Genomic DNA, 56,982 nt, shown 5'->3' with positions numbered 1-56,982 from the left:
ACCGCCGCGGCAACGACGCCGATCCCGAGACCCTGGACCCGCACCGCTCGTCCACGGTCGCGGAGGCGCACATCCTGCGCGACCTCTGCGACGGGCTTCTCACCTACGACAACCGGGGCGCGATCATCTCGGGCGCGGCGCGCGCTTGGTCGGTCTCCGAGGACGGGATCGGCCTGCATTTCGACCTGCGCCCCGACGGCCGCTGGTCGAACGGTGAGCCGGTCACCGCGGAGGATTTCGTCTACGCGTTCCGCCGGATGCTCGACCCGGCCACGGCGGCGAAATATGCCGAGATCCTGTTCCCGATCCGCGACGCCGCCGCGGTGAATCGCGGCGAGAAGCCGGCCGACGCCCTCGGCGTCGCCGCGGAGGCGCCGCTCAGGCTCGCGATCAGCCTCGAGCAGCCGACCCCCTACATTCTGGAACTCCTGACCCATCAGACCGCCCTGCCGGTCCACCGGGCCACGGTCGAGCGCTACGGCGACAGCTTCACCCGGCCCGGCAACCTCGTGACCAACGGGCCGTACCGGCTCGCCGACCGCGTGCCGGGCGGCGCCATCACGCTGGAGGCCAACCCGTACCATCCCGATGCAGCGAGCCTCGCGATCCGGCGCGTCGCCTTCCTGCCGACACCCGACATCGCCGCGTCGGTGCGCCGCTACGCCGCCGGCGAGATCGACTCGCTGTCCGACCTGCCCGTCGACCAGATCGCCGACCTGCGCCGCCGCTTCGGGCCGCAGGTGGTGCTCGGCCCGGCGCTGGGGCTCGCGGCGCTGGTGGTGAACACCCGCAAAGCGCCGTTCTCGGACCGGCGCGTCCGCCAGGCCCTGTCGCTCGTCATCGACCGGGAATACCTCGCCGACGGCCTCAACGGCGGCACCATGAGCCCGGCCTATTCCCTCTGCCCGCAGGGGCTCGACAATTATCGGATGCCCCCCGAGACCGAGGGCCGCCTCGGCCTGCCGATCGACCACGAGGCAGAGGCGCGCCGGCTGCTCGCGGAGGCAGGCTTCGGCCCGGACCGGCCGCTGACCGTGGAGTACCGGTTCAACATCAGCGACAACAACCGCACGGTCGCGGTGGCGATCGGCGAGATGTGGCGCGACCTCGGGATCGTGACCCGCTTCGTCTACACGGACGCGAAGACGCATTTCGCCTATCTCCGCGACGGCGGCGACTTCGACGTCGCCCGCTACAGCTGGATCGCCGACTACTCCGATCCGCAGAACTTCCTGTTCCTGCTCCAGAGCGGGAACGACGGCATGAATGCCGGCCGCTGGTCGGACGCCGCCTACGACGCCCTGATGGCGCGGGCTGCCACCGAGCGCGACCTCACCCGCCGGGCCGGCCTGCTCTACGACGCGGAGGCGATCGCCCTGCGCGAGCTGCCCTGGATCCCGCTGATGCACTACCGCTCCAAGGCGCTGATCGCGCCGCGGCTGCACGGCTACCATCCGAACCTGCGCAACGCCGCGCCGACGCGCTTCATGAGGCTCGACGCGTGAGCCGCTTCATCCTGCGCCGCCTCCTCCAGGCGGTGCCGACGCTGCTCGCCGTGGTGACGGTCAGCTTCTTCCTGATGCGGCTGGCCCCGGGCGGGCCCTTCGACCTGGAGCGGCCGCTCGCGCCCGCCGCCATGGAGAATCTGCGCCGGGTCTACGGCCTCGACCGGCCGCTGATCGCGCAGTTCGGGAGCTACCTCGCGGCGCTGGCGCGGGGCGACCTGGGGCCGTCCTTCTCCTTCCGGGACCAGAGCGTCCTCGACCTGATCGCCCGGGGCCTGCCGGTCTCCGCGACGCTGGGCGCCCTCGCCCTCGCGCTGGCCACGGCGTTCGGCGTTGGGCTCGGGATCGCGGCGGCGCTCCAGCGCGGCGGATTCGTGGACCGGCTGCTGGGCGTCGGCGCCGCCCTGACCCTCTCGCTGCCGAGCTTCGTGGTCGCGCCCCTGCTCCAGATCGCCTTCGGGCTGACCCTGCGCTGGCTGCCGCTCGGCGGCTGGGGCGACGGTGCCCCGAGCCACCTCGTCCTGCCCGTCGTAACCCTGGCCCTGCCGCAGGTCGGCGCGCTCGCCCGGCTCACTCGGGCCTCGCTGGCCGAGGCCCTGCGGACGCAGCCGATCCGCACCATGCGCAGCCTCGGCCTGCCGCCGGCCCGCGTCACCCGGCACGCCCTGCGCGGGGCGCTGCTGCCGGTTGTGGCCTATCTCGGGCCGCTCGCGGCGGCGCTGCTCACCGGCTCGGTCGTGGTGGAAACCATCTTCGGATTGCCGGGGATCGGCCGCTACTTCGTCGAGGGCGCGCTCAACCGCGACTACACGCTGGTGATGGGCACGGTGCTGCTGGTCGCCGGGCTGGTGATCCTCCTCAACCTCGCCGCCGACCTCGCCTGCGCGTGGCTCGACCCGCGCCTCAGGGTGGCGGCGTGACGGCGACCGGATCGGTGCCGGGGCCAGCCCGGCGCGCCGTCCTCCGATTCGGCCGGCAACGCACCGCCGTGGCGGCCCTGGCCGTGCTGATCCTGATCACCCTCGCCTGCCTGGTCGGCCCGGGCCTCACCGGCCACGATCCCGAGCGCGCCTATCCGGACCTGCGCCAGCTCCCGGCCGGTCTCACCGCGCAGCCCGACGCCGAGCGTCTCCGGCCGGCGCTCGAGCGCCTGGCCTTTCGGATACGCGCGCGGCTCGACGCGGTCGAGCGCGACGGCGACACAATACGGCTCACCCTGGCGTCCGACACGGGCGTCGATCGGCGCAGTCTCGTCTACCTGCCGCGCTCGGCCCTGTTCGGAACGCCCGCCGTCGTGGACGAGCGGGACGGCGGCCGCAGCCTCGTCGTCGCGGTGCCAATCCGGCGCCTCCACTTCCCCTTCGGCACCGACATCCAGGGCCGCGACCTGCTAACCCGCTGCATCGTCGCCGGCCGGATCTCGCTTGCGATCGGGCTCGCGGCCAGCCTCGTCGCCCTGCTCATCGGCGTCGCCTACGGCGCCACGGCGGGCTTCGTCGGGGGCGCCGTCGACGCCGCGATGATGCGCGGCGTCGACGTGCTCTACGCCCTGCCCTTCGTGTTCTTCGTGATCCTGCTGCTGGTGTTCTTCCGCCCGAGCCTGCTGCTCATGCTGGTGGCGATCGCCGCGGTGGAGTGGCTCGACATGGCCCGGGTGGTGCGCGCCGTGACCCTGTCGCTGCGCGAGCGCGACTTCGTCCGCGCCGCGCGGGCGCTCGGCCTCGGGACGCCGCGCATCATCCTCAGGCACATCGTGCCCAACACGCTCGGCGCGGTGGCGGTGACCGCCACGCTGCTGGTGCCGCAGGTGATCCTGCTAGAGAGCTTCCTGTCGTTCCTCGGGCTCGGCGTGCAGGAGCCGCAGACCAGCTGGGGCGTCCTGATCGCCGAGGGCGCCCGCTCCATCGAGGCGGCGCCCCACCTGCTCGCGGCCCCGGCCGCCTTCCTGATCGCGACCCTGGTGGCGCTCAACCTGATCGGCGACGGCCTCGCCGACGCGCTGGATCCGCGCGGGGACTGAGCCCGCGGTCGGGCCCCCGCGACCTCAGCCCAGGCGCCGGATCGGGGCGCCGGCGAGCCAGGCCTCGATGTCCTCAACCGCCTGGGTGAAGAAGGTTCGGTAGTTGTTGCGCGAGACGTAGCCGAGATGCGGCAGCGCCAGCACGTTCGGCAGGCGGCGGAACGGGCTGTCGGCCGGCAGCGGCTCGGTCTCGAAGACGTCGAGGCCCGCGCCGGCGATCCATCCCTCTTCCAGCGCCCGCACCAGCGCGCCCTGATCGACGATCGGTGCGCGGGAGGTGTTCACCAGGAAGGCGTCGCGGCGCATGTGGCGCAGCTCGGCCGAACCCAGGAGACCGCGCGTCCGGTCGCCCAGCACGAGGTGGATCGTGACGACATCGCTCGCCTCCAGCAGCGCCTCCTTCGAGGCCGCCCGCTCGACACCGGCGGCGGCGGCACGGGCCTCGTCGAGGTTCGGGCTCCAGGCCATCACCCGCATGCCGAAGGCGCGCCCGATCTCGGCCACCCGCGTCCCGATCTTGCCGAGGCCGAGAATGCCGAGGGTCGCGCCCGCGAGGTCGGTGCCGATCGTGCTCTGCCAGGGACCGCCCGCGCGCAGGGTCCCGCTCTCCGGCGCCACGTGGCGGGCGAGGCTGAGGATCAGCGCCCAGGTCAGCTCCGTCGGCGGTGTCGGGCTCGAATCGGTGCCGCAGACGACGACGTTGCGCGCCCTGGCCGCCGCCAGGTCGATGGCGAGGTTGCGCATGCCGCTGGTGACGAGCAGTTCCAGCCGCGGCAGCCGCTCCAGCAGCGCCGCCGGGAATGGTGTCCGCTCGCGCATGATCACGAGGATCTCGGCCTGCGCGATCCGCGCCACGAGGTCGTCACGGTCCGGGATGTGCTGGGCGATCGCGGAGACGGTGACGCGGTCGGAGAGGCGCGCCCAGTCTGCCAGGGCGAGGGCCACCTGCTGGTAATCGTCGAGGATCAGGCAGTTGCGCATGGGTGTGGGGTAGGCATCGGTGAGCGGAGCGTCAACGGAGGCCGGGCGACGACGCGCGGCGCCCGGCTCCTAGGCCCCGGCCAGAGCCGCGAACGCCGCCGCGACGGCGGCGGCGCCGGGATCCTGGACGCCGGAAAGGTCCCCGGCCGCTAGGTAGCTGGAGCGGCCCGCGCCGGCGCGGTTCATGCCCGCCGTGGCCTCGGCACCGGCCCGGGCAGCCGCCGCGGCGGCCGGGAGGTCGCCGCTCCTCAGAGCCGCGACGGCGGGGATCAGGGCGTCGAGGAGGGTGCGGTCGCCGGCCTGGGCGCCTCCGTAGCCCTGCACGCGCGCCACGCCCTGCCCGAGCGCCTCGGGCCAGGCGCCGCCGTCCGCGAGGGCCGAGGCCGTCGCGGCGAAGAAGATCGAGCCGAGCACGCCGCTCGATCCGCCCACGGCGCGGCCGATCCGCTCGGCCAGCGCCCGGCACAGGGCGGCCGGGTCGGCCTGCGGCAACCGGTCGAGATCGGCCTGAACGGCGCGGGCGGCCCCGGCGAAGGTCGTGCCGGTGTCGCCGTCGCCGACCTTGGCATCGAGGCCGTTGAGGGCATCCTCGGCACCGATCAGGGCCTGGGCGACGGCCCGGATCCGCGCGGCCGTGACGGAATCGTGCGACGGCGTGAAAGTCTCGCCCGCGAGCCCCTCCGGCAGCGGCCGCAGGATCGGCGGATGGATCCGGACGGCCATGGGCCAGGCCGGGACCGGAACGGGCTCTGACAGGGCGCGCTCCAGCGCGTCGTCGAGCGGCAGGACCGACAGCGAGGCGCCGTGCATGTCCAGCGCCGTCATCAGCGGGGCGGGCCCGAGCAGCAGGCGGACGCGCCGGCCCAGATCGGTCGCGAGCACCGCCCGGGTGAGGATCTGCATCTCCAGGGCGGAGGCGGAGCCGAGATTGTTCACGAGCAGCGCCAGCCGGTCGACACCCGTGACGGCCTGCGCGAGTCGGTCAGCCATCATGCGGGCGAGGTCGCCGGCCTTCGGTAGGGTGATGCGCTCCGCGCCGGGCTCGCCGTGGATGCCGAGGCCGAGCTCGGCCTGCCCCTCCGCCAGCCGCTCGCTACGCGGCGAGCCGGGGATCGTGCAGGTCGAGACAGCGATGCCGAGCGACTTCGCCGCCCCGGCCGCCCGGCGGGCGAGCGCCGCCACAGTCTCGAGCGGTTCTCCGGCCGCCGCGGCGTGACCAGCCACCTTGTGCACGAACAGCGTTCCGGCGACGCCGCGGGGCTGCTTGGCGTCCGGAAGTGCTATGTCGTCGGAGACGATCACGGTCTCGATCCGGTGGCCCAGCGCCCGGGCGCGCTCGGCGGCGAGGCCGAAATTCAGCCGGTCGCCCGCGTAGTTCTTGATGACGAGCAGGCACCCGGCCGGTCCGGTCACCGCCAGGATTCCGGCCAGCACCGCGTCGACGCTCGGTGAGGCGAAGACGTCGCCGCAGACGGCGGCGCTCAGCAGGCCCGGCCCGACGAAGCCGGCATGGGCCGGCTCGTGACCGGAGCCGCCGCCGGAGACCACCGCGACCGTCCCGGGTTCCGGGACGGCGCGGAGAACGACGCGGATGCCCGAGTCGCCGTGGAGCCGTGCCAGGCGCCCGCCGCTCGCGGCGACGAGGCCGTCGAGGGCATCGTTGACCAGGGTGGAACGGGCGTCGATGAAATGGGCCATGGCGTGACCTTCGATGGGTCGGTCCGCGATTCTCAGCTGGCGGATCCGCGCGCATTGTCCGCGCAATCCGACCGCACAGGCAACGGCCGTGTCCCGGCGCCCGCGCGCGAACTGGCCGCCGCTACTCCTTCACGGCGCCGGTGAGCGCGGACACGTAGTACTCGACGAAGAACGAGTAGAGGATCACCAGCGGTAGCGAGCCGAGAAGCGCGCCGGCCATCAGCGAGCCCCACTTGTAGACGTCACCGTCCACGAACTCGCTCACCACCGCGATCGGCACCGTCTTGTTCTGCGTCGAGGACAGGAAGGTCAGCGCGTAGATGAACTCGTTCCAGCACAGGGTCAGCGAGAAGATCCCGGCCGAGATCAGCCCCGGGAAGGCGAGCGGCAGGATGATCTTGGTGAGGATCTGCCACCGGCTGGCGCCGTCCATCAGCGCGCATTCCTCCAACTCGTACGGGATGGTCTTGAAGTAGCCCATCAGGAGCCAGGTCGAGAACGGGATCAGGATCGTCGGGTAGGCCAGGATCAGGGCGATTGGCGAGTCGAATAGGCCGTAGGCCTGGATGATCGTGGCGAGCGGGATGAACAGGATCGAGGGCGGCACGAGGTAGGCGAGGAAGATCGCCGCCCCGACCCAGCCGGCGCCCCGGTAGCGCACACGGACGCAGGCATAGGCGGCGAGCACGCTCGCGAACAGCGACAGCACGGTCGCCGCCACCGACACGTACATCGTGTTCCAGAGCCAGCGCGGATATTGCGTCTCGAAGAGCAGCTTGTTGATGTGCTTCAGGGTCGGATCCACGACCCAGAACGGGTTGAACCGCTCCATGTCGATCAGCTGCTCGTCGGGTTTGATGGCCGTAAGCGCCATCCAGTAGAATGGGAAAAGCAGCACGGCGAGGATGATCAGGAGCGGCAGGTAGGTCGTCACGAGACGCCGGGGTAGGCGCTCGAGATAGGCCATCCCCTCGGAATTGTCGGTGATGCCGGCCGGCTGGGCCGCCATGACGGGCGTGAGGTGCGGATCGGCGTGGGCCGGCGGTGCGGGCGCGCTCATCGGTCGGACTCCCCGGCCTGCCAGGCCCGGCGCTGCAGGCCGAACCACGAGATGCCGATGGCTGCGAGCAGGAACGGCACCATGGCGGTGGCGATGGCGGCCCCCTCCCCCAGCGTCCCCGAGAGGATGCCGCGCTGGTACGACAGGGTCGCCATCAGGTGCGTGGCGTTGACCGGCCCGCCGCGGGTCATGGCCCAGATCAACTGGAAATCGGTGAAGGTGAACAGCACCGAGAAGGTCATCACTACCGCGATGATCGGGGTGAGCAGCGGCAGGGTGATGCGCGAGAAGATCTGCCAGTTGGAGGCGCCGTCGAGGGTCGCGGCCTCGTAGAGCGAGGGCGAGACCGTCTGGAGACCGGCGAGGAGCGTGATGGCGATGAACGGAACGCCGCGCCAGATATTGGCGAAGATCACGCAGGCGCGCGCCATGGCCGGGTCACCCAGGAAGTCGATGTTCCCGTCGATGATCCCGAGGTGGCGCAGCGACCAGGAGATGATCGAGAACTGGCTGTCGAAGATCCACCAGAACGCGATGGCCGAGAGCACGGTCGGCACGACGAACGGGATCAGCACGATCGACCGGACGATCGACTTGAACGGCATGTTCTTGTTGAGCAGCAGGGCGAGGTAGAGCCCGACGCCGAACTTCACCACGGAGGCGACCGCCGTGTAGAGGCAGGTGTTGAACACCGACAGCCAGAAGACGTCGTCGTCACAGAGCCACGCGTAGTTCTCCAGGCCGATGAAGACCCCTTCCCGGCCGATCCGGGTGTTGGTGAAGGACAACCAGATGCCCTTCAGCAGCGGGTAGGCCAGGAATAGGCCGAGGATCAGCGCGGTGGGCAGCATGAACCAGAAGCCCGCCCAGCCGCGGCTCGCGCGCATGCGCTGCCAGGCCGAGCGGGTCGGGATTGCGGCCGGGGCGGGCTGTGTCAGGGCCGTATGCGCCATGGTCTCGCCTCCGGCGGGTACGGTCAGGTGTTCCGGAAGATGCGGGTGGCGGCGCGCTCGGCGTTCTTGATGGCGCCCTTCACGTCCTCGCGGCCGGTGCAGTGGGACGCGAACATGTCGACGACCACGAAGTCGGCCAGAACCGCAGCGATGCGCTCGCTCACCGGCGCGAGGCCGCCTGCGGCCAGGGAGCGGCGGCCCGCCTCGGCGAAGACCGCGTTCTTCGGGTCGTTGGTCCAGATCGGGTTCTTGGGATAGTTCGACAGCGGCTCGCAGAGGTAGCCTTGCGCCGCCTCCAGCCAGGGATTGTAGTTCGCCGCCTCCATCATGAAGGCGATGAACGCCTTACAGGCGTTGGGCACCTTGGAGTATTTGAAGGCCAGGATCGGGAAGGCGAGCTGGAACTCGGTGGGCTTGCCGGCCGGCCCGATCGGCCACACCGCGTGGTCCATGTCCTCGGCGAGCTTCGGGTTGTCCTTCTTGGCGGCGGCGTAGATCGAGATGCCGTTGTTGGTCAGGTACAGGTCGCCCGCCAGGAACGCCTTGTTGTTCGACGAGTCGTTCCACGACACAGTGCCGGGGACGAAGGTCTCGTACAACGATTTCACGTATTCGAGCGCCTTGGCGGTCTCGGGCGAGTTGATCACGATCTTCTCGTTGGCGTCCACGAGGTTGGCGCCGTGGGACCAGAGGGCCCAGTGGCACCACGTGTTGCCGTCGCCGGTGGCGTGGCCGAGTGCGAAGCCGGCCGGCGTGTTGTTCTTCTTCAGGCCGCGGCACAGCTCGAGGAAACCCGCCGTATCGGTCGGGAACTTGTCGAAACCGGCCTTCTTCATCGCCGAGATGCGGTAGTTCGGATAGCCGCCGTTGAAGGCCACGGGGATCGCGATCCACTTGCCCTTGACCTTGCCGTAGGCCTCGGCGGACGGGAACCAGGGGCCGTACTTCTTGGCCAGGGAATCGGCCACGTCCTCCAGGGGCAGGCACTTGTCGGGGAACAGGGCGGGAAATGAGAACAGGCCCCAGACCATGTCGGGCCCCTGCCCGGTATTGGCGGCCACCGATGCCTTGGGCTGGATGTCGTCGAAGGATTCGTTGGTCACCGTGACCTTGACGCCGGTCGCCTTGGTGAAGGCGTCGACCATCTTCATGAAGGCTTCGTCCTCGCTTGGCACGAAGCGCTTCCAGCGCAGCAGCGAGAGGCTGGCGCCGGGCTCGGGCTTCCACTCGGTGCTCTGCGCCCAGGCCCGGGCGAAGCCCAGGAGGTCGCTGCCGGCGGCGAGACCGGTCGCGGCAGCGCCCGCGAGGAGGGAACGGCGATCGAGTACGGACATCGTAGGCTACTCCCTCGGTGATCCTGGTGTCGGCGGGCGCCCCGCCTCCTGCATCCGCTGGGGTGCAGGTCAGTTGGCCAAGCGACGGCCAGTCTCGGCGTCGAAGAAATGCACGCGGTTCGGCCGCAGAGAGACGGTCTCACCCGGGCGCTCGCTGACACGCTCGCGCAGGACGCAGGTGAGATCCTGGCCGACGGCACGCACCGCCAGCATGGTCTCCGAGCCGGTCGGCTCCACGACGACCACCTCGGCGGCGACGCCGTCGGGCGCGAGGTCGAAATGCTCGGGCCGGACACCCAGGATGAGAGGCCTGCCGTCGACGCCGGCCGGCGCGCCGGTCAGCGGGATCGTCAGCCCCGTGTCGGTGGCGAAGACGAGGCTCCCGTTCGTCCGGACCTTGCCGGGCACGAAGTTCATGGAGGGCGAGCCGATGAAGCCCGCGACGAACAGATTATCGGGCCGGTCGTAGAGTTCGAGGGGCGGCCCGATCTGCTCGACGATCCCGTCATGCATCACGACGATCCGGTCGGCCATGGTCATGGCCTCGATCTGATCGTGGGTGACGTAGATGGTCGTCGTCTTCAGGCGCTGATGCAATTCCTTGATCTCGGTCCGCATCGCGACGCGCAGCTTGGCATCGAGGTTCGAGAGCGGCTCGTCGAACAGGAACACCTGCGGGTCACGGACGATCGCCCGGCCCATGGCGACGCGCTGGCGCTGGCCGCCCGAAAGCTGACGCGGGTAGCGGTCGAGCAAGTGGGTGAGGCCAAGGATCTGCGCGGCCTTGTTGACCCGCAGGTCGATCTCGGATGCGGGAGCCTTCCGGATCCGCATCGAGAAGGCCATGTTCTCGCGGACCGTGAGATGTGGGTAGAGCGCGTAGTTCTGGAACACCATGGCGATGTCCCGCTCCTTAGGCGGAACATCGTTCACCACCCGCTCGCCGATGCGGATCTCGCCGCCGGAAATATTTTCCAGCCCAGCGATCATCCGCAGCAGAGTCGACTTTCCGCAGCCCGATGGGCCGACCAGGATCACGAATTCACCATCACGGATGTCAACGGAGACACCGTGCAGGACGTTCGTCGATCCGAAAGCCTTGCGAACCTCGCGGATTCCCACTGAGGCCATGCTTCCTCCCGATCAAGGCCACTCTGTCGGCGGCTCTAGAACATCAGTACAAAGGAGGGTGTGCAGGAAAGCAAGCGGGCGCCACGGCGAAGCTGCAGATAATCTTCAATTTGTCAGGCAATGCGTTCCGAAGGGGTGACGGGGCCGGCGCGCTGAAACACGCCGCGGGATTATGCCCGGTCCGGGATGCTATGGGACCGCCATGCTGGGGCGACGAATCGATTGCGCCACGCGGGGCCGCCTCTACGAAGCCCCCGGTTGGCACGGTCCGCCGCGGGCGTAGATTCTGGGGAAGTGAGCGCATGTCGTCATCGGGCCTGACTGCGCGGGAGATCCTGCCCGCCGATGGATGTCGCGGAGCCCTCGTGGGCCGCGTGTGGCGGCCGGACGTGTCCGGCCCGAGCGTCGTGGCGATCCGCGCGGACGCGGCGGGCGCGGCCCGGGTCATCGACATCAGCGCCGCCTTCCCGACAGTCAGCGACCTGTGCGAGGCCCGCGATCCCGGCGCGGCTCTGCGGAGTGCCGAGGGCGTGGATCTCGGCAGCCTCGACGCGATCTTGGCGAACACGCAGCCCGACGGGCGCGATCCCGCCCGGCCGTGGCTCCTCGCCCCCGTGGACCTGCAGGCCCTGAAGGCGGCGGGCGTCACCTTCGCCACGTCGATGCTGGAGCGCGTGATCGAGGAGCGCGCCCGGGGCGACCTCGCCGCCGCGGCGGCGATCCGCGCCGAAGTCGAGCGTCTGGTCGGCCGGGACCTGCGCCGGCTCAAGCCCGGTTCGGCCGAGGCCATCGCGCTCAAGGAGGTGCTGGTGGCGCAGGGCGCCTGGAGCCAGTACCTGGAGGTGGGGATCGGTCCGGACGCCGAGATCTTCACCAAGGCGCAGCCGCTTTCCGCGGTGGGTTGCGGGGCGGATGCGGGTCTCCATCCGGAATCGCACTGGAACAACCCGGAACCCGAGGTGGCGCTCGCCGTCGCCTCGGACCAGCGGATCGTCGGCGCGACGCTCGCCAACGACGTGAACCTGCGCGACTTCGAGGGCCGGTCGGCGCTGCTCCTCGGGAAGGCGAAGGACAACAACGCCTCCTGCGCGCTGGGACCGTTCCTGCGGCTGTTCGACGACACCTTCGGCCTCGACGACGTGCGCCGCACCACCGTCACCCTGGAGGTCACCGGCACGGACGGCTTCCGGCTGGAGGGCGCCTCGCCGCTGGCCGAGATCAGCCGCGACCCGGAAGAGCTGGCGGAAGCGCTGATGGGGACCACCCACAATTACCCGGACGGCGCCCTCCTCCTCCTCGGAACGATGTTCGCTCCGATCCAGGATCGGCACGGGCCCGGCCTCGGCTTCACCCATGCGGATGGCGACAGGGTGGTGGTGGCGAGCCCGGAACTCGGCAGCCTCGTCAACCGCATGCGCCCCTGCGACGCCTGCGAGCCCTGGACGTTCGGCGCCCGGGCGTTGATGCGTAACCTCGCGGCGCGCGGGATTCTGTGACAGAGCGTCGGGCGGAGCGACGCCCGACGCGGCAACCCGAACACTCCTGAGATGATGCCGATGACCGACGCCGCCTTTCTCGACCGCCTCGCCGCGATCGTCGGCCCGTCCGGCGTCGTCACCGGCGACGAACTGCGCGGGCGCTCGGCCAACTGGACGCGGCCGACCGAGCCCTGCGCCGCCCTGGCGCTGGTCCGGCCCCGCGACACCGGCGAGACCAGCGCCGTCATGGCGGCGTGCCACGAAGCCGGCGTCGCGATCGTGCCGCGGGGCGGCGCCACCGGGCTCGTCGACGGCACCCTCTGCGCGCCCGACGAGATCACCCTCTCGACGGAGCGCATGACCGGCATTGAGGCCGTGGACCCGCTGGGCATGACGGTGGTGGTCGGCACCGGCGCCACCATCGAGAGCGTTCAGGATGCGGCTGCGGCCGCCGGCCTGTTCTTCCCCCTCGACCTCGGCGCCCGTGGCTCGGCGACGATCGGCGGCGCCGTCTCCACCAATGCGGGCGGCCTGCGCGTCCTGCGCTACGGGATGATGCGCGAGATGGTGCTCGGCCTGGAGGCCGTGCTGGCCGACGGCACCGTGGTGTCGTCCATGCGGCCGCTGATCAAGAACAACACCGGGCTGGACCTGAAACAGCTCTTCGTCGGCACTGAGGGGACGCTGGGCCTCGTCACGCGGGCGGTGCTGCGGCTGCGTCCGGAGCCCGCCGGTTACGCCACCGCGCTGATCGCCTGTCCGGGCGTGGACGACGGCGCGCGGGTGCTGCGCGCGGCGCAGAGTGCCTTCCAGGGGCGCGTGTCGTCGTTCGAGGGGCTTTGGCCGGACTTCTACCGGCTGATGACGGCGCCCGGGCGCGCGACGCCGCCGCTCGGCCACGACTATCCGTTTTACGCGATTATCGAGGTCGAGTGCGTCACCGAGGAGGCCGACCGCTTCCTCGGTCTGCTGGAGAGATTGATGGGCGACGGCACCATCCTCGACGCCGCCGTCGCCTCGTCGGAGGAGCAGCGTCGGGGCATGTGGCGCATCCGCGACCGCGTGGAGCATCTCAACGCCGACGGCATCGAGCGGGCGTTCGATGTCAGCGTGCCGCTGTCCAGGATGGACGGCTACGTCCGCGGGGCGCTCGACCGCCTCGCCGCGATCCCGGGCTGCCGTGCCGTCGTCTACGGCCACATCGGCGACAACAACCTGCACTGGAACACGACCCGCCTCGACGCGGCCGGCAACGCCGCCGTCGACGCGGCGATCTACACGCCGCTCGCGGAGCTGAACGGCTCTGTCTCGGCGGAGCACGGGATCGGTCTTGAGAAACGGGGCAAGCTGTCGCTGTCGCGCTCGCCGGAGGAGATCGCTGCGATGCGGCTGGTCAAGCGGGCGCTGGATCCCGACAACCGGCTGAACCCGGGCAAGATCTTCTGAGCTTACTCGCGGTGGCGATCCGGCTGGCAGTCCGCCTGACACCCCGCGGCGGGCGTGACGCGATCGACGGTTGGGCCCGCGACGAGAAGGGCCAGTTCTACCTGAAGGCCCGTGTAGCGGCTCCGCCGGTGGACGGGTCCGCGAACGCGGCGCTCGTGTTGATGATCGCGAAGGCGCTCAAGATCAGCCGCGGCTCGGTCCGGATCGCCTCCGGCGATCAGACTCGGTTGAAGATCCTGGAGATCGAGGGTGTCGCGCAGATGGATCTGGAGCGCATCTTGGGCCAGCCCTGAAGGAGGCACAGCGATCGCGACCGTCCTTGCCTGCTGAGCGAAACATCCCGGGGCGGCAAGATCTCCGATGTCGCGCCAGACTGGGTTGCTTCGCTCCGCTCGCAGGGACGGACGGGTTGTAAACACGGGCAGCCCTTGGACGATGCATCCCGCCATCGCGACGCATCGTCCATCTTCTGAAGGACGGCGCCTCTAGAACGCGACCTTGTCGCCGCCCTTCAGCGACAGGATCTCGCGCGCCTCGTCGGGCGACGCGACCGCGAGGCCAAGCCCCTCGATGATCGAGCGGACGCGCCGGACCTGCGCGGCGTTGGTCTCGGCGAGCTTGCCGGGCCCGTCCCAGAGGCTGTCCTCCAGACCGACGCGGACGTTGCCGCCCATCGCGGCCGCCATGGCGGCGATGTTCATCTGGTTGCGGCCGGCCCCCAGCACCGACCAGCGGTACTGGTCGCCGAACAGCCGGTCGGCGGTGCGCTTCATGTGCATCACGTCGTCAGGATGCGCGCCGATACCGCCCTGGAGACCGAACACCGTCTGGATGAACAGCGGCGCCTGCACGAGGCCACGATCGAAAAAGTATTTCAGGTTGTAGAGATGTGCGGTGTCGTAGCACTCGAACTCGAACCGCGTCCCGTTCGGGCCGCAGGTGGTGAGGATGTGCTCGATCTGCCCGAAGGTGTTGCGGAAGATGATGTCCTTGTTGCCGAGGTAGTCCCGCTCCCACTGGTGCTTCAGATCCTTGAAGCGGTCGAGCATGCCGAACAGGCCGAAATTCATCGAGCCGAGATTCAGCGAGGCGACCTCCGGCTGGAAGGTCGCCGCCGGGCGCACCCGCTCCTCGATCGACATGGTGGGCGCGCCGCCGGTGGTGATGTTCACCACGCAGGACGAGCGCTGCTTGATCACCGGCAGGAACTTGGCGAAGGCCTCGGGCGACTGGTCCGGCTGGCCGTTCTCCGGGTTGCGGGCGTGCAGGTGCACGATGGCGGCCCCCGCCTCGGCGGCGCCGATGGCGGCGTCGGCGATCTCCTCGGGAGTCACCGGGAGATGCGGCGACATGCTCGGCGTGTGGATCGCGCCCGTCACCGCGCAGGTGATGATGACTTTCCGCTGTGAGGCCATGCTCAGTCCTTCTGTGAAGCCTTGTGGGCCCGCAACGCCGCCAACCGCGCGTCGCGGCGGTTCATGCGGGCGGGCAGGTCGGCGGGGGCCTGCCAGTTCGCCATGATGGCCTCGGTGGCCGGCGCCTCGTAAACGCTCGGCGGCGCGGGATCGGCGGCGAGATTCTTGTAGAAGCCCGTGTAGCGCGCGCAGTAATCGGCGATGCCGCCCGGCGCATTCAGCTCGATCGTCTCGAACGGGCCCATGAAGCTCCAGCGCAGGCCGAGCCCGTCCGAGACGGTCTTGTCGAGATCCTGAGGGGTCACGTAGCCCTCGGAGGCGAGACGGAACGCCTCCGCCAGGAGCGCGCCCTGCAACCGGTTGAGGATGAAGCCCTCGATCTCCTTGAGCACGGTGATCGGCACCTGGCCGATCCGCTCGTAGACTGCCCGCGCCCGCGTCAGGACGTCCGGCGCGGTCCAGGAGGCGCCGGAGATCTCCACCAGCGGGATCAGGTGGGGCGGATTCACCGGATGGCCGATCAGGCAGCGCGCCCGGCCAGGGAGGTTCTCGGTGAACAGGGAGCAGCGGATCGCCGAGGAGGAGGACGCGATGATGGCGTCCTGCGGCGCCTGGGCATCGAGTTCAGCGAAGAGGCTTCGCTTCACGTCGAGCCGCTCCGGCCCGTTCTCCTGCACGAACGTCACGCCCTGGAGGGCATCGGCGAGGTTCGCCGCGGCCCGGATGCGGCGCGCTGCGCCCACCGGATCGGGGCAGAGGCCGTTTTCCGCCAGCGTCCGCAGGCCCTCCGCGCAGAGCGGGACGGCGTCCTCGGCGACGCCCGCGGCGGCATCGAACAGGCGCACGTCCCAGCCGGCGCGGGCGAAGATCATCGCCCAGGCCCGGCCGATCAGGCCGCTGCCGACGATCGCGACGCTCTCGGTCATAGCCACAGCACCTTCCGCCTCAGATCCTGATCCTCGCGCAGGAGGCGCGATTCACCCGTCCACTGCACGCTGCCCCGTTCCAGCGCCACCGTCCGGTCGGAGAGTGCCAGCGCCAGGTCGAGGTGGTGATCCACCAGAATGATCGCGATCTCCCGGCGCAGGCGGTCGAAGGCCTCGAACAGCTCCTCCGTCACCGCCGGCGACAGGCCCTCGAACGGCTCGTCGAGGAGCAGGAGCCGCGTGTCGCCAGACAGGGCGCGCGCCACCGCCACCATCTGCTGCTCGCCCCCCGACAGGCGGGCGGCATCGACGTTCCAACGCTCCTTGAGCCGCGGGAAGAACTCGAGGACCCTGTCTTCGTCCCAGTGGATGCCGGCGCCGGTGAGCCGCCGCAGCCGGCCGAGGCCCAGATTCTCTGCGACGCTCATGCCGGCGAACAGCGCCCGGCCCTGCGGCACGTAGCCGATGCCGAGACGCGCGATCCGGTCCGGCGACAGACCGGCGATGTCCTTGCCGCCGAGCACGATGCGGCCGGCAGCCGGGGGCGCGGTGCCGATCAGGGTCTTCAGCAGCGTCGACTTGCCGGCCCCGTTGCGGCCCAGCAGGGCCACGACCTCGCCCCGGCGCACCGCGAGGTTCACACCGTTGAGGATGTGCGACTTGCCGTAGAAGGTGTCGACGCCCTCCATGTCGAGCAGCGTCTCGGCCTCGGCGGCGCTCGCCCGCGGCTTGGCGGCGATCGCCGCGGTGCCGGAGCCCAGATAGACCGCCTGCACCCGGGCGTCGTCCCGGGCGTCCGCGACCGATCCGTCGACCAGCACGGCGCCGTCGGCCATCACGGTGACGCGGTCCGCGAGGCGGAACACGCGGTCGATGTCGTGTTCCACCAGCAGCACCGGGATGTCGGCCGAGAGCGCCTTGATCAGGTCGCCGACACGCTCGCGCTCGGCCGCCGCGAGGCCGGCCAGCGGCTCGTCGAGGAGCAGCAATCGAGGCCGGGTCGCCAGCGCCAGCCCCATGTCGAGGAGGCGCTGGCCACCGTAGGAGAGGCTGCCGGCCTCGGCCCGCTCGATTCCGGCGAGGCCGGTCCAGCGCAGCAGTTCGGCGGTGTCGTCGGCGACCTCGCGGATCGAAAGGGCATCCCGCCACAGGCTGAAATGCGCCGCGTGCCGCGCCTGGACCGCGAGACGGATGTTCTCCTCCACCGACAGGCCCGGGAACAGGTTGGTGATCTGGAACGAGCGGCCGAGGCCGGCCCGCGTGATCGCGTGCGGCTCCAGGCCCGCGATCTCGCGCCCGTCGAGGCGGATGCTGCCGCCGCTCGGCCGGAACATCCCGGAGAGCAGGTTGAATGCCGTGGTCTTGCCGGCGCCGTTCGGGCCGATCAGGGCGTGCAGCGTCCGGTCGGCCACCGCGAAGGACACGCCGCGCACCGCCGCCACGGGGCCGAAGCTCTTCCTGATGTCGTCGGCGACGAGGACCGGCCCCTCGGTACGCCCCTCCGCGATGAAGCGCGCCGGGACCCGCCCCGACGCGCCGGTCCGGCGCGCCGACATGGCGGCGCCCTCGGCGGGCACGCGCCGGAAGGGCTTCAGAAGCCGCGCCGCGATGCCGACCAGCCCGTCCGGGGAGAACACGATGAAGGCGACGAACAGCAGGCCGAAATAGAGCAGCCAGTCGGCGGTGTAGATCGACAGGAACTCGCGGAACAGGATGTAGAACAGGGCGCCGAGCGCGGGCCCGAGGAACGAGCGCATCCCGCCGATCACCACCATGGCGAGCAGTTCGCCCGAGAAGGCGATGGAGATCGGGTCCGCGGAGGTGAAGCGGTGGCTGTAGGCGGAGAGCGCCCCGGCGAGCCCGGTGATCGTCGCCGAGATCACGAAGGCCGCGAGCTTGTAGCGGTTGGTGGCGTAGCCGAGGAAGCCGGCGCGCTGCTCGTTCTCGCGGATCGCCACGAGCACGCTACCCATGGGCGAGCGGCGGAAGCGCCACAATCCGACGAGCACCACGAAGGCGATGGCCGACACCGCAGCGTAGTAGGCGCCCGGCTCCTGAAGCGCCGCCCAGCGGTGCAGGTTGCCGATGCCGTTCTCGCCGCCGGTCAGGTCCGTCCAACGGAACGCGATGGCGTAAAGCATCGCCGTGAAGGCGAGGGTGAGGAGCGAGAAGTAGACGCCGCGCCGCCGCAGGATCAGGCCGCCCGCCGCCACGGCCGCGATCGCGGTGATCGCCAGCGCCCCCAGCAACGGCAGCGCCATGTCGCCGGGGAACAGCCGGGTCTGCAGGATCGCCACCGCGTAGGCGCCGACGCCGAACCACGCGCCGTGGCCGAACGAGGTCAGGCCGGTCCAGCCGACCAGGATGTTGAGGCCGAGCACGGCCAGGGCGAAAATCACCACGTCGGTGGCGGTGATCAGCGTCAGCCCGATCGCGTCGAGGGCGAAGGGCAGGACGATCAGGGCGGCGAGTGCCGCCCAGAGCTGGCGGCTCTCGCGCAGGATCGGGCCGCGCTGCGGCAGGGCGAGCGGCAGCGGCTCGGCGGTTCCGGACATGGGACGCTCTCCGCTCACTCGAACCGGGCGATGTGCTCGCCGAACAGGCCGCGCGGTCGCAGCAGCAGGACCAGCACCATGAGGGCGTAGACAGCGGCCTCCGTGGCCGGGGGATAGGCATAGGCGGTCAGGCCCCGGACCACGCCGACGATAAGCGCGGCGAGCACCACGCCCCAGAAGGAGCCGAGGCCGCCGATAACCACCACCACGAAGGCGAAGGTGAGGATCTCGGCGCCCATGGCGGGATGGACGCCGGTCACCGGCGCCATCATGGTCCCGGCGAGCGCGGCGAGCCCGACCGCGATCGTCACCACCGCGGTCATGTAGGGCCGGAGCGAGATGCCGAGCGCGGCCACCATGTCCGGGTTCTGCACGCCGGCCCGGACCACGCGCCCGAAGCTGGTGCGGGTCAGGAGCAGCCACAGGCCGGCCACGCAGGCGAGCGCGACCACCAGGATCGAGAGCCGATAGCGCGAATAGATCAGGTCGCCGATGAAGACCTGCCCGCGCAGCCATAGTGGGATCCCGAACGGCACCGGCGCGGCGCCGAAGGCCATCCGCAGCGCCTGCTCGGCCACCATGGCGAGCCCGAAGGTGAGGAGCAGGCCGAGCGTCGGGTCCCCGCGGTAGAAGCGCCGCAGCAGGAAGCGCTCGATCACGAGGCCGAGCACGCCGACCACCAGGGGCGACGCGACGAGGGCGCCGCCGAAGCCGATCGTCGGCGTCAGCAGCACCGTCAGGTAGGCACCGATCGCGTAGAACGCGCCGTGAGCGAGATTCACGATCCCGCCGAGGCTGAAGATCAGCGACAGGCCGAGGGCGATCAGCAGGTACTGGACGCCGATCAGCAGGCCGTTGAGCACCTGCTCCAGGATGAAGACGAGCTGCATCGCCGCCTCACGCCGGGAAGGTGCAGGCGTTCTCGTCGCGGGTCGTGGCGAGCACTTCCAGGCTCTCGCCCGGACCGGGCAGCGGCCCGGTCGAAGAGAAGATGTCGTAGGGGTTCTTAACCTGATCGGCCGGCAGGGCGGTGATGGCGAACATCTCCTGCATCAGCTCGTGGTCCCAGGGGCGGAAGTAACCCTCGCGCACCTTGGCGATGTCGAACTTGGCGCCGGATTCCAGGTGCTCCACCACCTTGATCGACTCGGTCGTCTTCAGCTCGTTCATGGATTGGGCGACTATCTTCATCGCCGTGTAGTCACCCCAGCCCTGGTTCTCCGGCGGCTTCTTGTACTTGGCCTTGAAGGCCGCCACGAACTTCTTGGCCGAGGGCGAGTCGATCTGATGATGCCAGATCACCGGCCACGTGCCGAGGAAGTTGCCGGGCCCCGCGCCCCAGGCGAGCGCCGTGTCGAAGCCGAATCCGGCGACGGGGAAAGGCAGCCCGAACTCACTGAATTGCTTGAGGAAGTTGGTGATCTGCGCTCCCGCGAGGTTGCAGATCACGAGGTCGGGCTTGGCTTGGCGCAGCTTCAGCAGGAAGGGCGAGAAGTCGGTCAGCTCCGTCGGGATCAGATCCTCGCCGACCAGGGTCGCGTCGTGGGATGCGAAGTACTTCTTGGCCTGCTTCAGGAGATCGTGGCCGAAGGCGTAGTCGGCGGTGAGCGCGTAGACCTTCCGGCCCTTGATCAGCCCGCGATCGAGCAGGGCGCGCCCGCAGGCGCGCACCATCATGGTGTTCTGCGCTTCGACGTGGAACATGAAGCGCTTGCAATCGGACCCGCGCAGGGCGTCCGAATTGGCGCCGGTGTTGATGAACAGGACCTTTTCGCGCTGCGCCACCTGGCTGATGGCCAGCGCAGAGGCCGAATTGATCTCGCCGACGAGGCAGGCGACGCGGTCGCGCTGAATCATGCGTTCGGCCTTGGCCGACGCGGTCTGCGGGTTGACGCTGTCCTCGGACAGCAACTCGACCTTCCGTCCCGCGATGCCGCCGGCGGCATTGATTTCCTCGACGGCCAGTTGAGCCGCCTGCATGGCGAACTCGCCGAGCGGACCCAGGAAGCCCGTGCGCGGCGTCAGATGGCCGATGCGGATCACATCCGACTGCCCCTGCGAAAGGGCCGGGCTGGCCAAAGCGGGCGCGAGCAGCGCGGCACCACCGGCTCTCAGAAGGCTGCGGCGAGAAAGGGAATCCCCGAACCGGTCCGTCATCGTTCCGCTCCCGTACGTTTCCTCAAGCCGGGTTGTTGTCACGGGCTCTGGCGGCCCTCACCCAAACTGTGATCACAGATCACTAGCGCGATAGTGCCAGTTCCGTCTAGTGTCGGCATATGAATTCCACCGCGGCCCTGGCTGAACTGCCCCAGCTCGAACGGCGGACCCTGTCCGAAACGGTCTACGAGGCTCTGGCAGACCTCCTTGCTTCCGGGCGGTTGGCACCGGGCGACCGCCTTTCCCTGCGCCAGAGCGCGGCGGCACTGGGCGTCTCGGTGATGCCGGTCCGCGAGGCGGTCAGCCGCCTTGCAGCGGACGGCGTGTTGGAAGTGGCCCCGAACCGGGTGATCCGAGTACCGGTCATGAGCGCGGCCGCCTTCCGCGCATTGGCCGAAACCCGCATCGCGGTGGAGGGGATTGCGGTCGCCCGTGCCGCCGAGCGTCGGACGGCCGAGGAACTTGCGACGATCCGGCGTGCCGAGGAGGCATTCCGGGCGGAGGCCGAGGCGACGAAACCAGACAGGACCCGCGCCGTTCAGCTCAATCGCGACCTGCATTTCGCGATCTATGGCGCCTGCGGCCTCGGTCCACTGCAGGAGATCATCGCCCGACTCTGGCTGAAGGCCGGTCCGGTCATCAACCTGGACCTGCGCGTCCATCCGGAGCGGCTGCTCCAGGGTTTCGCGCTGCGGCGACACGCTGAGGCTCTGGCGGCCATTGAGGATCGCGATGCCGCCGCCGCCGCAGCCGCCATCGCGGCGGACATTCGCGAGGCCGCCGAGTTCATCATGGACCGCGGCGGTTTGCGGGACACTCAGGAAGAGGATTGAGCATGGAGCTAGGGATTGCCGGCCTGCGTGTTCTGGTGTCGGCGGGCGCCGCCGGGATCGGCCGCGGCATCGTCGAGGCCTTCCTTGAGGAAGGCGCGCGAGTTTTCGCCTGCGACGTCGACGCCGAGGTCTTGGCAGGATTGCCGGCTTCAGTCGGCCGCTGCCGGACCGACGTCGCCGACCGCGACGCGGTCGCCGCGATGATGGACCAAGCCGTCGAGTTCCTGGGCGGCCTCGACGTGCTGGTTAACAATGCCGGTATTGCCGGCCCGACCGGGCGCGTCGAGGAGATCGCTCCCGAGGACTGGGACCGGTGCCTCACCGTGTGCCTGACCAGCCAGTTCAACTGCGCGCGCTTGGCGGTCCCGTTTCTGCGCCAGAGTGCGAATGCCTCGATCGTCAATCTGTCCTCGGCTGCCGGCAAGTTCGGCTTCGCTCTCCGCAGTCCCTACGCGGCGGCCAAATGGGGCGTCATCGGCTTCACCAAGTCGCTCGCCATCGAACTCGGCGGGGCCGGCATTCGGGTAAACGCAATCCTGCCGGGTCTCGTGGCGGGCGACCGTCAGCGGCGGGTGCTCGAATCAAAGGCTCAACAGCAGGGCACGAGCTTCGCCGAAATGGAGGCACGCGCCTTCTCGTTCGTCTCGGTCAAGGAATACGTCACCGCCCGGCAGCTCGCCGACCAGATCCTGCTGCTCTGCTCGTCCCGCGGCCGGACGATCTCGGGCCAAGCGATCTCCATCGACGGTGACACGCGGATGCTGTCCTGACATCAATCCGACGCGGCAGATGCCGCGGTCTGAACCGCGGCGGAGTAGGTTTCGGGCCCGGTGCTGCCGGACTCAGAGGGGTGATGAGATCGGGGCGAGCAACTTGCCGAGGCTCCTGTTTCGATGACGTCCCGAGTATGTGAGGAAGCGACCATGAGCGATCAACGCCGGATGACGCCTGCCGACCTGCGCTCGAAGGCGTGGTTCGATAACCCGCACAATCCGGGCATGACTGCGCTCTACCTCGAGCGCTATCTGAATTACGGGCTGACCCCGGAGGAACTGCGCTCGGGCAAGCCGCTGATCGGGATCGCTCAGACGGGCTCCGACCTGTCGCCCTGCAATCGCCATCACCTGGAACTCGCCAAGCGCGTGCGCGAAGGCATCACGGCCGCCGGCGGCGTTGCGTTCGAGTTTCCGTGCCATCCGATCCAGGAGACCGGCAAGCGGCCCACCGCCTCCCTCGACCGCAACCTCGCCTACCTGTCGCTGGTGGAGGTTCTGTACGGCTATCCGCTCGACGGCGTCGTGTTGCTCACGGGCTGCGACAAGACCATGCCAGCCTGCCTTATGGCCGCCGCGACCGTGAACATCCCCGCAATCTCGCTAAACGTCGGGCCGATGCTGAACGGCTACTTCCAGAAGGAGCTGACCGGGTCCGGGACGATCGTCTGGAAGACCCGCGAGCGCCACGCGGCCGGCGATATCGACTATCAGCAGTTCATGGACATCGTCGGCTCCTCGGCGCCCTCCACGGGCCATTGCAATACGATGGGCACGGCCTCAACGATGAACGCGCTCGCCGAGGCGCTCGGGCTCGCGCTGCCCGGCTCGTCGGCGATTCCCGCCCCCTACCGCGAGCGCGGACAAGCGGCCTACGCCACCGGCCAGCGGATCGTGGAGATGGTCTGGGAGGATCTGAAGCCCTCCGACCTCCTAATCCGGGAAGCCTTCGAGAACGCCATCGTGGCCAACGCCGCGATCGGCGGCTCGACCAACGCACCGATCCACATCAATGCCATCGCCAAGCATATCGGCGTGCCGCTGACCTGCGACGACTGGGAGCGCGTCGGGTTCGAGATCCCGCTCTTGGTGGACATGCAGCCCGCCGGCCGCTGGCTCGGGGAGGAATATTTCCGCGCGGGCGGGCTGCCGGCGGTCTTCGCCGAGCTGATCGAGGCGGGAAAGGTCCACGAGGGCGCGCTGACCTGCAACGGCCGGACCGTCGGCGAGAACTACCGGGGGCGGCACAGCTGGAACCGCGACGTGATCCGCGCCTACGGCGCGCCGCTGATGGAGCGCGCGGGCTTCCTGAACCTCAAGGGGAGCCTGTTCGACTCGGCGATCATGAAGACCTGCGTGATCTCCGAGGAGTTCGCCGCCCGCTACCTGCGCAATCCGAACGACCCGATGGCCTTCGAGGGGCGCGTCGTCGTGTTCGACGGACCGGAGGATTACCACACGCGGATCGACGACCCGGCCCTCGACATCGACGAGACCACCATCCTGATCATGCGGGGCGCCGGTCCGATCGGCTATCCCGGCGCCGCCGAGGTGGTGAACATGCAGCCGCCCGGCGCGCTGATCCGGCGCGGCGTCACCTCCCTGCCCTGCATCGGCGATGGCCGGCAATCCGGCACCTCCGGGACGCCCGCCATCCTGAATGCCTCGCCCGAGGCGGCGGCCGGTGGCGGGCTCGCCCTTTTGCAGACCGGCGATCGGATCCGCGTCGACCTCAACCGCCGGAGCGCCGACATTCTGCTCCCGGCCGAGGAACTCGGCCGCCGGCGCGCGGATCTGGCGACGCGGGGCGGCTACCCCTACCCGGCGACGCAGACGCCCTGGCAGGAGATCTACCGCGATCAGGTAGACCAGCTCGACCAGGGCATGGTGCTCAAGGGCGCGGTGAAGTTCCAGAAGGTCGCGCAGGCGTCCGGCGTGCCGCGGGACAACCACTGAGGCCTGCCACCCGGGCCCGCCAGGAACGCCTGCCTTGCGCGGCGGAGGCGGTGCCGACGCGTGCCGGTCCTGCCGCGGAGTTGAATCGGGCCGCGCGCTACGCGAGGATCGCGGCGGCCCCACCGGACGAGCCGCCGCGCAGGGCGTCGCGAGCCCGTTCCCCAGCGTGACATCGCGGCCGGTTTGCTCCGCAGTGAATTTTGAATACATTTCCCGGCGGGTGGGCGCGTCCCATCCCGGGAGGGATCGATCGTGACGGAACCGAGGGCGGGTACCCCGGCGCCGCGTGCCGCGGCGCGCCTGGATGCCGGATTGCCGCGCAGGCTGGCGGAGCAGCTCCAGGGTGAGGCGCGTTTCGACGCGTTCACGCGCGGACGCTACAGCACGGACGCGTCGATCTACCAGATCATGCCGGCCGGCGTCGTGCTGCCGCGCTCCGCCGCCGACATCGCCGCGACCCTGCGCGTCGCCGCCGAGCACGGCGCTCCGGTCATCCTGCGCGGCGGCGGGACCTCACAGAACGGCCAGCCGATCGGGGCGGGCCTCGTGGTCGACTGCTCCCGGTACTTCAACGGTGTCCTGGCTTACGACCCGGAGGCTGGCACGATCAAGGTCGAGCCCGGCCTAGTGCTGGAGCGGCTGAACGCCCGGGTGAAGGCTGATGGCTGGTTCTTCCCGGTCGAACCCTCGACCGCGACCCGCTGCACCATCGGCGGCATGGCCGGCAACAATTCGTGCGGGGCTCGCTCCCTGCGTTACGGCAAGATGAGCGACAACGTCCTCGCGGTCGAGGCGCTGTTCCACGACGGTGAGGCCTTCGGCTTCGGCCTGACCGGCAACGCCCATTCGGGCGTGAACGGGTCGGATCGGGCGTCGGCGCTGGCGGCGCGCATGCGCGGCCTCGCCGAGGACCATCGCGCCGAGATCGACGCGCGCTACCCGAAGGTTCAGCGTCGCGTCGGCGGCTACAATCTCGACGCCCTGATCGAGGACCAGCCGAACTTCGCTCACCTGCTCGTCGGGTCCGAGGGCACGCTCGCCGCGACCACCGCGGTGACGCTGAAGCTCTCGCGCCTGCCGACTCACCGGGTGATGGGCGTGTGCCATTTCCCGTCGTTCCGGGCTGCCATGGAGACGACGCGGCACATCGTCGGCCTGGACCCGGTGGCGGTCGAGCTGGTCGACAACAACGTCCTCGTGCTCGGGGCCGACATCCCGCTGTTCCGCACGACGCTCGCCGACATCACGAAGGGCAAGCCGAACTGCCTGCTGCTGACCGAGTTCGCCGGCGACGATCTCGCGGCCCTCCGGCGCGACCTGAAGCGCCTCGAGGCCTGCATGGCCGATCACGGCTTCCCGGACGCCGTCGTGGAGGTCGTCGAGCCCGCCCGCCAGAAATCGGTCTGGGAGGTCCGCGAGGCCTGCCTCAACATCATGATGTCGATGAAGGGCGACGCAAAGCCGGTCTCCTTCATCGAGGATTGCGCCGTTCCGCTGGAGCACCTCGCCGACTACACGGACGCGGTGACGGAGGTCTTCACCAAGCACGGCACCCGCGGCACGTGGTACGCTCACGCCTCGGTCGGCTGCCTGCATGTCCGCCCGATTCTCGACATGAAGGAGGCCGGCGATGTCCGCCGGATGCGGGCGATCGCGGAGGAGACCTCCGAGCTCGTGCGCCGCTACAAGGGCTCGTATTCCGGGGAGCACGGCGACGGCATCTCCCGCTCGGAATTCGTGGAGCCGCTATTCGGCGCCACCCTCACCCGCGCCTTCGAGACGGTGAAGGACGCTTTCGACCCGTACAACCGGCTCAATCCCGGCAAGATCGTGCGGGCGCCGAGATTCGACGACCGAAGCCTGTTCCGGTTCAAGCCGGATTACGCCGTGTCGGCGCCGATGAAGACCGCCCTCGACTGGTCGGACTGGGGCGGCTTCGGCCCGGCCGTCGAGATGTGCAACAACAACGGCACCTGCCGGAAGCTCGTCGGCGGCGCCATGTGCCCCTCCTACCGGGCGACCCGGGAGGAGCAGCACCTGACCCGCGGCCGCGCCAATTCCCTGCGGCTCGCCATCTCGGGTCAGCTCGGCAAGGACGCCTTCACCAGCCCGGAGATGAAGCGCACCCTCGATCTCTGCGTCTCCTGCAAGGCCTGCCGCCGGGAATGCCCGACCGGCGTCGACATGGCCAAGATGAAGATCGAGTTCCTGCACCATTACCACGCCCGCCACGGGCTGCCCCTGCGGGAGCGCCTCATCGCCACGATGCCGCTCTATGCTGGGGCCGCCGCGAAGCTGGCGCCGCTCCTCAATCTGCGGGACCGGTACCCGGCCCTCGCGGCCCTGTCGGAGCGGCTCGCCGGCCTCTCGGCCAAGCGCTCGCTGCCGCGCTGGCGCCGACGCTGGAGCGAGCAGGGCGAGCCCGCCCACGCGCAGGACGTCGCCGGGGATTTCCGCGACGTGATCCTGTTCGGCGACACCTTCAACCGCGCCTTCGAGCGGGAGAATCTCGAGGCGGCCGAGCGCGTGCTGGCGGCCGCCGGCTACCGGCTGCACCGGGTCCACCCGTCCCGCGGGCGGCGCCCCCTCTGCTGCGGCCGGACCTGGCTCTCCGCCGGCCAGACCGACCGGGCGCGTCAGGAGGCGCGCCGCACCCTGGACGCGCTGCTGCCCTTCCTCCGCGCGGGCGCCCGCGTGGTCGGCCTGGAACCATCCTGCCTGCTGACCTTCCGAGACGAATTCGCCGCGCTGCTGCCGGGCGCGGACTCGGCGCTGCTGGCCAAGCAGTCTTTCCTGTTCGAGGAGTTGCTGGCCTCCGAACTGACGACGGGCCGGATCACGCTGCCCTTCGCCGACCAGGGCGGCCGCGTCGCGCACCTGCACGGCCACTGTCACCAGAAATCCTTCGGCGTGATGGGTTCGGTCGAGACGGTGCTCCGGGCGGTGCCGGGGCTGGACCTGCGGGTCATCGAGTCGAGCTGCTGCGGGATGGCGGGCGTCTTCGGCTACCGGCCGGAATCGATCGAGACGTCCTTCGCGATGGCGGAGCTGTCGCTGTTCCCGGCCCTGCGCGCCGCCGGACCCGACGACCTCGTGGTGGCCGACGGGACGAGCTGCCGCCACCAGATCCATGACGGATTGGGCCTCCGGGCAGAACATGTGGCTCGCGTGCTGGATCGAGCCCTCGTGCCTCGACACTCCAGGGCCGGGGACCTACACATAGACCACAGGTCGAACTGATCTGGCGTGTGTCGGGGGACCATGAATAAAATCGAGCCCGGGATCGGCATCAGCCGCCGCTACCTCCACGACGAGGTCGCCGACCGGATGCGCGAGCTGATCCGTTCCGGTGAAATGGAGCCGAAGACCCGGATCAACGAGAGCGAGCTGACGGAGCGTTTCGGGATCTCGCGGACGCCGCTTCGTGAGGCGATCAAGATCCTGGCGACGGAAGGGCTGCTCGAACTGCTCCCGAACCGCGGGGCGCGCGTCGCCAGCATCTCGGAAGGCGAACTCGAAGAGATGATGGAGGTGATCGCCGGCCTCGAGGCGACCGCCGGGGAACTTGCCTGCCGCACGATCACAGATGCCGAGATCGACGCTCTGGTCGTCGATCACGATGCGATGGTGGCGGCCTGGAAGGCCGGTGACGAGGCCGGCTATTTCAGCCACAACCGGCGGATCCACGAAGGGATCATGGCGGCCAGCCGCAACACGATCCTGGCGAACATCTACGAGAGCCTGTCCGGCCGGATCCAGCGGTCGCGCTATTCCGCGCACCAGACCCCGGAGCAATGGACCCGGGCCGTATCGGAGCACGAGCGCATGATCGAGCTCCTGCGCGCCCGCGACGGTGCCGCTCTGGCTGTGCTGATGCGCGAGCACATCCGCGGGAAGAAGCCGGTGATCGCCGCCAATTACGGTGCCGTGGAGATCGCCTGACCGCTCAACCAATTTCCGGTTGAGCTCGGAGCATTGCGGTCGTCTGCATCTTCAGGCGCGTCGCGAAGCGACGCCGTGCAAGATGCAATCGGGATGCAAGGCGCTGCTGGACGACGCGTCGCGCCCAATGAAGGCGCCGCCGGCGGCACTCGGGCCCGGCATCGGTCCGCCTTTCCGGTCCTTGCGAATCAGTCGCGACGCGACGGGCGTGCGAGGCTCGTCGGCAGCGCGGGCTTTCACCAGCCTTGATTGAGCAAGTCCGGCAGCCCAACCGCAGGTCGAGTTGGTCGGATCATCGAATCCATGCAACCTGAGCGCGGTTCGGAACCTGGTGGCCGGCCGGCAGCGCCAGCCTGTCCGGACCCTGACGGGTGGGCGCATCCGTCCAGCACGGCCGGATCGCGCGGGCTCAGGCCGCGCTGGGTGCCCGCAGGCCGGCCACCAAGTCCGTGAACCGGTCGCCCTGGACGATGACGTGGCTGCGCAGGGCCTCGGCGGCCCCGATTTCGTCGCCCGCGATGATCGCACCGACGATCGCCTCGTGCTCGGCGAGGGATTGCGGCAGGCGCTGGCGTACCCGCAGCTGCAGCCGACGATACGGGGCCAGGCGGCGATGGAGCGACAGGGCCTGTTCCGCCAGGAAGGCGTTGCGGCTCGCCCGGTAGACCACCGTGTGGAACACGTAATTCTCGGCGTAATACGCCTCGGCATCCTCGGTCGCGAGGGCCGTGCGGCAGCCCTCGAGAGCGGCGCGCAGCGCGGCCGCGTCCTCGGCGACGAGGCGGCGTGCGGCGAGGCGGCCGCACGCCGCCTCGATTTCCGCCATCGTCTCGAACATGGCCAGCAGCAGGTGCGGCTCGGGCGCGCTGACGATCGCCCCGCGCCGGGGCTTCGTCTGCACGAGGCCGGTGACGGCGAGCTGGAGCAGCGCTTCGCGGATCGGCGTGCGCGAGACCCCGAACCGGGCCGCGAGCTGGTTCTCATCGAGCCGCGACCCCAGGGCGAGTTCGCCCGAGACGATCTCGTCCTCGATCCGCTGCCGAAGCCGCTGCGCGTGGCTCATGCTCCTGCTTCCTCCCCCGATGACCGGGCTGCGCGTCGCTCCGCCCATTGAGGCCGGCGGATGTTCGACGCATGCGAACATTATGCTGGAGCATTGACAAAATATACAAGCCGGTCTTCCATGCATACAACGAAGCGCGGCACTATTGCAGCGCACAAAACTCTGCCGCTTTGTTTGCGGCGCGGGAGAGATCCATGACGCCAACTCGTCGCTCATTGATCGCGGCCACGCTCGCGGCACCGGCGGTCCTGCGGTTCGGGCTGGGTACGGCCCAGGCGGCCACGACGCTGAAGCTCTCGCATCAGTTCCCGGGGGGCACCATCGACGAGGGCGATTTCCGCGACCGCATGTGCCGGAAGTTCGCCAAGATGGTCGGCGAGCGTTCGAAGGGCGCGCTGGACGTCCAAGTCTATCCCGGCTCCTCGCTGATGAAGACGAACGCCCAGTTCGGCGCGATGCGCAAGGGCGCCCTCGACATGTCGCTCTACCCGAGCCCCTACGCGGGCGGCGAGGTGCCGGAACTCAATATCGGGCTGATGCCCGCGCTGGTGACTTCCTATGCCCAGGCAGTGGCCTGGAAGGCGGCGCCGGTCGGTCGCAAGCTCTCCGAGATCCTCGATTCCAAGGGGATCGTGCTGGTCTCGTGGGTCTGGCAGGCCGGCGGTGTCGCGAGCCGCGAGCGCCCGCTCCTCTCCCCGGCCGATGCCAAGGGCATGAAGGTCCGCGGCGGCTCGCGCGAGATGGACATGATGATGAAGGAGGCCGGCGCAGCCACCCTCTCCATCCCGTCGAACGAATCGTACGCGGCGATGCAGACCGGGGCCTGCGACGCGGTGATCACCTCGTCCACCAGCCTGATCTCCTTCCGCCTGGAGGAGCTGTCCAAGGCCCTGACTTCGGGCCGCGAGCGCTCGTACTGGTTCATGCTCGAGCCGATCATGATGTCGAAGATCGTGTTTTCGGGGCTGCCGAAGGATCAGCAGGACCTGATCATGGCGGTTGGAACCGAGCTGGAGGCCTTCGGCCAGGCCGGCGCGAAGGAGGATGATACCCGGGTCGAGGAGATCTTCTCCAAGGCCGGCGCCAAGGTCGTCCAGGTCGACGAGAAATCCCTCGGCCAGTGGCGGGACCTCGCCCGCAATACGGCCTGGAAGGACTATGCCGGCAAGAACGCGAATTGCGCGGAGCTGCTCAAGCTCGCGGAGCAGGTCGCGTGAGCCACGGCTTCGACGCGGCCACGGCCGCCCCGGAGGCGCGGGGCGCCGACGAGCCGCGCCTGCCCGGCCTTCTCGGTGCCTTCGATCGGGCGATGCGCCTGCTGAACCGAGTTATCCTCGGTGTGGGCGGCCTCTGCCTCGTGGCCGCCTGCCTCGTGCTGACGCACAGTGTCGTCGTGCGCTACCTCCTGAAGGAGCCGACGGAGTGGCAGGACGAGATGGCGGTGTTCCTGATCATCGGCGCCACCTTCCTGTCGGCCGCCGGCGTGCAGGCCAAGCGCGGCCACGTGGCGATCGAGGCGCTGACCGGCCTCCTCCCGCCGGCCGCCAACCGGGTGCGGCTGCTGCTGGCCGACATCATCAGCCTCGCCTTCTGCCTGTTCTTCGCCTGGAAGAGCTGGTCGCTCGACCACGAGGCCTGGGTCGACGGGCAGGTCTCGCAATCGACCTGGGGGCCGCCCCTCTGGATCCCCTACACGCTGATGTCGGTGGGCATGAGCCTGCTGTGCCTGCAATTCGTCCTGCAGATCGCGGAGGCCCTCGCCTACGGGCCGCGGGCCGCCGGCTGGGCGCATCCCAAGATCGGGCTCGGGGCCGATCTCAATCGCGACATGCACGCGGCTCCCGAAGTTGCGCCGCGGGGACCGGATCCGATGGGGCAGACCGTTTCCGCGAAGGTTGAACGATGAGCACGGCCGCGATCGGCTTCCTGTACGCGGGCGCGACCCTGGGCGCGATGCTCTCCGGCATCCCCATCGCCTTCGCCCTCGGCTTCGTGGCGCTCGCCTTCATGGTGGCGTTCATGCCCGGCGCCTCGCTCGATACGGTGGCGCAGAACGTCTACGAGGAGATGGCCTCGATCACCCTGCTGTCGATCCCGCTCTTCATCCTGAAGGGCGCGGCCATCGGCCGGTCCAAGGCCGGGCAGGATCTCTACTCGGCCATGCACGCCTGGATGCACCGCATCCCCGGCGGCCTCGGCATCGCCAACGTGTTCGCCTGCGCGCTGTTCGCCGCCATGGCGGGCTCGAGCCCGGCCACCTGTTCGGCGATCGGCTCGGCTGGCATCCCGGAGATGCGCAAGCGCGGCTACTCGCCGGGCTTCGCCGCCGGGATCATCGCGGCGGGCGGGACCCTCGGCATCCTGCTGCCGCCCTCGATCACCATGATCCTGTACGCGGTGGCGGCCGAGCAATCGCTCGGACGCCTGTTCCTGGCCGGCATCGGACCCGGGCTGCTGCTGGTGAGCCTGTTCGCGGCCTGGTCGATCGTGCGCTTCCGCTCGGAATACGCCGCGGCGAAGGCCGTGATGGAGCGCGGCGGCCCGGCCTCGCCGATCCTCGCCGACGACCAGTACAGCATGGCGCAGCGCTTCTCGACGCTGCCGCGGGTCCTGCCCTTCGTGATCCTGCTCACCGGCGTGATGGTGGCGCTCTACGGCGGCTACGCTACGCCCTCCGAGACCGCCGGCCTCGGCGGCCTGATGGCCCTCGCCCTGATCGCCGCGATCTACGGCGTCTGGCGCTTCCGCGACGTCACGCCGATCCTGACCGCGACCCTGCGGGAATCGACCATGCTGATGCTGATCATCGGCATGTCGCTGCTCTACGCCTACGTGATGAGCTACCTGCACATCTCGCAATCGGCCGCCGCCGCGATCGTCGCGATGCAGCTCTCGCCCTGGCTGCTGCTGGTGACCATCCTGGCGCTGGTGATCGCCCTCGGCTTCTTCCTGCCGCCGGTCTCGATCATCCTCATGACGGCGCCGATCATCCTGCCGCCGCTGAAGGCCGCCGGTTTCGACCTCGTCTGGTTCGGCGTCGTGATGACCATCACCATGGAGATGGGCCTGATCCACCCGCCGGTGGGCCTGAACATCTTCGTCATCAAGAACATCGCCCCGGACATCCCGCTCTCGAACATCATCTGGGGCACCCTGCCCTTCGTGATCCTGATGGCGGTGGCGATCCTGATCCTGTGCCTGGTGCCGGGCATCGCCCTGTGGCTGCCCGACCTGCTGCTGGCGACGACGCGGTAGGCGGTCACACTTCGACACGGCATGGCAGGCCCTTCTCCGCCCGGAGGAGGGCCTGCCGCGTGATGGGTCGAGGGTGCGGGAGCGCCGCGTCCCGCGCAGGAGCGGCCCGCATCGATGCGCTGGCCCGCGCGTGCGGAGACGCCTATGGCAGCGCGCCACCCTGCACGGCCCTGATCTGAGCTTCGGAACGAACCATGAGCCTCGCCTCCGTGCGCGCCTTCTTCGCCGAGAAGGCGCCCGACATCGCCGTCATCGTGCTGGAGACCAGCACCGCGACTGTCGCGGAGGCGGCCGCGGGTCACGGGGTCGTCCCGGCGCAGATCGCCAAGACCCTCTCGATCCGCGTCGGCGAGCAGGTCGCCCTCGTCGTGACCCGCGGCGACGCACGGCTCGACAACAGGAAGGCCAAGGCTGCCTTCGGCGGCAAGGTGCGGATGCTCGATCTCGCCGATGTCGAGGCACGCACCGGCCATCCGGTCGGCGGGGTCTGCCCCTTCGGCCTGCCGACGCCGCTGCCCGTCTATTGCGACGTCTCGCTCCGGGCGTTCGACGAGGTTGTGCCGGCGGCGGGCAGCACCCACAGCTCCGTGCGCATCGCGCCGGCGCGCATGGCCGAGCTGACGGGCGCCGCCTGGGTTGATGTCTGCGCGGTGACCGACTGAGCGCCGCCCTCAGCGCCCCGCCCAGTTGGGCGGACGCTTGCCGAGGAAGGCCTCCATGCCCTCTCGGAAGTCCTGGCTCATGTAGCACATGAGGATCAGGTCATCGCCGGGTTGCGGCGCGCCGTCAGTGGCCGCCTCCTCCTCGGCGAGGCGCCGCAGCCCTTCCTTGGTCGCCTGCATGGTCAACGGCGCGTGATTGGCCAGCAGCTGCGCCAGGCGATCCACCCGCTCGGTGAGCGCGTCGCGATCGTCCACCACCTCGCCGACGAGCCCGATGGCGAGCGCCTCCTCGGCGCCGACGAGGCGGGCGGTGAAGATGATATCCTTCACCCGCGCCGGACCGATCAGGCCGGAGAGCCGCTTGAGATTGCCCTGGCTCAGGCAATTGCCGAGGGTACGCGCGATCGGGAAGCCGAAACGGGCGTCGCGCGTGGCGACGCGCAGATCGCAGGCGGCCGCAATGGCCGCGCCGCCACCCGTGCAGGCCCCCGCAATGGCCGCGATGGTCGGAACCCGCAGCCGCTCCAGGGAGCCAAGAACCTTGTCCATGAAGCGCTCGTAGCCTAGCGCATCCTCGGCGGTGCTGAAGCTGCGGAACTGCGCGATGTCGGTGCCGGCCGCGAAAGCCTTGTCGCCGGCACCGGTGATGATCAGCGCCTTCACGGCCGGGTTCTCGGCGATCGCCTCGCAGCAGGTGATCAGGCCCTGATACATCGCGAAGGTCAGCGCGTTGCGGGCCTGCGGGCGATTGAGGACGATGCGGGCAATGCCCGCCTCATCGGTCGTGAACAGCAATTCGTCGGTGGCGGGCGTGGCGCTCATGCGCGGATTCTCCGTGTGGCGGGCTCAGGCCGCGGTCTCGCGGACCACGCCGCGCGCGATCAGCGCGTCGATTTCGGCCGGCGCATACCCGGCCTCCGCCAGGATCGCGCGGGAATGCTCGCCCAGCAACGGGGCCGGCCCGTGGACGCGCCCGGGCGTCTCCGAGAACTTCACCGGCAGGCCGAGGGTCTTCATGCGTCCGACCCGCGGGTGATCGACCTCGACCACCATCTCGCGGGCGAGCGTCTGCGGGTCCCGGTGCATGGCGTTGACGTCGAGGACCGGTCCGGCCGGGACGCCGCCCGCCTCGAGCCGCGCAAGCCATTCTGCCGAGCTGTGCGCCCGGAAGACCGGTGCGAGGGTCGCGGCGAGTTCGTGCCGGTTGGCCATCCGGTCGCGATTCATGGCGAAGCGCGGGTCATCGGCGAGACTGTCGGCTCCGATCGCCTTCAGCAGGCGCAGCCAGTTGGTCTGGTTGGCCGCGCCGATGGTGATCCAGCCGTCGGCGGTCTCGAACGCCTCGTAGGGTGCGTTCAGCGGATGGGCCGAGCCCATCGGCCCCGGCGCGATCCCGGTCGCCATGGCGATGGCCGATTGCCAGTAGGTATGGGTAATGCCCGCCTCGAACAGCGACGTGTCGACGGCCTGGCCCCGCCCCGTCCGGAGCCGGCTCGAATAGGCCGCCAGAACGCCCATGGCGGCCAGGATGCCGGCGGTGATGTCGGTGACCGGAGGCCCGCACTTCATCGGCGGCCGCCCCGGACCTTCGCCGGTGACCGACATGAGGCCGCTCATGCCCTGCGCCACGAGGTCGAATCCGGCCCGGTCGGCATAGGGCCCGGTGCGGCCGAAGCCGGACAGCGAGCAGTAGACGAGTTCGGGAAACTCCTCCCGCAACGTGTCGTAGCCGATCCCGAGGCGCTCCATGGTACCGCCGCGGTAATTCTCGATCAGCGCGTCCGCCCCCTTGAGCAGGCGGCGCAGGACCGCGACGCCGTCCGGATCCTTCAGGTCGAGGCTGATGCCGCGCTTGCCCCGGTTCATCATCATGTAGGCGGCGCTCTCGCCCTCCAGGGCGGGCGGGACGGTGCGACGGGTGTCGTCGCCCTCCATCTTCTCGACCTTGATCACCTCCGCGCCCATGTCGGCGAGCATCAGCCCGCAGACTGGCCCGGCCATGATGTGCGCCAGCTCGATCACCCGCATCCCGGCGAGGGGACCGGACCGCGTCATCGCATCCGCCATCGGGCGCTACTCCCCGGCCGGCACGGTGGCGACGGGGCCGACCGGCGGTACGGCGGGATCCACGAATTCCCGCTCGGGATGCATCGTGAAGGCCAGCGCCGCGCCGAGCAGGCACAGGCCGACCGAGCCGACGAAGGGCAGCGTCCAGCTTCCGGTCAGGTCGACGATGACGCCGAAGACGATCGGCGAGACGATCGCCGCCACGGCCGAGCCGGTATTCATCAGGCCGCTGGCGGTTCCGGCATATTTCGGCGCGATGTCCATCGGGACGGACCAGATCGGGCCGATCACCAGCTCGGCGAAGAAGAAGCCGGAGGACAGGAGCAGCGCCACCAGCGTTAGATCCCGCGTCATGAACACGCCGGCGAGGCTCGCGGCGGCGCCGAGGAACCCGACCACGATCACCGACAGGCGGGCGAGCTTCACGTTGCCGGTCCGATGCAGGATGGAGTCGCTCAGCAGGCCGCCGACCGTGTCGCCGACGACGCCGGCGAAGAACACGCCCGAGGCGAAGAGCGCCGAGTTCTTCAGATCCAGGCTGTAGTTCTCCTTGAAGAAGCTCGGCAGCCATCCGAGGAACAGCCACAGAGTCCAGCCGTAGCAGAAATACGTGATCGTGACCGGCAGCATCCGGCGGGTCAGGGCGCCCCACGGCACGCTCTGCTTCGCGCCGACCTTGCGGGGCGGCGGCAGCGTGTCGAGTTCCGCCTGGGTGATCGTCGGGTGCTCGGACGGGTCGTCGCGGAAATACAGCCACCAGATCACGACCCAGACGAAGCTCACCGCCCCCAGGATCACGAAGCTGCTGCGCCAGCCGAAATGGTAGATCAGGAAGGCGACGATCGGCGGCGCCACCGCGTTGCCGAGGCGCGCGAAGGCGTGGGTGATGCCCTGCGCGAAGCCGCGGCGCCCGGGCGCCGTCCAGTTCTGCATGGCGCGCGTCGCGGTCGGGAAGGTCGCGCCCTCGCCGAAGCCGAGCAGGACCCGGGCCAGGAACAGGCTCACCAGGCCGCCGACCATGCCGGTCAGGATCGTCGCCGCCGCCCAGATGAAACCGCAGGCGAGGAGCGTGCGCCGCGCGCCGAACTTGTCACCGACAGACCCGCCGATCACCTGGAAGATCGCGTATGGATACGCGAAGGCCGACAGGATCAGACCGAAATCGGTCTTCGACATGCCGAAATCGCGCATGATCTCTGCGCCGGCCGTGGCGATGTTCACCCGGTCCAGATAGGTGATGAAATACATCACGCAGAGCAGGCCGAGCACGCCGTTCGTGGCGCTGATACGCTTCGCCATCGCCCATTCCTCCCTCAAGGGCGCCGCCGCTCGCGGTCGCCGGGCACCTCGGCCTCGCGGCCGGGCGCTCTCTCGTAATGCATTATTCAAACTCGTCACGAGACAGAAGGCAACCGCCGACCTGCACCCGGCACGCGAATTCATCCCGATCGCTGCAACTAAAAACGGGAACCGCGCGGGTCCCCGTTCTAACTCCATCCCGGCCGGGAGGCGATGCGAGACCGGTCAGACCGTTGCGGGACGCAGCTGGGCCTCGGCGGCCTCGGGCGCGGTGCCGAGCGCCTTGCCGCGCGGTCCGACCCAGCTCCCGACCCATCTGCGCTGCCAGAGGGCGAGGCAGCCGAGCACGATCGCCGTGAAGATCGCGTAGCCGACGAAGCCCAGCGAGAACGAGCCGGTATACTGCTTGGACAGGCCCATGACGTTCGGCAGGATCGCGCCGCCCAGCGCCCCGATCTCGCCGATCATCGAGCCGGCCACGGCGGTGTTGCTGGGCCAGCGCAGCGGCACGAGCTGGAACAGCGCGCCGTTCCCCGCACCGAGCGCCGCGAAGCACAGCATGAAGAGGAGCGTCGTCAGCGCCAGCGACGGGGTCGCCGTCAGCGACAGCAACGTCGCGATGGCGGCGAGCAGCACCACCGACAGGACCGCGATTCCGCCCATCCGGTCGGCGAAATAGCCGCCGACGATCCGGATGCCCGAGCCCATGAAGGCCGCCAGCATGGTCAGGCGCCCGGCCTCGACCTTCGTCACCGCGAACTGCTCGTAGAAGAAGGTGGGCAGGAAGTTCGACAGGCCGATGAAGCCGCCGAAGGTGATGACGTAGATCAGTGAGAACGCCCAGCCGTCCTTCGTGAACAGGCAGGAGACGTGCTCCTTGAACGACTGGTGCTCGCAATCCGGCGGCTCCTTGGCGAGCACGATCATGATCGCGAGGGGCAACAGCATGACGACGCCCGCGAAGGCGTAGGTGGTCTGCCACCCATAGGCCTGCGCGAGCGGCGGGGCGAACAGCACCGCCAGCACGGTCCCGGAATTGCCGGCGCCCGCGATGCCCATCGCCAGGCCCTTGTGCTCCGGCGGGAACCAGCCCGAGCCGAGCGACAGCGCGACACCGAAGGACGCACCGGCGATGCCGAGCAGGACGCCCATGGCCAGCACGTCGTTGTAGGAGGACACAAAGAGATAGCCGTAGGCCATCGCCAGCATGATCACGCTCATCTCAGTGATCGCGGCGTTCTTGCGGCCGATATACTGGGCCAGGATGCCGAGCGGGAAGCGCATCAGCGCTCCGGCGAGGATCGGCAGCGAGATCATGAAGCCGGTCTGGGCCGGGGTGAGCTTGAAGGTCTCGGTGATGAACGGACCCATGGCGCCGTTCAGCACCCAGATGGCGAAGCAGAAATCGAAGTAGAGGAATGCCGCGAACAGCGTCGGGGGGTGACCCGACTTCATCACCGTTTTGAAGCTGGCCATAGCTGGTGCTCGTCGTAAGTGGGCGAACCGCCACGCGGTCGCTCATGCCGGAGATCCGGACTCACACCGTCCGCTGTTGGAGCGCCGTTGCTCCGCCGCCGCAGCAAGCGCGGCTGATCGGGCAATGCAGCAAGTGTGCCAGAGCGGTCGCGGCTCGACGCGCTATCCCTGGCGCGCAGGAAGCACGGGGCCGGCCAGGGCACGGCCGAGTCGTTGCCCCTCATCGAGGCAGGGCTGCCGAGTAAACGGGCGGCGGGACGGCGCCCTCACGGATCGGTGAGCAGCGCGACCGAGACGATTGCTGCATGCGGGCCACACAGGCCCGGAGAAAGAGCCCGCAAGACCCTGTAAGTTGCCTCCGATGTCGCTCGGCAACTTGGCGGTTAAGCGCGACTTTTGCTAAGCCCCGGACTGAGCTGCGCCGCACCTTCGTGCAGGCCCGCTCGCGCGCCGCGGCAAGCCCTGGCGTCGCCTCCCGAGGAATTTCGAACCATGTCCGCCGCCCCGATCCGCCGCCTATTCCTGGCCGGCTTCACCGTCCTCGCCCTCGCCTCAACCGCTCACGCCCAGGGCCGCGGCCCGGTCGGCGAAGCCGGCATCGACGGGTTCGGCGATGACGGGCAGCTCTACCAGGATCAGAACGGCGCGCTCTACGTGCGTCGCGGCGGCCGCTACCTGCCCTATACCGGCCGCACCGACTTCGTCCGCCCTGCGCCCTCCGCTCCGGCCGCGCAGGCACCGGTCGCGCCTCCTGCGCCGGCGGCCAATCTGGAGACGGATCCGACGGTTCCGGGTCGCCCGGGCGGCACCCCTCCGGCCGAAGGCCTGTCGCCCCTGGAGGCTGCCAAGGCCAAGGCCGTGCTGCGCACGCCCGACAACGAGCCGATCGACTACGCGAAGATCTACGGGCCCATCACGGACGACGTGTTTCCGGTCCAGGCGTTCAATTACAAGAAGATGAACCCCGCCTTCCTCCGCCAGGAGATCGCCTATCACGGCCCCTACGAGCCGGGGACGATCATCGTCGATCCGCGGGCCCACCAGCTGACCCTGGTCGAGTCGAACGGTCGGGCCCGCCGCTATGGCGTCGGCGTCGGCAAGCAGGGCTTCTCGTGGTCGGGCACCGCGACGGTCAATTCCAAGCAGGCTTGGCCGGATTGGTACCCGCCGAAGGAGATGATCGCCCGCAGCCCGAAGCTCGCCAGCGAGGTCGACAAGCTGCAGAGCGGCCTCGGCGTCGCCGGCGGCCTGCGCAACCCCCTCGGCGCCCGCGCCATGTACCTCTGGCAGGGCAACAAGGACACGCTGTTCCGCATCCACGGGACGCTGGAGCCCTTCTCCATCGGCAAGAGCGTGTCGTCGGGCTGCATCCGGATGATCAATCAGGACGCGATCGACTTGTTCAGCCGCGTCAATGTCGGCAGCAAGGTGGTGGTGCTGAACTGAATCCACGCCGGATCGGTCGCCGCAACGCCGCCGGTCCGGGACCGGCGGCTGGATTGCCGCCTCAGGTCAGCCCGCGGCGGTGCTCGCCGAGGATGCGCCGGACCGTTCCGGCCTCGGAGCGGTAGACCAGCGTCTCGGTCTGGATCCGGTCCGGCCGGAAGCGGACGCCGCGCAGGAGTGCCCCATCCGTGATCCCGGTGGCGGCCACGATAACGTCGCCGCTCGCGAGGTCGGTCAGATCGTATTTCCGGTCCAGATTCTCGATGCCCATCTCGGCGGCCCGGCGCCGTCGGTCCGGGGTGTCGAGGATCAGGCGTCCCTGCATCTGGCCCCCGATGCAGCGCATCGCTGCGGCCGCCAGCACGCCCTCGGGCGCTGCGCCGGTCCCGAGATACAGGTCGATGCCGGTCTCCTCGGGGCTCGCGGTGAAGATGATTCCGGCGATGTCGCCATCCGAGATCAGGCGCACCGCCGCGCCGGCCGCCCGCACCTCGGCCACGAGGGCCGCGTGGCGCGGCCGGTCGAGGATCAACGCGGTGATCTGCTTCGGCTCGACCCCCTTGGCACGGGCCAGCGCCACGATGTTGTCGGTCGGGCTGGCATCGAGATCGACCAGACCGGGCGGGTAGCCGGGCCCGATGGCGATCTTCTGCATGTAGACGTCGGGCGCGGCGAGGAGCGAACCGCGCTCCGCCATCGCCATGACGGCGATCGCCCCGGGCATGTCCTTGGCGCAGAGGGTCGTTCCCTCCAGCGGATCCACCGCGATATCGACCTCGGGTCCCTCGCCGAGACCCAGCTGTTCGCCGATGAACAGCATCGGCGCCTGATCGCGCTCCCCCTCCCCGATCACCACCGTGCCGCGAATGGGCAGGCCGTTGAGCTCGTCGCGCATCGCGTCGACCGCCGCTTGGTCGGCGGCCTTCTCGTCACCCTGACCGCGCAATCGCGCGGCGGCGATGGCGGCGCGCTCCGTCACACGGGCCAGTTCGAGGGCGAGCGTGCGCGGGACGCCGCGCGATGCCGGCTTGAGGGCCTCAGCCATGGTTTCCTGCCTTTGTCCGGGCCCGATCTTGAGGTCGGATCCCAGCTGGACGCCGTCGGGTGACGGCCGTCCAGCCTATACCCCCGTTCACCAGCGCCCACTATCCTGCATCAAGGCGTCGTGGCGCGCCGCGGAACATGCACTGCTATTCGCGTTCGATCCGGATCACTTGTGGCGGCTCCGCCAGCAAGCCGTCGGCGCCGATCGCGTCGAGGGCGTCCCGAATATTGCCCTCGGTGGCCGCGTAGGTGATCAGCACCAGCGGCACGGGACGTCCGGAGCGGCCGCGCGGGTCGGTCTCGGCCCCCTCCGTCCGACGTTGCAGGATGCTCTCGAGGGAAATCGCGCGTTCGGCCATCCGCTGGGCCACGCCCGCCGCGACGCCGGGGCGATCATGGACGGTGAGGCGGATGTAATAGCCGCCCTCGTGGCGCTGCATCTCCACGCGCTCGCTGGCGCGCATCGCGCTCGCCGGGATGCCGAAGGTCGGGCGGATCACACCGCGCGCCACGTCGGCGATGTCGGCCACCACCGCGGAAGCCGTGGCCTCGCCACCGGCCCCGGGCCCGATCAGCGTCAGCTCGCCCACCGCGTCCGCATCGATCGTCACCGCGTTGGTCACGCCCATGACCTGGGCGATCGCCGAGGATTTCGGCACCATCGTCGGGTGTACCCGCTGCTCGATCCCGGCCTCGGCCGCCTGGGCGACGCCGAGCAGCTTGATCCGGTAACCGAGTTCGTCCGCCATGCGCAGATCGAGGGGCTGCACCCGCGAGATGCCCTCAACCGACACGCCCTCGGCGTCGACGGCCGTGCCGAAGGCAAGGCTGGTCAGGATTGCGAGCTTGTGGGCGGTGTCGAAGCCCTCGACGTCGAAGGTCGGATCGGCCTCGGCGTAGCCCAGGGCCTGCGCATCCTTGAGGCAGGCCTCGAAGGTCAGGCCCTCGCGCTCCATGCGGCTGAGGATGTAGTTGCAGGTGCCGTTGAGGATTCCGTAGACGCGGGAAACCGTGTTGCCCGGCAGGCCCTCGCGCAGGGTCTTGATCACCGGGATCCCGCCGGCCACCGCCGCCTCGAAGGCGAGTGCGACGCCCTTCGCCTCGGCACGCGCGGCCAGGGCGGCACCGTGGCGGGCGAGAAGCGCCTTGTTGGCGGTCACGACCGGCTTGCCGGCCTCGAGCGCCGCCTCGACCACCGCCTTCGCCGGCCCCTCGGCGCCACCGATCAGCTCGACCACGCAATCCACGGACCCGGACCGGGCCAGCGCCACCGGGTCGTCGAACCACTCGATGCCGGCAAGGTCGAGGCCGCGGTCGCGGCCGCGGTCGCGCGACGAGACAGCGGTGACGCGCAGGTCGAGGCCGCTCGCGGCGAACGCGGCGCGGCGTCGCTCGACCATCCGGACCACGGACGCACCGACGGTTCCGAGTCCGGCGATCCCGAGGCGAAAGCTCACTGTCATGACCCTTTCCGTGCCCAGGCGGCCGCGCTGGTCCGGGCGCCCGATGCGGCGCACTTCTGCAAGAATTCCGCTTGGCCCGCAAGGAAACCGCCCGGGATCGCGGGATGGCTCATCCGGCCGTTTGGCGGTGCCGGATCGCGGTCGCCACCAGACCGTAGAGGACGGCGGCGTTGAGCACGTGCCACAGCGGGTGCGTGCCGGCCGGCAGAAGCGCGCAGGCCGCTTGATCGACGGTCCGGGCCGCGAGCGAGGTCAGGAAGAGCACACCGATGCCGAGGAGCCGCCGCCCGGTCCCGACGAAGCGCTCCTCCGGCCGGCGCGTCGCCGCCCATGCGACGCCAAACAGCGCGATGACGGCCGGGAGATAGTCGATCGAGCCGTTGCTCAGCCGCGCGATATCCAACCCGGTGAGCCCGTCGAGGAGGGGTGTCAGGGCGAGGCCGAAGAGCGAGAAGCCCCCGACCGCCGCCGCGACCCGGACCGGCGCGAGCCGCAGGAACCGGTGCAAAGCCAGCGCGAGATACGCGTAGATGAACAGGGCGATCGGAATCACGTCGGCCAGCATCGACCAGTAGACCGCCAGGGTGTGGAACAGGAACGAGCCGACGCCCACCACCGCGATCAGGGCCGACAAGCTCAGGCAGGCCCGGTCCGGGGGCTCGGAGACGAACGCGCGTCGCGCGGCTGCCGCGGCGGCCACCAGGAAGGCTGCGTTCGAAAGCGCGTTCGCCGGCTCGGCCCAGAATTGCGGACCGCCCCGCTCGCAATAGGATCTCACCGGCTCAAACCAGTCCATCCACCGGCCCTAGATGCTCGTCCTTGCGCCGGGATGCCCTTGTCAGCACGGTGCGAAGCGCGGATGACGGCCGGGCGGCGACCGGAAGCGAGGCGATGCGGATCACGACCTGGAACGTCAACTCGATCAAGCAGCGGCTCCCGCACCTCCTCGGCTTCCTGGAGGACGCGCGACCCGATGTGGTCTGCCTTCAGGAACTCAAATGCCAGGACGAGGCCTTCCCGCGGGCCGACATCGAGGCGGCCGGCTATGCGGTCGAGACGCTGGGCCAGAAAGCCTATAATGGCGTCGCCCTGCTGGTCCGGGCCCCGCTCGCCATGACCGAGATCCGGCGCGGGCTTCCGGGCGACGCGGCGGACGAGCAGGCCCGCTACATCGAGGCCCTGATCTCCGGCGCGGAGACGCACCCGGTGCGCGTGGCATCGATCTATCTGCCGAACGGCAACCCGGTGGACAGCCCGAAATACCCGTACAAGCTCGCCTTCATGGAGCGGCTTCGGCTCCATGCCCGCGCGCTTCTCCAGGACGAGATCGCCGTTGTGCTGGCGGGCGACTACAACGTTATCCCGGAGGCCGCCGACGTGGCCGATCCGGAGGCGTGGCGCTCCGACGCCCTGTTCCTCGGGACAAGCCGGGCCGCGTTCCGGGCCATCCTCGCCGAGGGCTACACCGACGCGCTGCGGGCCTGCGACCCCCGCGACGGGCTCTACACCTTCTGGGATTATCAGGCCGGGTCCTGGCAGCGGAACGCCGGGATCCGCATCGATCACCTTCTGCTCTCGCCGCACGCCAGCGACCGTCTAGTCTCGGCCTCGGTGCAGAAGCATCTGCGCGGACTCGACAAGCCGTCAGACCATGTGCCTGTGACGGCGGAACTGGCGGCCGGGTAGAGCCGCCTTCAGGGGGGAGAGACCATGGTCATCTATGGGAGCAGCATCTCGCCGTACGTGCGGAAGGTCCTCGTCGCGCTCTACGAGAAGGATATCGCCTTCGAGCACCGGCCCGTCGGGTTTCACGCGGCGGATCCGGGCTTCCGGGCCGCGAGCCCGATGGGAAAGATCCCCGCGATGGAGGAGGCCGGCTATCGCCTCGCCGATTCGAGCGCGATCCTCGACTATCTGGAGCGGCGGCATCCGGAGCCGGCACTGGTGCCGGAGGATGCCCGGGACGCCGCCCGCGCCCGCTGGTTCGACAAGTTCGGGGAGTGCGAGCTGACCCGGCAGGGGCTGGTGCCGTTCGTCGAGCGGTTCCTCAAGCCCCGCCTGTTCAAGGTGGAGGGGGACGAGGCGCTGGCGCAGCGGACCGTCGACACGAAGCTGCCGCCGCTGTTCGACTATCTCGAGACGCAGATCGAGGGGCCCTATCTCGTCGCCGGCCGGTTCGGCATCGCCGACATCGCCGTGGCGGCGCCGTTCCACAATCTGCGGCTGGCCAAGGTCACGGTCGACGCCGCGCGTTGGCCGAAGCTCGCCGATTGGGTGACGGCGACGCTGGAGCGGCCATCCTTCACCGCGGCGATCGCCGCGGCGAAGAGCTGAGCTGCGCTCAGCGCCGCTTGCGGATCGAGCCCACCGTCTGGAGCTGGGTCTGCGCCTCGGCGCGGTCGTCCTCGCTCGCGGCAGCCCAGTTCTTGTCGTAGAGCGCCACGATCCAGTCGTCCTTGCGGCTTTCGGCCCCTTCCCGCGCGAGGGAGAGCCACATCAGGCCCCTCACGCGCTGGATCGGGATGCCGCCGAGGCCGTTCACCAGCATGTCGCCGAGCAGCGCCTGGGCCGGATGGTGGCCCTTCTCGGCAGCGAGATTGAACCAGCGCGCGGCCTGCCGCGGATCGGCCTCGACGCCGGTGCCGTCGAGGTAGAGCCGGGCGAGATTGTACTGCGCGTTGGGGTCGCCGTAATAGGACGCCGCATAGTTGAACATGTCGTAGGCGCGCTCGGGATTGGGGCGCACGTAGGTGCCCTTGATCCCCTCCAGGAAGTAGGTGCCCAGAGCCGTGAAGGCGCTGCCCAGAACCGCCGAATTCTGAGGATCGGGCCCGTCATCGGTGCTGGCATCCGCAATCCGGGAGAAGAACTCGAACGCCTTCAGATCGTCGTGGGGCACGCCGTCACCGTCGGCGTACATCCGGCCGAGCTTCCACAGAGCCAAGGCGTGGCCCTGGCCGGCCGCATATTCGAGGGCGCGGGCGGCACCCTGCTTGTCGCCGGCATTGTACTCCCGCATGCCGGCCCGGAGCGCGTCCTTGGCCGAGCGGTAGCTCTTGTCCGCCACCGGCACCTGGACGGGCGTGCGGACATTGGCGTCGAGCGCGCGCGACGTGTCGGCCGGCAGCGCGAGCAGAACGAGCGCCCAGGCCGCGACGGCGATCCGGCTGGCAGACCGGAACCGACCGGGATCGGCCCCGGCCGGCGTCCCGCGCCGGCTGAGGTCAGTCCTAGACGTCCGCATAGCTCTGCGTCTCCTTGGCACCTCCCGGATGGGTGACGGCGCCGTAAAGGGCCGGTCCGACGCCCTGCGCGTATTTCCAGAGATAGCCCGACGTCGCGGTGTTCGGCCGCGCCGTCCAGGCCTTCCGCCGCTCGGCCAGTTCCGCGTCCGATAGGGCGACGCTGAGCGTGCCCTGGATCGCGTCCAGGGTGATGACGTCGCCGTCGCGGAGCAGCCCGATCGGGCCGCCCACGGCCGCCTCGGGCCCGACATGCCCGACGCAGAAGCCGCGGGTCGCGCCGGAGAAGCGCCCGTCGGTGATGAGCGCGACCTTGTCGCCCATGCCCTGGCCGTAGAGGGCTGCGGTGGTGGACAGCATCTCGCGCATCCCGGGGCCGCCGCGCGGGCCCTCGTAGCGGATGACCAGAACCTCGCCTTCCTTGTAGGTGCGCGACTGCACGGCCTCGAAACAGGCCTCCTCGCCGTCGAACACCCGGGCCGGGCCGGTGAAGACCTGCTTCTCGGCTGGGATGCCGGCGACCTTCACGATGGCACCCTCGGGGGCGAGGTTGCCCTTGAGGCCGACGACGCCGCCCGTGGGGGTGATCGGCTTGTTGGCCGGGTAGACCACGTCCTGGTCCGGGTTCCAGGTCACCCGGTCCATGTTCTCCGCGATGGTGCGGCCGGTCACCGTCATGCAGTCGCCGTGCATGAAGCCGTGGTCGAGGAGCGTCTTCATCAGCAGCGGGATGCCGCCGACCTCGAACATGTCCTTGGCGACGTAGCGCCCGCCCGGCTTCAGGTCGGCGATGTAGGGCGTCCGCCGGAAGATCTCGGCGACGTCGAACAGCGTGAACTCGATGCCGCATTCATGCGCGATCGCCGGCAGATGCAGCGCCGCATTGGTCGAGCCGCCGGACGCGGCCACCACGGTGGCGGCATTCTCCAGCGCCTTGCGGGTGACGATGTCGCGCGGGCGGATCTGCTTGGCCAGCAGCTCCATGACCTTCTCGCCGGCAGTGGCGCAGAACTTGTCGCGGATCTCGTAGGGCGCCGGGGCGCCGGCCGAATAGGGCAGCGCGAGGCCGATGGCCTCGGAGACCGTCGCCATGGTGTTGGCGGTGAATTGCGCGCCGCAGGCGCCGGCCGACGGGCAGGCGACCTGCTCCAGCTCGTCGAGATCCTCGAGGCTCATGTCGCCGACGGCGACCTTGCCGACCGCCTCGAACAGGTCCTGGACGGTCACCGGCTTGCCGCGGAACGAGCCCGGCAGGATCGAGCCGCCATAGATGAAGATCGACGGCACATTGAGGCGCACCATCGCCATCATCATCCCGGGCAGCGACTTGTCGCAGCCGGCGAGGCCCACCAGGGCGTCGTAGGCATGGCCGCGCATGGTCAGCTCGACCGAATCGGCGATGACCTCGCGCGAGGGCAGCGACGCGCGCATGCCGCCATGGCCCATGGCGATGCCGTCGGTGACCGTGATGGTGCAGAACTCGCGCGGGGTCCCGCTGGCGGCGGCGACGCCCTTCTTCACCGCCTGCGCCTGGCGCATCAGCGAGATGTTGCAGGGCGCCGCCTCGTTCCAGCAGGAGGCGACACCCACCAGCGGCTGATGGATCTGCTCACGGGTGAGGCCCATGGCATAGAGATAGGAGCGGTGCGGGGCGCGGTCGGGCCCCTCCGTGACGTGGCGGCTCGGCAGCTTCGACTTGTCGCTCAAACGCGTCACCATGACTTCAGACCAAGCCTACGCACAGCCGATCCCGAGAGTGCGTCGAACCGCGGCGCGTCGCCATTCGCGAAGCGCCGGGCAATCCGTCCGCGTGCTCGGGAAGACCTCGTTTCCGAACGGTAAATCGTTGTCGAAATTGCCGTTTACCGCGGATCTTGAGGTGGGCCCGGACTATGGCGGGATCGCGGCGTTTACGGGCAGGTCTCGGGGCGGAGCAGGGATCGTTTTACGGTGTTGCGACCCCGCCACAGCCACGCTTATGGCGATTTCGGCCTCGGCGGTAAGGTAAAGGACATTCGCGTCCTTGCTGCCGGCGGTTTCGCTGGGACGCGACTTGTCTTCAGTACAAGGAATGATCTTTTCGGCAAAACTCGGTCCAGGGGCACCAATACCGTCTCGAGGACGTGAGGCGAACACTTGCAATAGGCAGAGGCCGCGCCGAAAATAATACGCCAGGATCGGGGAACGACTCTGCGCGTGGCGTGCGATACCACCCCGGATCACGGCTCCGCTTCATGATCTCGGGACGCGTCGCCGTGCGGACCCGCCGCGATGGGCGTCGGGTTTTAACGAAGAGGCCACGTTGGAACAGCCGAGGCGCGTGCCCCTGCCGCCGCGCGCCGGCTGGGCGTCACACAGGTTGCAATCTCGTGGTCCGGATCGGGAGAATGCCGCGATCTCCCTTCCGCAGGGATGCATCGCCACCGCATCACCCCGCCATGCCGGGGACGCGCAGCCTGGCCGTTCGGGTCCGGCCTCGCCTCCGGCGCATCGGAATGGTTGCCCGTCTTGGGGCGCCGAACGCCTCGCGGAAACGGATCGTCCGACATCGACGGTCCTCGGCTCGGTGGAGGACCGCGCCATGCGGGCCTCACCAGAGGCCAACCCGACGACAGCGGGCCCATCGAGCGCCTGTCAGGATCACAGGATCAGCGGATGGTGCGATCCAAGGTGGGTCGTCGTTCACGCTGCTCCGGCATGCGGCGCCGGGATCTCGGTCGAGATCGCGTCCACGGTGCGCGGCATCGGGCTGCCCTGCCCATCCGCGCGCTGGATCCGCACCTGCTGATTCACCGGCTGCATGTTGCCGAAGGGCGTCGAGAAGGCGATCTCGGCGGCGTCGCGGCCGACGCCGATCCGGACCAACCCGTCGAGATCAGCCTGCCGGGTGGCGTCGAACAGCCACCAGCGCCCGTCGAGATAGGCTTCGAACACGGCGTGGAAGTCGCTCGGGACGAGGCCGTGGGCGTAGCAGCTCACGAACCGGGCCGGGATGCCGAGCGCCCGGCAGAAGGCCGCGCCGATATGCGCGAAGTCCCGGCACACGCCGGCGCGCTTCAGCAGCGACTCGTCGGCGGTGGTCTCGCCGTCGCTGGTGCCGGGCTGGTAGGCAATGTGGTCGTGGATCCAGTTGCAGATCTGGTTCACGCGGGCATAGCCCTTGGGGAGCGCGCCGAACTCGGCCAGCGCGAACGGCGTCAGCCGGTCCGAGGATACGAACCGGCTCGGCAGCAGGAAGGGCAGGATGTCGAGGGGCAATTGCCCGATCGGCGTCTCGTTGATGGTCTCCGGGTCGGCCCTGTGCACCGTCAGGTCGACCTCGGCGTTGTATTCCAGCGCGAACTGACCCGTCGGCACATTGACCGCGAGATAGCGGTTCTGGAGATCGGGGCTGGTGTAGCGGTCGCGCTTCAGGTTCGGCGTGAGGACCAGGCTTTCGCTCAGGATCTCGACGCTCTTCAGCTTCGCCACCTCCAGATTGAAAATGAAGGTGGTGTCCGACAGGATGTTGTAGGACAGGCTGCAACCGAGAGTGTAGCGCATCGGATCTCCTCGCCGGATAACGGCCCATCCGCCATCCAAGCAAGGGGCGCGCCTGATCGCCGGTTCCGGATCAGGCGCTTCGCGGCAGCATAAGCACCGTCAGCGAGCGCACGCCCTGCGCGCCGTGGATCAGGACGCCCTCGATGTCGGCGGTGGCCGACGGCCCGGTGTGCAGCACCGCGTAGGCCGAGCGGCCGAATTCCGGCCGGCGATAGGCCGCCTGGACGTTCGGCATGATGTCGGCCGGGTCGAGCAGCACGACGAGGTGCTGCGCCAGATAGGCGACCGCGTTGACGATCAGCTGACCTTCCGTGAACAGAACCGAGCCCGTCTCGGCGATGCCGAACACTGCGCGGACCAGAGCCACGTCCACATCCTCGACTTCCTGCGGATAGCGCACGCTCCGCAGGTCACGGTTGCCGGTCAGTTCGGGAACCGCCGAGGCGATCACCGTTGCGGCGTCGAGCCGCTCGCGCACCCCGGCGAAGACGTCGTCGGTCCCGGGCTCCGCGACGCGGCCGCCCATGCGCTTCAGCCGCTCGCCGAACTCGGCCACGAGGTCGTCGCCGACGAGCGGCGTGAACAGCGGGACCTCCGGCAGCGGGAAGTCGCCGGACGGCCGGTTCCGACGGATGCCGGTCAGGATCGCGTCGCGGGCGCTCATCGACCCGTGTCCTTCATGCGGTTCTGCTTGTACCAGGCATGGAAGGTCTGGCGCGGCGCCTCCGGCATCTCGCGCTTCTTACCCCAGGTGTTGAGCGGGTTGTAGACCGCGAAGCGCGGCAGGACCTTGAGGGCGGAATCCGCCGCACCGATCGCGGCCCGGTAGGCAGCCGGGCGCGACAGGACCGCGCCCGCGGCCTTCATCATGCCCTGCTTGAGCGCCGGGATCTGGTGCTCCTCGACCAGCACCTTGCGCCACGCGAAGATCTGCTCGTGGATGTTGATCTTCACCGGGCAGACGTTGGTGCACGAGCCGTTCATCGTCGAAGAGAACGGCAGCGTCGAGTATTTCCGCTTGTTGAAGGTCGGATCGATGATCAGCCCGATCGGCCCGGAATAGGTCGCCCCGTAGGAGAGACCGCCCGAGCGCCGATAGACCGGGCAGGTGTTCATGCAGGCGCCGCAGCGGATGCATTTCAGGGAGGTCCAGAACTCCTCCATACCGAGCCGTTCCGAGCGGCCGTTATCGACCAGCACCATGTGCATCTCCGTACCCTTGCGGGGCGCGCGGAAATGCGACGTGTACTGGGTGATCGGCGAGCCGAGCGCCGAGCGCGACAGCAGGCGAATGAAGACGCCGAGGTGCTCGACCTTCGGGATGATCTTCTCGATGCCGATGGAGTGGATCTGCAGCGGCGGCACGTTGCCGGACAGATCGGCATTGCCCTCGTTGGTGCAGGTGACGACCGAGCCGGTCTCCGCAATGGCGAAGTTGCACCCGGTCATGCCGGCATCCGCCTTCAGGATGTAGGGCCGCGTCGTCTCCCGTTGGCTCTCGGCGAGGTAATGGGCGTCGTCGTTGTCGGGGTCGGTGCCGAGGGTCTTGGCGAAGACCTCGGCCACGTCCATCCGGGTCTTGTGGACGGCGGGGGCGACGACGTGGCTGGGCTCCTCGTTGTCGAGCTGCTGGATGCGTTCGCCCAGATCCGTCTCGATGACCTCGATGCCGTTGGCTGCCATGTGGTGGCGGAAGCCGCATTCCTCGGTGAGCATCGACTTCGACTTCACCAGCGTCTTGGCGCCGTGGCTCCGCAGAATCTCCAGCACGATGCGGTTGTGGTCGGCACCGTCCTTCGCCCAGTGAACGTGCACGCCATTCGCCTTCGCGGCCGCCTCGAACTGCTCGAGATAGCGGTCGAGGTGGCTGAGCGTGTGCGTCTTGATCTGCGAGGCGAGTTCCCGCAGCTCCTCCCATTCGGGTATCCCGTGGGCGGAGGCGTCGCGCTTCTTGCGCAGGTCCCACAGGCGCTCGTCATGGGCCGCTTGGTGGAGCGGCGCGGCGAGGAAGCGCTCGGCGGCCTCGGCCTGGTTGATCGGGCGGTCGCCCCGGATCTTCGCCCCGCGGGGCTGCGGCTCGCGGACCTTCGGCGCCCGGATCGGCTTGGAGGCGGCCTCTGCGTGCTGGAGGCGGCCGCCATCCTGGGAGCGCTCGCTCTCGTCGCTGCGGGCGCGGACTTCCGGATGGATGACGCCTTCGCGCTCGCGGGGATTGAGGTCCTCGACGCTCATGCGGCGGCTCCGTTCAGCACCTGCGCGATGTGGATGTATTTGAGCGGCAGGCCCAGGCGCTCGGCGCAGCCCTTCTGGTGCATCAGGCAGGAGGAATCCGCCGAGACGACGTATTCGGCCCCCGCCCGGTTCTGATCCGCGACCTTGTCGTAGCCCATCTTGGCCGAGACCGCGGGCTCGAACACCGAGAAGGTGCCGCCGAAGCCGCAGCACTCGTCCGGCCGCGCGAGATCGACGAGCTCAACCCCGTTCACGAGGCGCAGCAGGTCGAGGGGCTTCGAGTAATAGGGCTTCACCAACTCCGTGGGCCGCGCGTGATGGATGCCGCGCAGGGCATTGCAGTTGGTGTGATAGGCGACCTTGTGGGGGAAATTTGCCCAGGGCAGCGCCTCGACCTTCAGAACGTCGTGCAGGAACTCGACCAGCTCGTAGGTGCTGGCGCGGACGTGGCGCACCGCATCGGTCTGGGGGATCGCGGTCAGATGCTCGCGCACCTGATGAACGCAGGAGCCTGAGGGCGCCACGACGTAGTCGAAGCCGGAAAAGTTCTTGACGAACAGCGCCTCGGTCGCGGCCGCCTCGGCGTGACAGCCGGTGTTGGTCATGGGCTGGCCGCAGCAGGTCTGATCGAACGGATACTCCACCGTGCAGCCCAGACGCTCGAGCAGCTCGAGGGTGGCGATCCCGACCTCCGGCTCGAAGGCGTCAACGTAGCACGGCACGAACAGGCCGACCCGCATGGTTCGACAACTCCCTGGATCACCCGCGCGCGCGGCCTGGAACGGTTCAAGACTGACGGGGTCTACCGGATGGGGCAGGCCTTGGCGAGGTCGCGCGCTGCGGCACCGTGCCCGCTGTAACGCGACACCGCGCGCAGACCGTTCGCGCCTCCGCTTCGTGCTGAATCCGCACACGTCCGGCTCATCGGCGCCTGCACCGCAGCGCGGCCTCCGGCAGCCCCTGCGCGAAGCCGGGGAGTTTTCCTGGGAAGCCGAGCCGCACGCTTGATTTCCGACGCCCCAGAGTCGAAGGACGTCTGGAAGCGTTCCGAAGAGATCATCACCATGGAAGAACTGCTCGCCCGCGTCACCGCACGCACGGGGCTCGACGCCGCGACCGCTCAGACCGCCATCGGGCACATCCTCGCCTTCCTGCAGAAGGAAGGGCCGGAGGCCGAGGTCGGTCAGCTGCTGGCCGCGCTCCCGGGCTCCGAGGCTCTGATTGCCGAGTCGAATGTCGGCGAGAGCGGCGGTGGCGGCCTCATGGGCATGCTCGGCGGCATGATGGGCGGCGGCGGCGTGATGGCGCTGGGCCAGAAGCTGATGTCGGCCGGCGTGCCGATGGGTCAGATGCAGCCCCTCGGCCAGGAGCTGTTCGCCTTCGGCCGTGAGAAGGTCGGCGAGGACGCGATGGGTCCGATCATCGGCTCGATCCCCGGGCTGAACCAGTTCGTCTGACCCGCAATCCGTGTGCGCGGCCGCACTGCATTCGGGTGTCGCCTGGACGAAGGTAAAAAAGAGGTTTCGGAGCGAAAGCTTGACGGAACCTGTCCACGCGATCCCCGTTATTGGGGATGTGGTCCGGATCGACGCCTTTGGCAGTGTCCGGTACCACACTCAAGCAGGCCGGCCATGCCCGTCTTCGAATCCAAGAATCTGGACAGCGCGTTCGAAGGGCAAGCGCTGCTCGCTGCGATCCTTCATCCGACCCGCGCAGCGCAGACCCGCGCGCTGAGGCACGGGCGCAGGCGTGCCGAGCGCGCCGCCGCGCTGGCTGACCCGATGACGATCGAGCCGCGATTCCCGATCGCGCCCGGCGAGCTGGCGCCGACCGGCTTCACGAGCCGCTGAGAGGCGCGCGTCGCGCGCCCGCCTACCAGGGCTGCGGCGTGACCAGCCCCTGGCGCGTCACCACCACCCATTCCCGCCCGTGCCGCTCGACGCCTTCGACGCGTCCGACCCCCGGCAGGATGTCGCCGGGCGCCACCTCCACCAGGCGGCGGCGGCGGTTTTCGAGGATTGCCGTCCCCTCGTAGACGTCCCGCAGGGCCCAGCCGTCGATGACCGGCGGCTTGTCGGTGGCGGCCGGTTTCGGCTTGGCCTCGCTGACCTTGGCGTCCGCCACTTTGACCTCCGGCTTCGCCTCGACGCTGCGCGGGGCATCGCCGATGCTTCCCGTCTGGGTCGGCTCGACCTTGGCGGCAATCGGAACGGCAGCCGCCCGACGCTCGAGCTGCGCGGCGAGGCCGGCAAGCCGGGCGTTGTGGTCGCGCTCGGCTTGGTCGAGGCGCTCACCGAGGGCCCCGGTCTTGGCGTTGAGACTCTTGTCGACCTGCGCGAGCCGGTCACCGAGGGCGCTCGTGCGGGTGGCAGCCTCCTTCCGGGCGGCGTCGGTCGAGGCGCGCAGGTCGGCCAGGACGGTATGGAGCTGCGCGATGTCGCTGGCGAGCCGCGCGGTCTCGGTCCGGCCGGCATCGAGCGTCGTTTCGAGGGCCGCGATCGCGTCGGGCCGTACGGCGCCCGGGCGGGAGAGCGCCATCACACCCCCGCCCAGCAGGGCACCGATGGCCAGGGCCGCGCCCGGAATCGCGAGCCGCTGCGGATCGAGGCGCGGCAGGAACGGAAGCGCGAAGCCCTTGAGAGTGACGGACCCCGCGGCCTCGGTCGCCGCCGGCAGGGCGTCCGCCTTGCCGGTGACCGCCGCCTTGAGCAGTTCGGCCGGCGAGACGCCCTGAGAAACGGCCTGCTTGGCCTCGATCTTCGTCATCGCCCCGAACTCCGCATGCGGCCTCACGCTGCAAGCGTTCGTTAAGGACGTTTGTTTACGAAACCCTTACCGCACGATCGCCGCTCAGGCTGCCAGGCCGCGCTTCTTAAGGAGGGGCGCGATGCTGGGCAGGCGGCCGCGGAAGGCCGTGTAGGCCTCACGCGGATCGCGCAGGTTGCCGGCGCCGTACACGAAGGTCCGCAGGCGCTTCGCCGTTTCCGGATCGAAGATGTCGCCCGCCTCACGGAACGCATCGAACGCGTCCGCATCGAGGACTTCCGACCAGAGATAGCTGTAGTACCCGGCCGCGTAACCGTCCCCCGAGAAGATGTGGGCGAAATGCGGCGTCCGGTGCCGCATGCTGATCTCGGCCGGCATGCTGATCCGCCGCAGGGCCTCGGCCTCGAAGGCCGGGACGTCCAGCCCGCCCTCCCCCTCTGCGGAGAGATGCAGGGTCATGTCGACGATCGCCGAGGCGGTGTACTCGACCGTGGCGAAACCCTGGTTGAAGGTCCGCGCGGCCAGCAGCTTCTTCAGCAGGGCGTCCGGCATGGGCTCGCCGGTCCGGTGATGCCGCGCATGGGCGCGCAGGACCTCCGGCTGCTCCAGCCAATGCTCGTAGAGCTGCGACGGCAGTTCGACGAAGTCGCGCGACACCGCCGTGCCGGACAGGATCGGGTAGGTCACGTCCGACAGGAGCCCGTGCAGGGCGTGGCCGAATTCGTGGAACAGGGTGCGGGCATCGTCGAAGGACAGCAGCGTGCTCTCGCCGTCCGGTGCCTTGGCGAAGTTCATCACGTTGACGATGATCGGCGTGATCGGACCGTTCAGGCGCTCCTGCGAGCGGAAGGCGCTCATCCAGGCGCCGGAACGCTTCGACGCGCGGGCGAAGTAATCCCCGAGGAAGAGGCCGACCTCGGACCCGTCGGGGTTGCCGACCCGCCAGACCCGGACGTCCGGATGGTAGCGCGGGACGTCGGCCAGTTCCGTGAAGGTCAGGCCGAACAGCCGGGAGGCCGTGTCGAACGCCGCCTGGATCATGCGATCGAGGGGCAGGTACGCCTTGATCTCACTCTCGTCGAGGTCGTGCTCAGCGCGCCGCACCTTCTCGGCATAGTGCCGCCAATCGTGCGCCTGAACGGCGAAGTTGTGCCCCTCGGCCTGGACCATCGCCTGGAGGCGGTCCCGCTCCTCGCCCGCCCGCGCATGGGCCGGCGTCCAGACGTCGCGCAGCAACCCGGTCGCCGCGTCGGGGCTCGCCGCCATCGTGTCGTCGAGGGCGAAATGGGCGAAGCTCTCGAATCCGAGCAGCCGCGCCCGCTCGGCGCGCAGACGGATGATCTCGGCGATGATCGCGCGGTTGTCGGTCTCGCCGCCGTTCTCGCCGCGCCGCGTCCAGGCCGCGTAGGCGCGCTCGCGCAGGTCGCGCCGGGTCGAGAAGACCAGGAAGGGCTCGATCAGAGAGCGCGACAGGGTGATGACATGGCCGTCGAGGCCGCGCTCCTTCGCGGCGCTCTCGGCGGCGGCCCGCAGGAACGGAGGCAGGCCGGCCAGATCCTCCTCGCCCTGAAGCGGCAGCGTGAAGCTGCTCTCGTCGGCCAGGAGATTCTGGCTGAAGCGGGTGCCGAGTTCCGACATGCGTGCCGCGATCTCGGCGATGCGGGCCTTGTCGTCGGATCCGAGATCCGCACCCGAGCGCCGGAAGCGGATCCGGTACCGGTCGAGGACCCGGCGCTCCTCCGGACCCAGTCCGTCGGCCTCGATCGCCGAGATCCGTGCCCAGAGTTCGGGGTTGAGGTAGATGGCGCTGCCGTGCCGCGCGAGCTTCGGCCCGATCTCCCGCTCGATGGCCTGCAATTCCGGGTTCGTGTGGCTGCCGGTCAGATTGTAGAACACGCCGGCGACGCGCTCGAGGGCCTGGCCGGCGCGTTCCATCGCCGCCACGGTGTTGTCGAAGGTGGCCGGCGTGGTCTGGTTCGCGATGGCCCGGATTTCGGAATCGTGGGCGGCGAGCGCCGCCTCGAAGGCCGGCCGGTAATGCTCGGGTCGGATCCGCTCGAAGGGCGGAAGGCCGTGCGGGGTGCCCCACTGCGCCTCGCGGAAGGGATTGTCCTGCGGCAGGCTCGGGAGCCCGGCATCAGCTGCGTCCGACATGCGGTCCTCAAAACTCCGTCCACGCGACGGGGCGACTGGGCTGCCCCGCCGGGACACCGACATGGGATCTGCCGGCGCGCTGCGAAAGACAGTGGCTCGATCGGCGCGCGCGTCAACCGGACGGGGACTGATCCGAATGGCATCTCGCTCGTTGTAGAGGCCAACGCCCACGCTTAGAGGCTCCATGCCGGGACGCTGCCAGTCGCTTCTCCGACCGTCGATGATGCTCGCGGGCGGAACCCTCGCCGTGGGGCTCGCCCTGCTTCCGGCGACGCCGGCCCGCGCCGTGGAGGCGCCGGCATCCGCGGTGCCGACGCCCCCGCCCCTGCCGCCCGAGCGCCCTGAGGCGCTGAAGCCGCCCGTTGCCGAGCCGGCATCTCCGCCGCCGCCGTCGAGGCCCGCGGAGCTGAAGCCAGTGGTCCCGGAGCCGATCAGGGAGCCGGTGAAGGACGTCATCCGGGACAAGCCGTCCGAAACCGCGAAGGATTCCCCGAAGGAAACCGCGAAGCCCGAGATCCCCTCGCCGCCGCCTTCACCGCCGGAGCGGCCACCGGAATTGTCCGGATCGGCGGCCCTGGCCCTCAAGGTCACGCCGCCGGATGACACCGCCTGCCGGACGCGTCTGAAGCGTCTCGGCGTCGATTTCGAGCCTTTGCCGCCCATCGCGGAGGGGCAATGCACAGCGCCGCTGCCGCTCAAGGTGACGAGATTGGCAGACGGGGTCACGCTGCCGCAGGGTGCGACGCTGACCTGCCGGACCGCCGAGGCCCTGGCCCGCTGGGCCACCGAGGTGCAGGTGGAGGCCGAGCGGACGCTGAAGCATCCCCTGACCGGTCTGGAACTCGGCGGCTCCTATGTCTGCCGCGGGCAGAACCACGATGTCGATGCCAAGCTGAGCGAGCACGCCTTCGCCAATGCGGCCGACATCATGGCTTTCACCTTCGGCGGCCGCGCGAGCATCGCCGTCAAGGCGCTGCCGGAAGGCTCCGATGACGCGCAGTTCCTGAGGACGGTACGCATGAAGGCCTGCGGCTTTTTCCGCACCGTGCTGGGTCCGGGCTCGAACGCCGCCCACGCCAACCATCTCCACTTCGACGAGCGCGAGCG

The 56,982-nt window shown here is 69.5% G+C and carries 48 protein-coding genes (2 of these 48 running past the window's edge); 21 read left to right on the top strand and 27 right to left on the bottom strand.

Translation table 11 applies throughout. From position 1 onward, the window contains the following. The 3 genes in view from CIW48_RS00525 to CIW48_RS00515 are tightly spaced (each overlapping or abutting the next) and all read left to right on the top strand, a layout consistent with a single transcriptional unit that may run on beyond the window. Positions 1-1,505 carry the 3' portion of a peptide ABC transporter substrate-binding protein gene (locus CIW48_RS00525; RefSeq protein ID WP_149308087.1) on the top strand. It extends 82 nt beyond the left edge of the window, so only the last 1,505 of its 1,587 coding nucleotides appear in the window; its start codon lies beyond the left edge, outside the window; its stop codon occupies positions 1,503-1,505. Continuing rightward, the gene (locus tag CIW48_RS00520; RefSeq protein WP_149308085.1) at positions 1,502-2,425 is read left to right on the top strand and encodes an ABC transporter permease subunit; all 924 of its coding nucleotides are present in this window, start codon (positions 1,502-1,504) and stop codon (positions 2,423-2,425) included. The genes CIW48_RS00525 and CIW48_RS00520 overlap by 4 nt, the downstream gene beginning before the upstream one ends. Further along, positions 2,422-3,525 carry an ABC transporter permease subunit gene (locus CIW48_RS00515; protein WP_149308083.1) on the top strand — a complete coding sequence of 368 codons (1,104 nt, stop codon included), beginning with the start codon at positions 2,422-2,424 and terminating at the stop codon, positions 3,523-3,525. Before CIW48_RS00520 ends, CIW48_RS00515 begins: the two co-directional genes overlap by 4 nt. Before the next feature lie 24 nt (positions 3,526-3,549). Here the strand turns inward: CIW48_RS00515 and CIW48_RS00510 are convergent, their stop codons facing one another. The 6 genes from CIW48_RS00510 to ugpC all read right to left on the bottom strand — a co-directional run bounded on the left by CIW48_RS00510 (position 3,550) and on the right by ugpC (position 10,682). After that, positions 3,550-4,506, bottom strand: coding sequence for a D-2-hydroxyacid dehydrogenase family protein (locus tag CIW48_RS00510; protein ID WP_173009143.1), 957 nt, complete (start codon positions 4,504-4,506; stop codon positions 3,550-3,552). Positions 4,507-4,575: 69 nt separating this feature from the next. Continuing rightward, positions 4,576-6,204: a dihydroxyacetone kinase subunit DhaK gene (locus CIW48_RS00505; RefSeq protein ID WP_149308081.1), complete on the bottom strand. Its 1,629-nt coding sequence runs from the start codon at positions 6,202-6,204 to the stop codon at positions 4,576-4,578. 121 nt (positions 6,205-6,325) lie between these two features. Beyond that, entirely contained in the window at positions 6,326-7,213 is an 888-nt protein-coding gene (locus CIW48_RS00500) for a carbohydrate ABC transporter permease (RefSeq protein WP_149308615.1), read from the bottom strand. Between the two features lie 47 nt (positions 7,214-7,260). Beyond that, entirely contained in the window at positions 7,261-8,217 is a 957-nt protein-coding gene (locus CIW48_RS00495; protein ID WP_149308079.1) for a sugar ABC transporter permease, read from the bottom strand. Positions 8,218-8,240: 23 nt separating this feature from the next. After that, positions 8,241-9,551, bottom strand: coding sequence for an extracellular solute-binding protein (locus tag CIW48_RS00490; protein WP_149308077.1), 1,311 nt, complete (start codon positions 9,549-9,551; stop codon positions 8,241-8,243). A 69-nt stretch (positions 9,552-9,620) separates the two neighbouring features. Beyond that, positions 9,621-10,682, bottom strand: a complete 1,062-nt coding sequence (gene ugpC, locus CIW48_RS00485) for a sn-glycerol-3-phosphate ABC transporter ATP-binding protein UgpC (protein WP_149308075.1) — start codon at positions 10,680-10,682, stop codon at positions 9,621-9,623. A gap of 302 nt (positions 10,683-10,984) precedes the next feature. On the opposite strand from ugpC, the gene CIW48_RS00480 reads away from it, so the two are divergent. The 3 genes from CIW48_RS00480 to CIW48_RS00470 are packed head-to-tail and all read left to right on the top strand — an operon-like array spanning position 10,985 to position 13,899. Continuing rightward, positions 10,985-12,178, top strand: coding sequence for a fumarylacetoacetate hydrolase family protein (locus CIW48_RS00480; protein WP_149308073.1), 1,194 nt, complete (start codon positions 10,985-10,987; stop codon positions 12,176-12,178). Between the two features lie 60 nt (positions 12,179-12,238). Continuing rightward, on the top strand, positions 12,239-13,606 hold the full coding sequence (locus tag CIW48_RS00475; protein ID WP_246695074.1) for an FAD-binding oxidoreductase: 1,368 nt from the start codon (positions 12,239-12,241) through the stop codon (positions 13,604-13,606). A gap of 11 nt (positions 13,607-13,617) precedes the next feature. Beyond that, complete coding sequence (locus CIW48_RS00470; RefSeq protein WP_149308069.1) at positions 13,618-13,899, top strand: DUF167 family protein; 282 nt, start codon at positions 13,618-13,620, stop codon at positions 13,897-13,899. A gap of 192 nt (positions 13,900-14,091) precedes the next feature. On the opposite strand, the gene CIW48_RS00465 is transcribed toward CIW48_RS00470, so the two are convergent. The 5 genes from CIW48_RS00465 to CIW48_RS00445 are packed head-to-tail and all read right to left on the bottom strand — an operon-like array spanning position 14,092 to position 20,659. Continuing rightward, positions 14,092-15,021 carry a 3-keto-5-aminohexanoate cleavage protein gene (locus tag CIW48_RS00465; RefSeq protein ID WP_149308067.1) on the bottom strand — a complete coding sequence of 310 codons (930 nt, stop codon included), beginning with the start codon at positions 15,019-15,021 and terminating at the stop codon, positions 14,092-14,094. A 2-nt stretch (positions 15,022-15,023) separates the two neighbouring features. Beyond that, entirely contained in the window at positions 15,024-15,947 is a 924-nt protein-coding gene (locus tag CIW48_RS00460) for a 3-hydroxyacyl-CoA dehydrogenase (protein ID WP_149308065.1), read from the bottom strand. Then, positions 15,944-18,502 (bottom strand): branched-chain amino acid ABC transporter ATP-binding protein/permease, encoded by a 2,559-nt coding sequence (locus tag CIW48_RS00455; protein ID WP_149308063.1) that lies wholly within the window; start codon positions 18,500-18,502, stop codon positions 15,944-15,946. Before CIW48_RS00455 ends, CIW48_RS00460 begins: the two co-directional genes overlap by 4 nt. 14 nt (positions 18,503-18,516) lie before the next feature. After that, complete coding sequence (locus tag CIW48_RS00450) at positions 18,517-19,392, bottom strand: branched-chain amino acid ABC transporter permease (protein ID WP_149308061.1); 876 nt, start codon at positions 19,390-19,392, stop codon at positions 18,517-18,519. Positions 19,393-19,399: 7 nt separating this feature from the next. After that, entirely contained in the window at positions 19,400-20,659 is a 1,260-nt protein-coding gene (locus CIW48_RS00445) for an ABC transporter substrate-binding protein (RefSeq protein ID WP_149308059.1), read from the bottom strand. A 119-nt stretch (positions 20,660-20,778) separates the two neighbouring features. Here CIW48_RS00445 and CIW48_RS00440 point away from each other — a divergent pair, with 119 nt between their 5' ends. The 5 genes from CIW48_RS00440 (at position 20,779) to CIW48_RS00420 (ending at position 28,163) form a co-directional block, all read left to right on the top strand. Then, positions 20,779-21,492 carry a GntR family transcriptional regulator gene (locus tag CIW48_RS00440; protein ID WP_149308057.1) on the top strand — a complete coding sequence of 238 codons (714 nt, stop codon included), beginning with the start codon at positions 20,779-20,781 and terminating at the stop codon, positions 21,490-21,492. Between the two features lie 2 nt (positions 21,493-21,494). Then, positions 21,495-22,262 carry an SDR family oxidoreductase gene (locus CIW48_RS00435; RefSeq protein WP_149308055.1) on the top strand — a complete coding sequence of 256 codons (768 nt, stop codon included), beginning with the start codon at positions 21,495-21,497 and terminating at the stop codon, positions 22,260-22,262. Between the two features lie 153 nt (positions 22,263-22,415). Next, positions 22,416-24,221 carry an IlvD/Edd family dehydratase gene (locus CIW48_RS00430; RefSeq protein WP_149308053.1) on the top strand — a complete coding sequence of 602 codons (1,806 nt, stop codon included), beginning with the start codon at positions 22,416-22,418 and terminating at the stop codon, positions 24,219-24,221. 252 nt (positions 24,222-24,473) lie between these two features. After that, complete coding sequence (locus tag CIW48_RS00425) at positions 24,474-27,461, top strand: FAD-binding and (Fe-S)-binding domain-containing protein (RefSeq protein ID WP_149308051.1); 2,988 nt, start codon at positions 24,474-24,476, stop codon at positions 27,459-27,461. Between the two features lie 21 nt (positions 27,462-27,482). Then, positions 27,483-28,163: a GntR family transcriptional regulator gene (locus CIW48_RS00420; protein WP_091783502.1), complete on the top strand. Its 681-nt coding sequence runs from the start codon at positions 27,483-27,485 to the stop codon at positions 28,161-28,163. A gap of 409 nt (positions 28,164-28,572) precedes the next feature. On the opposite strand, the gene CIW48_RS00415 is transcribed toward CIW48_RS00420, so the two are convergent. Next, positions 28,573-29,226 carry a GntR family transcriptional regulator gene (locus tag CIW48_RS00415; RefSeq protein ID WP_149308049.1) on the bottom strand — a complete coding sequence of 218 codons (654 nt, stop codon included), beginning with the start codon at positions 29,224-29,226 and terminating at the stop codon, positions 28,573-28,575. A gap of 194 nt (positions 29,227-29,420) precedes the next feature. On the opposite strand from CIW48_RS00415, the gene dctP reads away from it, so the two are divergent. The 4 genes from dctP to CIW48_RS00395 all read left to right on the top strand — a co-directional run bounded on the left by dctP (position 29,421) and on the right by CIW48_RS00395 (position 33,143). After that, positions 29,421-30,443, top strand: coding sequence for a TRAP transporter substrate-binding protein DctP (gene dctP / locus CIW48_RS00410; protein ID WP_091783496.1), 1,023 nt, complete (start codon positions 29,421-29,423; stop codon positions 30,441-30,443). Next, a complete protein-coding gene (locus CIW48_RS00405) occupies positions 30,440-31,132 on the top strand; it encodes a TRAP transporter small permease (RefSeq protein ID WP_091783493.1) in 693 nt (230 codons plus the stop codon). The genes dctP and CIW48_RS00405 overlap by 4 nt, the downstream gene beginning before the upstream one ends. Continuing rightward, positions 31,129-32,481: a TRAP transporter large permease gene (locus CIW48_RS00400; RefSeq protein ID WP_149308047.1), complete on the top strand. Its 1,353-nt coding sequence runs from the start codon at positions 31,129-31,131 to the stop codon at positions 32,479-32,481. The genes CIW48_RS00405 and CIW48_RS00400 overlap by 4 nt, the downstream gene beginning before the upstream one ends. Before the next feature lie 194 nt (positions 32,482-32,675). Continuing rightward, a complete protein-coding gene (locus CIW48_RS00395; RefSeq protein WP_149308045.1) occupies positions 32,676-33,143 on the top strand; it encodes a YbaK/EbsC family protein in 468 nt (155 codons plus the stop codon). 9 nt (positions 33,144-33,152) lie between these two features. On the opposite strand, the gene CIW48_RS00390 is transcribed toward CIW48_RS00395, so the two are convergent. The 4 genes from CIW48_RS00390 to CIW48_RS00375 all read right to left on the bottom strand — a co-directional run bounded on the left by CIW48_RS00390 (position 33,153) and on the right by CIW48_RS00375 (position 37,985). Next, entirely contained in the window at positions 33,153-33,965 is an 813-nt protein-coding gene (locus CIW48_RS00390; protein ID WP_149308043.1) for an enoyl-CoA hydratase/isomerase family protein, read from the bottom strand. Between the two features lie 24 nt (positions 33,966-33,989). Beyond that, positions 33,990-35,210, bottom strand: a complete 1,221-nt coding sequence (locus CIW48_RS00385) for a CoA transferase (RefSeq protein WP_149308041.1) — start codon at positions 35,208-35,210, stop codon at positions 33,990-33,992. A 6-nt stretch (positions 35,211-35,216) separates the two neighbouring features. Continuing rightward, on the bottom strand, positions 35,217-36,509 hold the full coding sequence (locus tag CIW48_RS00380) for an MFS transporter (protein WP_149308039.1): 1,293 nt from the start codon (positions 36,507-36,509) through the stop codon (positions 35,217-35,219). A 225-nt stretch (positions 36,510-36,734) separates the two neighbouring features. Continuing rightward, positions 36,735-37,985: an MFS transporter gene (locus tag CIW48_RS00375; RefSeq protein WP_149308037.1), complete on the bottom strand. Its 1,251-nt coding sequence runs from the start codon at positions 37,983-37,985 to the stop codon at positions 36,735-36,737. A 492-nt stretch (positions 37,986-38,477) separates the two neighbouring features. Between CIW48_RS00375 and CIW48_RS00370 the strand changes: the two genes are divergently transcribed. Then, positions 38,478-39,431, top strand: coding sequence for a L,D-transpeptidase (locus tag CIW48_RS00370; protein ID WP_149308035.1), 954 nt, complete (start codon positions 38,478-38,480; stop codon positions 39,429-39,431). Between the two features lie 61 nt (positions 39,432-39,492). On the opposite strand, the gene glpX is transcribed toward CIW48_RS00370, so the two are convergent. From glpX to CIW48_RS00355, 3 genes are all read right to left on the bottom strand, one after another. Then, positions 39,493-40,476 carry a class II fructose-bisphosphatase gene (gene glpX / locus CIW48_RS00365; protein ID WP_149308033.1) on the bottom strand — a complete coding sequence of 328 codons (984 nt, stop codon included), beginning with the start codon at positions 40,474-40,476 and terminating at the stop codon, positions 39,493-39,495. A gap of 145 nt (positions 40,477-40,621) precedes the next feature. Beyond that, a complete protein-coding gene (locus CIW48_RS00360) occupies positions 40,622-41,938 on the bottom strand; it encodes a homoserine dehydrogenase (protein WP_149308030.1) in 1,317 nt (438 codons plus the stop codon). Between the two features lie 109 nt (positions 41,939-42,047). Then, positions 42,048-42,734 (bottom strand): ceramidase domain-containing protein, encoded by a 687-nt coding sequence (locus tag CIW48_RS00355; protein ID WP_149308028.1) that lies wholly within the window; start codon positions 42,732-42,734, stop codon positions 42,048-42,050. A 95-nt stretch (positions 42,735-42,829) separates the two neighbouring features. On the opposite strand from CIW48_RS00355, the gene xth reads away from it, so the two are divergent. Then, complete coding sequence (gene xth, locus CIW48_RS00350) at positions 42,830-43,624, top strand: exodeoxyribonuclease III (RefSeq protein ID WP_149308026.1); 795 nt, start codon at positions 42,830-42,832, stop codon at positions 43,622-43,624. Between the two features lie 24 nt (positions 43,625-43,648). Further along, the gene (locus CIW48_RS00345) at positions 43,649-44,272 is read left to right on the top strand and encodes a glutathione S-transferase family protein (RefSeq protein ID WP_149308024.1); all 624 of its coding nucleotides are present in this window, start codon (positions 43,649-43,651) and stop codon (positions 44,270-44,272) included. Between the two features lie 7 nt (positions 44,273-44,279). Here CIW48_RS00345 and CIW48_RS00340 read toward each other — a convergent pair whose 3' ends face one another. The 6 genes from CIW48_RS00340 to CIW48_RS00315 form a co-directional block, all read right to left on the bottom strand. After that, positions 44,280-45,182 (bottom strand): tetratricopeptide repeat protein, encoded by a 903-nt coding sequence (locus CIW48_RS00340; protein ID WP_149308022.1) that lies wholly within the window; start codon positions 45,180-45,182, stop codon positions 44,280-44,282. Continuing rightward, entirely contained in the window at positions 45,169-46,899 is a 1,731-nt protein-coding gene (gene ilvD / locus CIW48_RS00335) for a dihydroxy-acid dehydratase (RefSeq protein ID WP_149308020.1), read from the bottom strand. Before ilvD ends, CIW48_RS00340 begins: the two co-directional genes overlap by 14 nt. Before the next feature lie 963 nt (positions 46,900-47,862). Then, entirely contained in the window at positions 47,863-48,723 is an 861-nt protein-coding gene (locus tag CIW48_RS00330; protein WP_149308018.1) for a transglutaminase family protein, read from the bottom strand. A 70-nt stretch (positions 48,724-48,793) separates the two neighbouring features. Further along, complete coding sequence (locus tag CIW48_RS00325) at positions 48,794-49,387, bottom strand: LUD domain-containing protein (RefSeq protein ID WP_149308016.1); 594 nt, start codon at positions 49,385-49,387, stop codon at positions 48,794-48,796. Beyond that, complete coding sequence (locus tag CIW48_RS00320) at positions 49,384-50,955, bottom strand: lactate utilization protein B (RefSeq protein WP_149308014.1); 1,572 nt, start codon at positions 50,953-50,955, stop codon at positions 49,384-49,386. Before CIW48_RS00320 ends, CIW48_RS00325 begins: the two co-directional genes overlap by 4 nt. Beyond that, on the bottom strand, positions 50,952-51,695 hold the full coding sequence (locus CIW48_RS00315; RefSeq protein WP_149308012.1) for a (Fe-S)-binding protein: 744 nt from the start codon (positions 51,693-51,695) through the stop codon (positions 50,952-50,954). The genes CIW48_RS00320 and CIW48_RS00315 overlap by 4 nt, the downstream gene beginning before the upstream one ends. Before the next feature lie 324 nt (positions 51,696-52,019). On the opposite strand from CIW48_RS00315, the gene CIW48_RS00310 reads away from it, so the two are divergent. Together CIW48_RS00310 and CIW48_RS00305 are read left to right on the top strand one after the other, a co-directional pair. Next, positions 52,020-52,412, top strand: a complete 393-nt coding sequence (locus tag CIW48_RS00310; protein ID WP_149308010.1) for a DUF2267 domain-containing protein — start codon at positions 52,020-52,022, stop codon at positions 52,410-52,412. Between the two features lie 174 nt (positions 52,413-52,586). Further along, positions 52,587-52,805, top strand: coding sequence for a hypothetical protein (locus CIW48_RS00305; RefSeq protein ID WP_091783435.1), 219 nt, complete (start codon positions 52,587-52,589; stop codon positions 52,803-52,805). Between the two features lie 22 nt (positions 52,806-52,827). On the opposite strand, the gene CIW48_RS00300 is transcribed toward CIW48_RS00305, so the two are convergent. Both CIW48_RS00300 and CIW48_RS00295 read right to left on the bottom strand, forming a co-directional pair. Further along, complete coding sequence (locus CIW48_RS00300; protein ID WP_149308008.1) at positions 52,828-53,721, bottom strand: hypothetical protein; 894 nt, start codon at positions 53,719-53,721, stop codon at positions 52,828-52,830. Positions 53,722-53,805: 84 nt separating this feature from the next. Next, a complete protein-coding gene (locus tag CIW48_RS00295; protein ID WP_149308006.1) occupies positions 53,806-55,875 on the bottom strand; it encodes a M3 family metallopeptidase in 2,070 nt (689 codons plus the stop codon). 220 nt (positions 55,876-56,095) lie between these two features. On the opposite strand from CIW48_RS00295, the gene CIW48_RS00290 reads away from it, so the two are divergent. After that, a protein-coding gene (locus CIW48_RS00290; RefSeq protein ID WP_246695073.1) for an extensin family protein crosses the window boundary here: on the top strand, positions 56,096-56,982 show its 5' portion. Its footprint extends 28 nt past the window's final position; only the first 887 of its 915 coding nucleotides appear in the window; the start codon lies at positions 56,096-56,098; its stop codon lies beyond the right edge, outside the window.

The organism is Methylobacterium sp. P1-11 (genome assembly GCF_008329595.1).
Classification (GTDB): Bacteria; Pseudomonadota; Alphaproteobacteria; order Rhizobiales; family Beijerinckiaceae; genus Methylobacterium.
The sequence above is the reverse complement of the archived record's forward strand: the minus strand, read 5'-3'. Positions and strand labels throughout refer to the sequence as shown.

Bases quoted from the DNA above. Each gene is read 5' to 3' on its own strand.
- CIW48_RS00465 (WP_149308067.1), bottom strand. From the start codon at position 15,021: ATGGCCTCACAGCGGAAAGTCATCATCACCTGCGCGGTGACGGGCGCG.
- CIW48_RS00435 (WP_149308055.1), top strand. From the start codon at position 21,495: ATGGAGCTAGGGATTGCCGGCCTGCGTGTTCTGGTGTCGGCGGGCGCC.
- CIW48_RS00510 (WP_173009143.1), bottom strand. From the start codon at position 4,506: ATGCGCAACTGCCTGATCCTCGACGATTACCAGCAGGTGGCCCTCGCC.
- CIW48_RS00375 (WP_149308037.1), bottom strand. From the start codon at position 37,985: ATGGCCAGCTTCAAAACGGTGATGAAGTCGGGTCACCCCCCGACGCTG.
- ugpC (WP_149308075.1), bottom strand. From the start codon at position 10,682: ATGGCCTCAGTGGGAATCCGCGAGGTTCGCAAGGCTTTCGGATCGACG.
- CIW48_RS00370 (WP_149308035.1), top strand. From the start codon at position 38,478: ATGTCCGCCGCCCCGATCCGCCGCCTATTCCTGGCCGGCTTCACCGTC.
- CIW48_RS00480 (WP_149308073.1), top strand. From the start codon at position 10,985: ATGTCGTCATCGGGCCTGACTGCGCGGGAGATCCTGCCCGCCGATGGA.
- CIW48_RS00455 (WP_149308063.1), bottom strand. From the start codon at position 18,502: ATGTCCGGAACCGCCGAGCCGCTGCCGCTCGCCCTGCCGCAGCGCGGC.
- dctP (WP_091783496.1), top strand. From the start codon at position 29,421: ATGACGCCAACTCGTCGCTCATTGATCGCGGCCACGCTCGCGGCACCG.
- CIW48_RS00345 (WP_149308024.1), top strand. From the start codon at position 43,649: ATGGTCATCTATGGGAGCAGCATCTCGCCGTACGTGCGGAAGGTCCTC.
- CIW48_RS00495 (WP_149308079.1), bottom strand. From the start codon at position 8,217: ATGGCGCATACGGCCCTGACACAGCCCGCCCCGGCCGCAATCCCGACC.
- CIW48_RS00380 (WP_149308039.1), bottom strand. From the start codon at position 36,509: ATGGCGAAGCGTATCAGCGCCACGAACGGCGTGCTCGGCCTGCTCTGC.
- ilvD (WP_149308020.1), bottom strand. From the start codon at position 46,899: ATGGTGACGCGTTTGAGCGACAAGTCGAAGCTGCCGAGCCGCCACGTC.
- CIW48_RS00355 (WP_149308028.1), bottom strand. From the start codon at position 42,734: ATGGACTGGTTTGAGCCGGTGAGATCCTATTGCGAGCGGGGCGGTCCG.
- CIW48_RS00420 (WP_091783502.1), top strand. From the start codon at position 27,483: ATGAATAAAATCGAGCCCGGGATCGGCATCAGCCGCCGCTACCTCCAC.
- CIW48_RS00450 (WP_149308061.1), bottom strand. From the start codon at position 19,392: ATGCAGCTCGTCTTCATCCTGGAGCAGGTGCTCAACGGCCTGCTGATC.
- CIW48_RS00500 (WP_149308615.1), bottom strand. From the start codon at position 7,213: ATGGCGGCCCAGCCGGCCGGCATCACCGACAATTCCGAGGGGATGGCC.
- CIW48_RS00390 (WP_149308043.1), bottom strand. From the start codon at position 33,965: ATGAGCGCCACGCCCGCCACCGACGAATTGCTGTTCACGACCGATGAG.
- CIW48_RS00315 (WP_149308012.1), bottom strand. From the start codon at position 51,695: ATGCGGGTCGGCCTGTTCGTGCCGTGCTACGTTGACGCCTTCGAGCCG.
- CIW48_RS00415 (WP_149308049.1), bottom strand. From the start codon at position 29,226: ATGAGCCACGCGCAGCGGCTTCGGCAGCGGATCGAGGACGAGATCGTC.
- CIW48_RS00295 (WP_149308006.1), bottom strand. From the start codon at position 55,875: ATGTCGGACGCAGCTGATGCCGGGCTCCCGAGCCTGCCGCAGGACAAT.
- CIW48_RS00505 (WP_149308081.1), bottom strand. From the start codon at position 6,204: ATGGCCCATTTCATCGACGCCCGTTCCACCCTGGTCAACGATGCCCTC.
- xth (WP_149308026.1), top strand. From the start codon at position 42,830: ATGCGGATCACGACCTGGAACGTCAACTCGATCAAGCAGCGGCTCCCG.
- CIW48_RS00445 (WP_149308059.1), bottom strand. From the start codon at position 20,659: ATGACGGACCGGTTCGGGGATTCCCTTTCTCGCCGCAGCCTTCTGAGA.
- CIW48_RS00400 (WP_149308047.1), top strand. From the start codon at position 31,129: ATGAGCACGGCCGCGATCGGCTTCCTGTACGCGGGCGCGACCCTGGGC.
- CIW48_RS00360 (WP_149308030.1), bottom strand. From the start codon at position 41,938: ATGACAGTGAGCTTTCGCCTCGGGATCGCCGGACTCGGAACCGTCGGT.
- CIW48_RS00475 (WP_246695074.1), top strand. From the start codon at position 12,239: ATGACCGACGCCGCCTTTCTCGACCGCCTCGCCGCGATCGTCGGCCCG.
- CIW48_RS00385 (WP_149308041.1), bottom strand. From the start codon at position 35,210: ATGGCGGATGCGATGACGCGGTCCGGTCCCCTCGCCGGGATGCGGGTG.
- CIW48_RS00300 (WP_149308008.1), bottom strand. From the start codon at position 53,721: ATGACGAAGATCGAGGCCAAGCAGGCCGTTTCTCAGGGCGTCTCGCCG.
- CIW48_RS00490 (WP_149308077.1), bottom strand. From the start codon at position 9,551: ATGTCCGTACTCGATCGCCGTTCCCTCCTCGCGGGCGCTGCCGCGACC.
- CIW48_RS00395 (WP_149308045.1), top strand. From the start codon at position 32,676: ATGAGCCTCGCCTCCGTGCGCGCCTTCTTCGCCGAGAAGGCGCCCGAC.
- CIW48_RS00325 (WP_149308016.1), bottom strand. From the start codon at position 49,387: ATGAGCGCCCGCGACGCGATCCTGACCGGCATCCGTCGGAACCGGCCG.
- CIW48_RS00460 (WP_149308065.1), bottom strand. From the start codon at position 15,947: ATGACCGAGAGCGTCGCGATCGTCGGCAGCGGCCTGATCGGCCGGGCC.
- CIW48_RS00430 (WP_149308053.1), top strand. From the start codon at position 22,416: ATGAGCGATCAACGCCGGATGACGCCTGCCGACCTGCGCTCGAAGGCG.
- CIW48_RS00305 (WP_091783435.1), top strand. From the start codon at position 52,587: ATGCCCGTCTTCGAATCCAAGAATCTGGACAGCGCGTTCGAAGGGCAA.
- CIW48_RS00320 (WP_149308014.1), bottom strand. From the start codon at position 50,955: ATGAGCGTCGAGGACCTCAATCCCCGCGAGCGCGAAGGCGTCATCCAT.
- CIW48_RS00340 (WP_149308022.1), bottom strand. From the start codon at position 45,182: ATGCGGACGTCTAGGACTGACCTCAGCCGGCGCGGGACGCCGGCCGGG.
- CIW48_RS00440 (WP_149308057.1), top strand. From the start codon at position 20,779: ATGAATTCCACCGCGGCCCTGGCTGAACTGCCCCAGCTCGAACGGCGG.
- CIW48_RS00330 (WP_149308018.1), bottom strand. From the start codon at position 48,723: ATGCGCTACACTCTCGGTTGCAGCCTGTCCTACAACATCCTGTCGGAC.
- CIW48_RS00310 (WP_149308010.1), top strand. From the start codon at position 52,020: ATGGAAGAACTGCTCGCCCGCGTCACCGCACGCACGGGGCTCGACGCC.
- glpX (WP_149308033.1), bottom strand. From the start codon at position 40,476: ATGGCTGAGGCCCTCAAGCCGGCATCGCGCGGCGTCCCGCGCACGCTC.